The following is a 55,999-nucleotide window of genomic DNA, read 5'->3' as shown; positions in this document are numbered from 1 at the left end:
CTGGATGGGCACCCATCTGCTCGACCCCTATCGCACGCTCGGCCGCATCCATGCCGACCGCGCCTTGGACCAGTCCAAGGCTCCGCTCGAGGTCGACGTCGTCGCGCTCGATTGGAAGTGGCTCTTCATCTATCCCGACTACGGCATCGCCACCGTCAACGAGCTCGCAGCTCCGGTCGACCGTCCGATCAAATTCCGCATCACCGCGTCCTCGGTGATGAACTCGTTCTACATCCCCGCGCTCGCCGGCCAGATCTACGCGATGCCGGGAATGGAGACGAAGCTCCACGCCGTCGTCAACCACGCCGGCACGTATAAGGGCTTCTCGGCGAACTACAGCGGCGCCGGCTTCTCCGGCATGCACTTCAACTTTAGGGGACTTGACGACAAGGGTTTTGACGCCTGGATCGCCAGCGCCAAATCCGCCGGCGGCTCGCTCGGCCGCGCCGAATATCTCCAGCTCGAAAAGCCCAGCCAGAACGAGCCGGTGCGCCGCTACGGCACGATCGACTCCGATCTCTACCGTCTGATCCTCAACATGTGCGTCGAGACCGGCAAGATGTGCCAGAGCGAGATGATGGCGATCGACGCCAAGGGCGGCAACGGTCATCAGGGCCTGAACAACATCCTGCCGCTCACTTACGACAAGTACGCCCGCCGCGGCACCCCGCTCGGGCCGGAGCCGACTTTCGTGGCCGGCATCTGCACGCCCGATGCGCCGCAGGGCAAGACCACGGCGTCCATCACGGCTCCCGTCGACACGGCGCCGTTGCTCGGCGCCGGCCTGAAGCGGCCGAGCTTCGCGCCGCTCAAGTCCTCGTCCTTCTTCCTCGGACTGCGTCCGAAGTCAGACTCCTAAAGAGATCCCCGCATGTCTCCTGATCTTCTCAAGCTCATCTTCGGCCGGCTCGGCTTCGAATCGCTACCGCTGCACGAGCCGATCGTCGTCGGCACCTTCGCGGTGGTCGCGCTCGGCGGCGCCGCACTGCTCGGCGGTCTCACCTATTTCCGCCTCTGGGGTTATCTCTGGCGCGAATGGTTCACCACCGTCGACCACAAGCGCATCGGCATCATGTACATGATCCTCGGCATCGTGATGCTGCTGCGGGGCTTCGCCGATGCGCTGATGATGCGCGGCCAGCAGATGCTCGCCTTTGGCGGCTCCGAAGGCTATCTCAACGCACATCACTACGATCAGGTCTTCACCGCCCACGGGGTGATCATGATCTTCTTCGTGGCGATGCCGCTGGTGACCGGCCTGATGAACTACGTCGTGCCGCTCCAGATCGGCGCGCGCGACGTGTCGTTCCCGTTCCTGAACAATTTCAGCTTCTGGATGACGGTCGGCGGCGCAGTGCTGGTGATGGCTTCGCTGTTCATCGGCGAGTTCGCCCGCACCGGCTGGCTGGCTTATCCGCCGCTGTCGAACATCGGCTACAGTCCCGATGTCGGCGTCGACTATTACATCTGGGCGCTGCAGGTCGCCGGCGTCGGCACGACGCTGTCAGGCATCAACCTGATCTGCACCATCGTCAAGCTGCGCTGCCCCGGCATGACCATGATGAAGATGCCGGTCTTCACCTGGACCTCGCTCTGCACCAACGTCCTGATCGTCGCCTCCTTCCCGGTCCTGACCGTCGTGCTCGCGCTGCTCTCGCTCGACCGCTACGTCGGCACCAACTTCTTCACGAACGATTTCGGCGGCAGCCCGATGATGTACGTGAACCTGATCTGGATCTGGGGCCATCCCGAGGTCTACATCCTGGTTCTCCCGGCGTTCGGCATCTTCTCGGAGGTGACCTCGACCTTCTCCGGCAAGCGGCTGTTCGGCTACACCTCGATGGTCTACGCCACGGTCGTCATCACCATCCTGTCGTACCTGGTCTGGCTGCACCACTTCTTCACGATGGGCTCGGGCGCCAGCGTCAACTCTTTCTTCGGCATCACCACGATGATCATCTCGATCCCGACGGGCGCGAAGATGTTCAATTGGCTGTTCACGATGTATCGCGGCCGTATCCGCTACGAGCTGCCCATGATGTGGACGATCGCCTTCATGCTGACCTTCGTGATCGGCGGCATGACCGGCGTGCTGCTGGCGGTGCCGCCGGCCGACTTCGTCCTGCACAACAGCCTGTTCCTGATCGCACACTTCCACAACGTGATCATCGGCGGCGTGGTGTTCGGCGCCTTCGCCGGCATCTCCTACTGGTTCCCGAAAGCGTTCGGCTTCAAGCTCGATCCGTTCTGGGGCAAGATGTCGTTCTGGTTCTGGGTCACCGGCTTCTACCTCGCCTTCATGCCGCTCTACGTGCTCGGCCTGATGGGCGTGACCCGTCGCCTGCGCGTGTTCGACGATCCGTCCTTGCAGATCTGGTTCGTCATCGCCGCGATCGGGGCCTTCCTCGTCCTCCTCGGTATCCTCAGCATGCTGATGCAGTTCGCGGTCAGCTTCCTCAGGCGCGAGCAGCTCAAGGACGTCACCGGCGATCCCTGGGACGCGCGCACGCTGGAATGGGCGACCTCCTCGCCCCCTCCCGACTACAACTTCGCCTTCACCCCCGTCGTTCACGACAATGACGCGTGGTGGGACATGAAGAAGCGCGGCTACCAGCGTCCGCTCACCGGGTTCAGGCCGATCCACATGCCCAGCAGCACCGGCACCGGCATCATCCTCGCCGGCCTCGCCACCGCGATGGGATTCGGCTTGATCTGGTACATCTGGTGGTTGGCCGCCGTGAGCTTCGCCGCGCTGCTCGTCGTCGGCATCGGCCACACCTTCAACTATCACCGCGACTTCGACATTCCGGCTGAAGACGTCATCCGGACCGAGGACGCGCGCACCAAACTGCTCGCCGGAGCCAAGTAAATGACTGTCGCTGTCAATCCCTCCCAAACCGGCGAGCCGGTCTTCTATCTCGCCGACGAGCACCCGCATCCGGAGGGCTGGAGCACCTCGCTCGGCTTCTGGATCTACCTGATGAGCGACTGTCTCATCTTCGCGATCCTGTTCGCCACCTTCGGCGTGCTCGGCGGCAACTACGCCGCAGGTCCCGCGCCGAAGGACCTGTTCGACCTGAACCTGGTCGCGGTGAACACCTCGATGCTGCTGCTGTCATCGATCACGTATGGTTTTGCCATGCTGACGATGCAGCAGAACCGGGTCGCACAGACGCAGGTCTGGCTGGCGATCACCGGCCTGTTCGGCCTCGCCTTCATCGGCATCGAACTCACCGAGTTCGCCCACATGATCCATGAAGGCGCCACGCCCCAGCGCAGCGCCTTCCTGTCGGCGTTCTTCACCCTGGTCGGCACCCACGGCCTGCACGTTTCCTGCGGCCTGATCTGGCTGGTGACGCTGATGGTGCAGGTCCAGAAGTTCGGCCTGATCGAAGCCAACCGCCGCCGTCTGATGTGCCTCTCGATGTTCTGGCACTTCCTCGACGTGGTCTGGATCGGCGTCTTCACCTTCGTCTATCTCCTGGGAGTTCTGCGATGAACACCGATACCCATGCCGCCCATGCGGGCGATCATCACCACGAAGGCGGCCACGCCCACGGCTCGTTCTCGACCTATATGCTCGGTTTCGTGCTCTCGGTCGTGCTGACCGCGATCCCGTTCTGGCTGGTGATGAGCGGCGCACTGCCGAGCAAGCAGATCACCGCGCTCGTGATCATGGCCTTCGCGGTCGTGCAGATCGTCGTGCACATGATCTACTTCCTGCACATGAACACGACGTCCGAGAACGGCTGGAGCATGATGGCGCTGATCTTCACCATCGTGATGGTGGTGATCGCGCTGTCGGGTTCGCTGTGGGTGATGAGCCACCTCAACAGCAACATGATGCCGATGCACCAGATGAGCGGAATGAAGTGAGCGAGTCAGGGACCGAGACAAGCCGGGCGAACGGAGCGCGCAGCGAGGCTGCGCGGTCCCCGTCCCTGTGGCTCACGGTCCTCTCGCTGACGGCCTTTGTTCTTCTGATCGCACTCGGCGTCTGGCAGATCGAGCGCCGCGCCTGGAAGCTGGCGCTGATCGACCGCGTCGAGCAGCGCGTCCATGCCCCGGCCCAGCCGGTCCCCTCGCCCGATTCATGGCCTGCGGTTTCCACGGCAAATGACGAATACAGGCATGTCAGCGTCACCGGCCGCTTCCTGCATGACCGCGAGACGCTGGTCCAGGCGGTCACCGAGGAAGGCCCGGGCTATTGGGTGCTGACACCGCTCCAGCGCAACGACGGCACACAGGTCCTGGTCAACCGCGGCTTCGTGCCGTCCGAGCGGCGCGACGCATCGACGCGCCGGGACGGCAATCCGGACGGCCAGGTCGAGATCACCGGCCTGCTCCGCATCACAGAGCCGAAAGGCGGATTCCTCCGGAACAACGTGCCCCAGCACAACCGCTGGTATTCGCGCGATGTCGCCGCGATCGCGGCGGCCCGCGGTCTGCACGATGTCGCACCGTTCTTCGTCGATGCCGATGCCGGATCACAATCCGGCAGCGGTCCCATCGGCGGATTGACCGTGGTCAGCTTTCCCAATAACCACCTGATCTACGCGCTGACGTGGTTCGCCCTGGCTTTCATGCTGGCGGGTAAACTCTTCGTCACATTCGGCGGCGGGCTGTTCCGCCGCAAACGCTTCGTCCACGAACCGGCCGGCGGCTCCGATGCCGTCGCCCGCAGGACGGGATCAGATGCTGGAACGATCGTCGAACAGGCCTGACGACGGGAAGACGCTTTCCCAACCATTTGCGCATGACGGGCTGGCCGTCACGCTGCAATCGCAGGCCGACGCGCGCAGCGAGCTGATCGGCACGACTCCGACCGACGACGAGACCAACCGCAAGAACATGGCGCTGCTGATCCAGCTGCGCTGGACCGCGGTGGTCGGCCAGATCGTGACCATCGGCGGCGTGCATTTCGGGCTCGGCATTCCCCTGCCGCTGGAGCGGATGGGCGCGGTGATCGGCGCGCTGGTGCTGCTCAACGTCTCCAGCCTCGTCTGGGTGCGCCATCGCGCCGCGATCACCAACAACGAGCTGCTGGTCGCCTTGATGCTGGACGTCGCCGCGCTGACCGCGCAGCTCTACCTCTCCGGCGGCGCCACCAATCCCTTCACCTCGCTGTTCCTGCTCCAGGTGACGCTCGGCGCGGTGCTGCTCGATGCCCGCTCAACCTGGTCGCTGGTCGCGCTGACCTGCGCGAGTTTTGTCTGGCTGACGCTGGCATACCGCCCGCTGGACCTGCCGCCCAACCCATTGAGCGAGACCTACACGCTCACGGTCGCCGGCATGCTGCTGGGCTTCGTGCTCAACGCCGTGCTGCTGGTCGTGTTCGTCACGCGAATCAATCGAAACCTGAGGGAGCGCGACGCGCATCTGGCGGCCTTGCGCCAGCATGCCGCCGAGCAGGATCACATCGTCCGCATGGGCCTGCTCGCCTCCGGCGCGGCCCATGAGCTCGGCACGCCGCTCGCCTCGCTGTCGGTGATCCTCAGCGATTGGCGCCGCATGCCCGATCTTGCCGCCGATCAGGAGCTCGCCGAGGACCTCGCGGAGATGGAGACCTCGCTGCAACGCTGCAAGTCGATCGTGACGGGGATCCTGGTCTCGGCGGGCGAAGCACGCGGCGAAGGCTCATCGCCGACGACGGTGACGGCCTTCGTCACGGCCCTGGTCGACGAATGGCGCGACGCGCGCTCGGCGCGGACGCTCTACTTCGTCAATACGTTCGGCGCAGACGTCGCCATCGTCTCCGACATCGCGTTGAAGCAGGTCATCTTCAACGTGCTCGACAACGCCTACGAGGTCTCGCGGGAATGGGTCGAGCTCGTCGCCGAGCGCGAGGGCGACAATCTCGTGCTGTCGATCAGCGATCGCGGCCCCGGCTTTGCGCCGGAGATGCTGGCGCAGCTCGGAAAGCCCTATCACTCGAGCAAGGGCCGCGCTGGCGGCGGGCTCGGGCTGTTCCTGGTGGTGAACGTCGTGCGCAAGCTCGGAGGCAGCGTGACCGCCGAGAACCACAGGAAGCGCGGCGCCACGGTCCGCCTCACGCTGCCGCTCGCAACGTTGGCGATCGGAGGGAACTTTGACGCCTGACCGTTCGCTCATCGTCGTCGAGGACGATGCCGGCTTTGCGCGCACGCTGAAGCGCTCGTTCGAGCGCCGCGGCTATGATGTCGTGCTCGCCGCCTCGATCGAGGACGTGCGGAACGTGCTGGAGGAACGCTCCTTCGGCCACGCCGTCGTCGACCTCAAGCTCGGCGGCGCCTCCGGCCTTGCCTGCGTCGAGCTCCTGCACACGCATGATCCTGACATGCTGATCGTGGTGCTCACAGGCTTTGCCAGCATTTCGACCGCCGTCGAGGCGATCAAGCTGGGCGCCTGCCACTATCTCGCAAAGCCCTCGAACACCGACGACATCGAAGCCGCCTTCAACAAGGCCGAAGGCAACGCCGAGGTCGCGCTCGATGCACGGCCGACCTCGATCAAGACGCTGGAATGGGAGCGCATCCACCAGACCCTGATCGAGACGGATTTCAACATCTCGGAAGCGGCGCGAAGGCTCGGCATGCACCGGCGCACGCTGGCGCGCAAGCTCGAGAAGCGGCCGGTGAAGTAGGCCTTCACCAAGGTCTCACCGCCGTCATTCCGGGGCGTGCGGAGCACGAGCCCGGAATCCATCAGGCGGCAAAGACGGTGGTTGAATGGATTCCGGGCTCTCGCTTCGCGAGCCCCGGAATGACGGCTACGACCCCAAACAAAAAGCCCGGCGCGAGGCCGGGCTTTTGATTGCTTGCGCAGAACGAAGCTGCTTACGCGGCCTCGTCGGCGACCGTGGTGTCGTCGCCATCGGTATCGTCGGCATCGCCCTCGGCATCCGCCTCGCCCTCGGCGGCTTCCGCCTTGGCGTTGCGGCGCGGGCTCTTGGCGAGCTGGGCCTCGATCTCCTTGACCGCTTCGGTCTCGGTCGAGTGCTGCACCACCGCGATCTCGCGGGACAGACGATCGAGCGCCGCTTCATAGAGCTGGCGTTCGCTGTAGGACTGCTCCGGCTGCGACTCCGAGCGATAGAGGTCGCGCACGACTTCCGCGATCGCGACGATGTCGCCCGAATTGATCTTCGCTTCGTATTCCTGGGCACGGCGCGACCACATGGTGCGCTTGACGCGGGCGCGGCCCTTGAGCGTCTCCAGCGCCTTCTTCACCAGCGCCGGCTCGGACAGCTTGCGCATGCCGACATTGGCGACCTTGGCGGTCGGCACGCGCAGCGTCATCTTGTCCTTGATGAAGTTGATGACGAACAGCTCGAGCTTCGCGCCGGCGATCTCCTGCTCCTCGATGGCCAGGATCTGGCCGACGCCGTGAGCGGGATAGACGACGAATTCATTGGCCTTGAAGCCCTGACGCTGGGTCACGACCTTCTTTTCCTCGACCTTCGGCGCAGCGGCCGCCGGCTTCACGGCGGGCTTGGCGGCAGCAACGGGAGCCTTGGCAGGAGCAGCAACGGGAGCCTTCGACGCGGCGGGCTTGGCAGCGGGAGCCTTGGCGGCAACGGGCTTGACAGCAGGCTTGGCAGCGGTCGCTTTCGCGGCCGGTTTGGCAGTCTTGTTAGGCATTGCGCTTCTTTTGTTCTTCGAGGACTTTGCAGCCGGCGCCTTCGTCGCGGTCCGACCCTTGGATGCGCTACGGCTGGCCGCGGCGACTTTTTTGGCCTCCTTATGGGAAGCCCTCGCTGAAGTACTCTTTTTACGCGTTTTCTGTGACACAGCCTGCGCGCGGAAACTGCCACGCCCCTGTTCGACATTTGGTTTCACGGGAACCCAGCGGGGCCAACGGGGCTGACGGGTTCGGCTTAATGTGCCCAATATAGCACATTTCCCGCAAAAATCAATGATTTAGGGGTCTTGAGGGCTGGTTTTCGGCGGCAGCGCCGCTATTAGGGTTAAGTTTGAGCCCGATTCAGTCGCCGGAGCCGGGGTTCGGAGAAAAATATTTCTCGAACTTGCCTTCCATGCCGTCGAATTCCTTGGCGTCGGCAGGTGATTCTTTCTTCTGGGTGATGTTCGGCCAGCTCTTGGCGTAGTCGGCGTTGACCGAAAGCCACTTTTCCAGGCCCGGTTCCGTGTCCGGCTTGATGGCGTCGGCGGGGCATTCCGGCTCGCACACGCCGCAATCGATGCACTCGTCGGGGTGGATGACGAGCATGTTGTCACCCTCGTAGAAGCAATCGACCGGGCAGACCTCGACGCAGTCGGTGTACTTGCACTTGATGCAGTTTTCAGTGACGACGTAAGTCATCCAACGCTCCGAAAAGCTCTTTTAAAAGTCGCGGCTTGCGTAGCGCGGATGGCCGGGCGCCGCAAGGTCGGGAAGGCCCGATCATGACCGCTTTGCGCGTTTGATCGACCAAGAAGTGAATTCGAAACGCAATTAATTGCGTTTCGCTTCGCTTAGCTCCTCAAAGAGCACCCGCGCCGCGGCAGCATCGCCACGGCGCTCGCTGAAGCCGGTGACCTTCAACACCCGCACGGTGCGATCGAGCGCGACGGTGATGACGTCGCCGATCTTGATCGCATGCCCCGGCGACTTTTCGCGCTCACCGTTGACGCGAACGTGGCCCGACCCGACGAGCTCGGCCGCGGAGGTGCGCGCCTTCACCACCCGCGCGTGCCACAACCATTTGTCGAGGCGCTGCCGCTCGGTCGTGGGATTACTCCTTCCGACCAGACAGCTGCTCTTTCAGCGCGGCGAGCTTGGCGAAAGGCGAGTTCGGATCGGCCGGACGATCGCGCTCGCGTGGGTTTGCGCTCGAGGCGTAGGGACGCAGCGACGGTCCGCCCTGGCGGTCGCGGCCCTTGTCGCGGTCACGGCCGCGGTTGTCACGGCCCTTGTCGCGATCTCCGCCGAACTTGCCCTTGTCGCGATCGCGTCCCTTGTTGTCGCGATCCTTGCCCTCGAAGCGGCGATTCCTGTCGTCGCGCCCCTCGGGACGCGGCGCGCCTTCGCCACCTTCGCGCGGCTTGCGGAAGTCTCTGCCGCCGTCCCTGCGATGGCCGCCATGACGCTGGCCCGGCTTCGCGCCGTCGGCGGCTTGCGCGGCCCCGCCTTCCGCGGGCGCGGCACCTGCCTCGGCGCCTCCTTGCGGACGCGGCTGATGGTGATGACGCTGGTGGCGATGGCGCTCGTGGCGCGGCTTGCGGTCCTCGTGACGGCCGCCGGGACGCCAGACCTCGATCAGCTCGGGCTCGGCGGGCGTCGCCGCAGCTTCAGGCGCGGCGGCGTCGGGTGACGCGGCGGCTTCGGTTGCGGCCGTCTCGGCCGGCGCGGCTTCGAGGCCGGCAGCCTCGGTGGGCGCAGCGGGCTCTTCCGCCGGCGGCGCAATGCCGGGGGCGTCTTCGGGCGTGACGGGGGCCTCCGGAGAGGCTTCCAGCACGGGCTCGGCCTCCTGGGCCGGCTCGTCCTGCACCTCCATGCCGGGCGCATCTTCGACGGTGACCGGCTCGGCGACCGCTTCGGTGGAGGCCTCCGCCGGCAGGCCGGCAACGGCCTCCGCCGCGGTCTCGGTCGAGGAGTCGGCGCTTCCTTCAGCCGGCGGCGTCTCGGCCGCGACCGTTTCCACCACGGCCGGCTTTTGCGGCAGCGGCGGACGCTTCTCCATGCGATAGCCGAGCGCACGCAGCACCGAGGCGAAATCCTCGCCGGCAGATCCGGTGAGCGAGGTCATCGCCTGCGTCACCACGAAACTGCGGCCGTCGAAGGCGCCGGCCGGCTTTTCGCCGGACGCGTTCTCGCGCCAGGCCAGCGCCGGGCGGATCAGATCGGCAAGACGCTCCAGGATGTCGACGCGCACGGCGCGTTCGCCGGCCTGCTTGTAGCCGAGCACGCGATAGGCATCGCGCGGCAGCGCCTTGTCGACCGGGAACGAGGTACGGCCCGAGCTCGCCAGATGCTGCGCGCCCGACAGCGAGGACAGATCGACATTGTCCTGCTTCAGCGCCCACAACAGCGCTGCGAGCGCACGCGCGGCAGGCTTCAAAAGGCCGGGGAAATAGATGTGGTAGGCGCCGAACCGGACGCCGTATTTGCGCAGCACCGCGCGCGAGGGCTGGTCGAGATCCTTCAGCTCGTTCGCGATCTTGGGCCGCTCCAGCACGCCGAGCGCCTCGACCAGCTGATAGGCGATGCCGCGGGCGATGCCGGTGACGTCCTCGGCCTTGGAGAGCTCGAACATCGGCCCGAGCAGCTTCTCGACATGCGTCTTGAGCCAGAGCTCGAGCCGGGCCTGCACTTTTTCGCGCGGCGCCCCGGTGAGACGCTCGTCCGAGATGATGCGGATGCGCGGATGCAGCGCCTCCTCTGCGGCAGACAGCCGCGCCACGGCGTCGCCGGTCCAGCGGATGGTGCCTTCCGAGGTCAGCACGAACTGATCGTCCGGCGCGTTGCCGAGCTTTTCGGCGCGCGTGTTGATCTCGCCGGCGAGCACCGCTTGCGCTGCAGCCTGCAAGGCTTTCGCATCCGAACCAGCTTCCGCCGCATCCGGTGCAAAGGTGAAGCCGTCGAGGCGGCCGATGACATGGCCTTCGACGATGACTTCGCCGGTCTTGCCGATTTCAGTATTCAAGCTCGTGTTCTCCCGCAGGCGGCGCATCAATACACTGGTCCGGCGATCAACGAAACGCTCAGTCAAGCGTTCATGGAGCGCATCCGATAATTTATTTTCGACCTCGCGGGCGATCCCCTGCCAGCGTTCGGGGTCTTTCAGCCAGTCCGGGCGGTTGGCGACGAAGGTCCAGGTGCGGATCTGCGCGATCCGGGCCGACAGCGTGTCGATGTCGCCGTCGACGCGGTCGGCCTGGGTGATCTGGGCCTCGAACCAGGCGTCGGGGATGCAGCCCTTCCGCATCAGGAAGCCGTACAACGTGGTCACCAGCTCGGCATGGGCGGCCGGCGACAGTTTCCGGTAATCGGGGACCTGGCAGGCCTCCCACAGCCGCTCCACCGCCGCCTTGCCATGCGCGATATCGCGCACCTCGACGTCGCGGGCGGCATGGTCGAGCACGCGCATGTCCTCGGCGACAGGGGCGCGCGTCAGCGCCTCGTGGCCGGGGGCGAGGTTCAGGGACACCTGGAGCGCGCCGAGCGAGGCGAAATCCAGCCTGGCGTTGCGCCATTGCAGCATCTTCACGGGGTCGAAAGTGTGGTTCTGCAGCGCGTTGACGAGCTCGGGCTCGAACGGTGCGCAGCGGCCGGTGGTGCCGAAAGTGCCGTTGCGCGTGGCGCGGCCGGCGCGCCCCGCGATCTGCGCGAATTCGGACGGCGTCAGCCGGCGGAACTGGTAGCCGTCGAACTTGCGGTCGGAGGCGAACGCGACGTGGTCGACGTCGAGATTGAGGCCCATGCCGACGGCGTCGGTGGCGACGAGATAATCGACATCGCCGTTCTGGAACATCGCCACCTGCGCATTGCGCGTGCGTGGGCTGAGCGAGCCCAGCACCACGGCGGCGCCGCCATGCTGGCGGCGGATCAGCTCGGCGATGGCGTAGACTTCATCGGCCGAGAACGCGACGATCGCGGTGCGGCGCGGCTGGCGCGTGATCTTGCGATCGCCGGCGAATTCCAGCTGCGACAGGCGCGGCCGCGTGATCATGGAGACGCCCGGCAACAGCCGCTCGATGATCGGGCGCATCGTGGCAGCGCCCAGGAGCAGCGTCTCGTCGCGGCCGCGGCGGTTGAGGATGCGATCGGTGAAGACGTGGCCGCGTTCGAGATCGCTGGCGATCTGGACCTCGTCGACGGCGAGGAAGGAGACGTCGAGGTCGCGCGGCATCGCCTCGACGGTCGACACCCAATAGCGCGGGCTCTTCGGCTTGATCTTCTCCTCGCCGGTGACGAGCGCGACCGCCTCGGCTCCGACCCGCGCGGCGATCTTGTTGTAGACCTCGCGCGCGAGCAGGCGCAGCGGCAGCCCGATCATCCCGGAAGGGTGCGCCAGCATCCGCTCGATGGCGAGATGGGTCTTGCCGGTGTTGGTCGGCCCGAGCACCGCAGTGACGCCGGCGCCAGGCACGCGATCGGACGGCGCGCGCTCGGAAGCGAAGGGGGAGGAGGAAAAGGGCATCTGGGGGATTAGGTAGTGGCGATTTGGGCGAATGTCAGTGCTGTTGTGGGCGGGGGCGGGCAGCGCTTGGAAGTCACCTCGCCCCGCTTGCGGGGAGAGGTCGGCGCAAAGCGCCGGGTGAGGGGGACTCTCCGCGAGTCCATCTGTCACCGCATCTGTGGAGACTCCCCCTCACCCCGACCCTCTCCCCGCAAGCGGGGCGAGGGAGAAAAACCTCGCGCAACTGTCTCACTTTGCGACGCTTTTCCCGTTGGTCTTAAGCTTCGGAACGACTCTAGAACGAATCGCGGCCGAATCGCTGACTCCCCCCGGAGTCATGTTCCGTTCACGCAACATGTCGCGGGAGTCTTGTTGGCTGCAACTAGATGGAGTTTCGGGCTGCCGTACAAGTGACGTTTCGATGGCGCAAAGCCTTAAGTTGGGGACGGCGCGGAGTCGAATCAGAATCGGGGAGGAGTCAAATGGATTCCGGGACCGGAGCCGCCGGGACCAATTTTTGCGAAAACAACCCCATGCACAGTAGGCAAGTGATTGATTTTGCAAAACCTTCACGCAGCCAAAAACTCTGCTCGTCATTCCGGGGCGCGCCTCTTGGCGCGAGCCCGGAATCCATCGTGCAGCGGAGACTGTCTCACGATGGATTCCGGGTTCGCGACTGCGTCGCGCCCCGGAATGACGGCCGAGAGAGAGGGTAGAGAGAGAACGCGCTACGGCAGCCGCCGCTTACTGCGTCTTCGCCACCCTTGGCGGCTGGGCCGTGGTGATGAAGCTGGTGGCTTCCAGCATGGCCGGCCCCAGGGGCGTCGGCACTTTCAGCCAGAACGGGACCAGGACGCGGGTGCCGGCGACGGGGGCAAACGCGATCTCGATGTTGCGCTGGGCGGCGAGGTATTTGATCACGGGGCGATCGGGGATGTAGCCGGCGACGGGGACGAAATAGAGCGAACAGACCACGACGGGGCCGTGATAGCCCTTCTCCGCCTTCACATTCTCCATGCGCTTGAAATCGAGCTTCAGATCGTAGCGCATGCGGCCGTCGAACACGGGGGCCGAGTTGTGGCAGGCGTCCGGCGTAACAGGATCGCCATTGCCGGGCACGCGCAAGAGCGAAGCCGTCATGGGGTCCCAGACGCCGCGGCGGTGCGCGTCGGTGACGACGATGCGATCAGGATCGACCGGCGGCTCCGGCAGAATGGCAAAATCCTTCACATTGCCCTTGTCGAGCGTGATGCGGATCTCTTCGGTCTTCTTTGAGGTGGTGGTGGAGGCCTGGTAGCCGGTCGCAACCAGCGCGCCATTGACGATCCGCCCTTGGCTAGCGCCGGTGCCGGACCCGCCCGTGAACGACTTCAGCAGCCCTGAGGTGCCGCCCGCGGCCGCCGCCGAGAACACGTCGTCCTGGATGTCGATGTTCCATGCGCCCTTGCCGACGGGAATGCCGGCCAGCGAGGCCTCATATTGCGCCTCGAGCTTGCCCTGCGCCGCCGCGGGCACCGCGCCCCACGCCACGGCCAGGCCGCAAAGCGCCGCCAGCCAGCCGGCAAAGCGCGGACGGACTGAGCGCTCTTCTGGCGCAAGAGGGGACGTTGTGAGCACGAAACAATCCAATCGGGGCGCGACGGTTGTTACTTAAGCCAAAAACCGCGGCAAACAATGTGTCCGGGCGTCTCGAGCCGGGAACTCCACCGGAGTCTTCGGTCGCGAATACGCCCTTTATGTGATGGTAAGGCGCGACAAACATTGCCGTTTTGGTGATCGGCTTCGCCTCTCCCGCTGCCTTTTCCCCCTCGCCCCGCTTGCGCGGAGAGGGGCGGGGTGAGGGGGGCCCTCCGCGAGGGCGGTGATAGTTGAGGTCATAGGCGGCCCCTCCCCCCGCGGAGACGCCCCCTCACCCGGAATCCGCGCTATTCGCGCGCATTCCGGCCTCTCCCCGCAGGCGGGGAGAGGCGAAAAGACCGCCCAAAACCTTGACTGCCCGCCCCTTCCCCCCTATACGTCCGCCCGCTCCCTGCAAGGACGAAAGAATTAGCCCCCGTGGCGCCCAGAATGGCGGCCGCACTCGTTGGGGGATCGAACTCAAGGATTATGCCATGTCTCGCCGCTGCGAACTGACGGCCAAGGGCCCCCTCGTCGGCCACAAGGTCAGCCACTCCAACATCAAGACCAAGCGCCGCTTCCTGCCGAACCTGGTCAACGTGACCTTCATCAGCGAAGCCCTGGAGCGCAACGTGCGCCTGCGCGTCTCGACCAACGCGGTCAAGAGCGTAGACCACAATGGCGGCCTCGATGCCTTCCTGCTCAAGGCCAAGGCCGACTTGCTGTCGCCGCGCGCCCTCGAGCTGAAGCGCGCCATCCAGAAGAAGGTCGGCCCGACGGCTGCACCGGCCAAGAAGGCCAGCTAAGTTTTTTAGGTTAGGGCGGGGGCTAAGTTGCGTCGCGTGGCGTAGGTCTAGCCGAGTAGAGTTTTGCGTTGCGGCCGGATCGGAAGATTCGGCCGTTTTTGTTTTTGCGGTGCAGCGCTTCAACTAAGAAGAAGGTTCGGTGGATATCAGGAGTCGCAATGACTATTGTCCGCACCCGAAACTTGTAAGAAGCGCCCGCAGCGGGTTACTGTAACTTTTGAAATATCAATCCAATCAATCATTTCTGGGTGCTCGTGAGACCACTACTGCGATGGGCAGGAAGCAAGCGGCAGATGCTCCAGCCTCTCCGAAAAATATTTCCCAACACAGGCGCGCTCTACGTGGAGCCGTTTTGCGGGTCAGCAGCTCTATTCTTTGACCAAAAGCCAAAGCGAGCAGTTCTTTCAGATATCAACTCCGACCTAATCAATTTCTATCGTTGCAGCCGCAGGCAACCAAACGAAGTCTACGAGATTGCAAACGAACTTAGGCGCACGAAGTCAACCTATCTGCGCGTTAGAAGAGAAATCGCGGACACGAAGGACAAACTGACCCGAGCAGCTTATTTCTACTATCTCAATCGGAACTGCTTTAACGGTTTGTATCGCACGAACAAGCAGGGCGTCTTCAACGTTCCCTTCTCTAAGTCTCGCACCGGGAGAATGTTGAGCGAGGAAGAATTCTTAGATGCAGCCGCTGCACTGTCTTCTGCAAAATTCTCGGTTAGCGATTTCGAAAGCTGTATCGAGACGCACGTACAATCAAATGCATTTTTCTTCCTTGATCCACCCTACGCTATCAAACGTCGGAAGCCCTTCACTGAGTACGACAAATCGGTGTTCAGCGAACCCGACCTAAAGAGGCTTCTTGGTTGCCTCGAAGCTATTGATGATGCTGGGGGGCACTTTGCGCTGACCTATGACAGCGCTCTAGCGCACAAGTTTCTCCTCAGGAGACAATGGCGTCAGAGCGAAATTATCGTTCGTCGAAATATCAGCGGATTTGCCGATGCGCGTAAGAACGCCGTCGAAGTGTTGACCACGAACTTCGATTATCATGACACGAATTCTCATTCTTAGCGATCTTCACGCTTACAGCCCGTCCGATAAGGCAGCGCGGGAGCCTTCGTTTCTCCTTGCATCTAGCAAGGAAGGCGCCACGAATCCCATTCGCACAATTCCAGATATCCTAAAGCAGGAAGGGCTTTTGGTTGATTGGATACTATGTCCGGGCGACATAGCAGACCAGGCCGATCCGGACGCACAAACCTTCGCTTGGCAGGAGCTTGTAGAATTAAAGAAAGCAGTGAAGGCTAAACTTTTGCTGAGCACCGCCGGAAATCACGACGTCGATTCTCGCTTGAAATTCAGCAATTACGATCCGAAGGGCCATCTTCAAGGCTTGGAGCCACCCTTCCCCGGCATAAAGACCGCCGCGGACAAATATTGGGCGAGGAATTACCACATACATGAGCAAGGCTCGGTACGCCTAGTCAACCTAAACAGCGCCGCCTTCCATGGCTTCCATTCTCAAGAACAAGGGTCCATCTCCGAGTATCGACATGGACGCGTCAGCACCAGAACGATAGATGCGATCGTCGAAGAGATTGGTCGGAAGAAATTTCAAACCAACATCTTGTTCACCCATCACCACCCCTATCGCAATGACGCGATCTACGAAGACGATTACAGCGAAATGCAGTTCGGCGGAAAACTCGTAGCTGCACTAACTGAAGCTACGTCCTCGAGCTGGCTTATCATCCATGGGCACCAACACTACCCACAGGTGAGCTACGGCCCCGATGTTACATTTCCACCATTGATATTCTCAGCCGGGAGCATTTCCGCAAAAATCGCCTCTCCGATGTCAGCGGAAGCTCCCAATCAATTCTACCATATTACTTTGGAAACGGATTCGACCAGAACGAACGGTTGGTGGCCGTGCGGCAAGATCCGAGCTTGGTCTTGGGTTCACCGGCGCGAATGGCAAAGCACCCCTGACGGCCAAAACATACCTGATGGGTTGGGGTTCGGCTGCAGAGACAACGTGCTATCACTGACCAATGTAATCCGGGACTACGTTTCGGCACACGACAACTACGTGACCATGCAGCAGATCAGTGGAGCTCATCCGCATCTGCAGTTCGTCAACCGCAAGATATTCGAGGAAGTGTTTAGACAACTCAGACAGCATAGTATCCGCTGTACCGTTGCCGTGCCGTTCACGGATACCCAGTTTCGGAAGGACGGAGTTGCCGGATGAGGGACCCGTTTGAGTCGTACAATGCACGGTTTGTTCCGCCACAGACCGTTGCAGAAACCTTCATTCTCCGTGAAAAACAGTTCGCTGCGCTTTGTGAACAGACAAACTCGCTTCTGATTGGGCCCCGCGGAAGCGGGAAAACGACCCTCCTCAAGATGTTGAAGGTGGGCGCCCAGGTGGTGGCTTGGAAGAATAGAACTCAAGCAAACGCGCTGCGGCGATTTCGTTTTTGCCCGATCTATGTTGGCGCTGACAGGCAACTTGAATTTATTGTGGGCGGACCCGTCGCGGATCAAAATCGCGCCTCAATCGACCTTCTCTCAAAGGCCCTCTTATCCTTCCGAGTAAAATTCGCATGTCTTGATACAGCGAAAGAGGTTTCGAATCCGCATCTTCGCGACATCGAAAACATGTCGCACCAGTTTGTGGACTTAGGCGATGGGGAGGTCAGACTTTCTCGCGCACTATCCTCGGTTTGGGACCTCAAAGAGAATACGCTTTCCTTTCTTGAAGTTCGCTCGCGGCTGTATTGGCAACTCGGAGAGATGAACAGATTTCTTGCGAAGATTCGGCATGGCCAAGAAGTTTCCCCCGAGGAAATATTAGATCACGCTCAGTACCTGTCCCATGACCCTATCGGAGCATGTGAGGCATTTGTTTCGCTCTTCAACGAAATCACTGATTTGCCAGCCAAGATCTGGGCTCTATGCGTCGATGAGCTTGAGATCATGCCAGATCAACTTCAGAACTATCTGTTTTCTGGGTTTCGTTCGATTGATCAAAGAATAGTATTGAAGCTGGCGACAAGCCCGTTCTCCAAGATTGATTGGCGCGGATTGGGGAAGGATGGCCCCATGTCTGGCAACGACTACACACCCATCAATCTTGGATTCACGACCAAGCACGATATTAAGAGAAACGATGCTCGCAGATTCAGCGCCCGCTTGCTTGAAGCGCTCATCGTTGCGGAAACCAAAGCAAAGCAAAAAGGCAATCAAACAAGGGGCCCAGAAGTTCTGGGGCGCTCAGTTATAACCGAGGCCAACACCTCGCCCGATCAAAAGAATGCCTATAGGCCTCCCGATGGAAGCCATTATATTCGATTTAAGTCTCTATTAGAACGCGATCCAGCATTCGCCCAATTCCTTCGCGATCGCGACATCGATCTAGATCAGATGCATCGTAGCGACGAGAACCAACGCGCTGGAAAGGCACGAAAGTACATTTGGCAAGTCGCCTGCAGATTGGCGTACGCCCCGTTGAGTTCATTTATGAGGCCTGATCGGTCGATAGGAGAGAGACCTCCGAGCAGAAAGGCTCTAGCCGATATTTATCTTGGCTACGATTCACTACTAACTATGTGTGAAGGAAATCCTCGCATCACTATTTCACTAATGCGGCCGTTAGTTCGGCGGCACTTTGGCACATCGAGATCTATTCCATTTGAGGACCAAGCCGCCCTCGTCGAGGAAGCGATTGCGAAGTATGTCTCCCTGCTATCTACAATTCACGTTGTCGACCCGACGAACAACATCCAAAACATGTCTATCATTGATCTAATCGAGGCGATTGGAGGTTTCTTCTCAAACGAGGTGACAGGAACCGTGTTCAAACCCGAACCGCCCCTCACTTTTAGAATCGATAACGCGGTGCCGAAGGAGTACGTCGACGCAATTGGCGTCGCGATGAACCAAGGGGCATTCGTCATGCTATCGGATGAAAGTGGCCTCTTTGATCACGGCTCCATCAAGGACGCGCGCCTTCGTTTTTCCTATCTTCTTTGCCCGCTCTATCATCTGCCGTTGACAATCGGCAGCCCGATTAATCTCAGCAGAATCCTTTCAACCCGCCGCCCGAGAACTTCACGGCGGGCCCTTACACAAGAGGATCTATTTAATAGGACCTCAATATGAGTGACCGACTGGTCGTCCGAAATTTATCCCCCTCTTCCGACAGTCTGAACGATGCTCTATTCGTTTACTGCATTGGATACGAATCACGCTCGCGATTTGCCGCAGAGTACTGCCGGTGGTCTCCCAAGAAGACTATTGCCGTTGAATATTCGGCGGGCCAAGTACTCTCGTTTGACGAAAACAGAACCTTCGCGCGCAAGAATGAGTTTGTCACCGTATCGGATAGAGAGGGCTTCGTGGAGCAGGCCCTCTCGCGAGCGATTTCTACCATGCGAAGCTTGGAAGGCACCGCAAGCGTCGCCGTAGACGTTTCGTCGATGGATCGATCACTCATGTCTCGCGTGTTACTTAAGGCGCTGGACGATCTCAACACCGGCGAGACGATGTTTGTATTGTATTCGCCCTCAGCTTTCGTTGAGCCGAAGAGCAATCTGGTCCCTATTCGGCAATCAACTGCGGCTCACCCTTCCATTGCTGGACAGGTGGCAGCTCCGGACCTCGAACGGGTTGCACTTCTTGGAGTTGGTTATGAATACGGCGTTTCGCTCAGCATATTGGAATCGCACGAACCTGATATAAGCTTCATCTTTCGACCAAACGGAGTTGATGAGCGCTTCAAGACCGCTGTTCGAGACGCCAATTTTGGATTCGACTTCGGAGAGAGAAATTACGAGATAGTAGACTACTTCTTGCACGATATGGCTGGCGCTTACGACGATATTTCAAGCATCATTTTTGCGACAAAGCATAATAGCTCGATAATCGCGGTGCCAATGGGCCCAAAGATTCTCAGCGCCGCTATGATTCTTGCCGGTCGCCTACATCAACCGCAGGTCTCTGTTCTTCGGTATTCCGTAGCTCCCGGCGGCAATTATCAAGACATCGGCGCAGAGGGCATTTTGGTGGGGATGGAAGTTACGGTCATCAAAGGCGACGATGGTCAGTCTGGCGCGGGGAGCAAACCTAGATAGCTTGAATGGAGCATTCCTCCCATTCTCCGCTATACGCGCCCCGGTAGCATCACGCGGAGAGGCATACCGTGGAGCACGCGCGCAACATCGTCCCAAACCCTCACCCAAAAACCTCGTCATCTGCTGGCACCGGCAACGAGATCTCGGAAGACATCTCCAACGTTCTGAAGCTCTACCGCTGCCTCCGCTAGACAAAACCCATCCGCGGCAGTTGGTGCTCTGCGACCTCGGGGTCGGCCCGGTGCCGCCACCCGTAAACACCCCCCGCGCCCGTTAACCGTTCATTAACCAACGCACCCTAGCCTGCGGTAATCGTCCAGCCATCATTAGCTCGAAATGCCTTCCCGGTTCGCTCCAGGAGAAGCGCCGATGTGCGTTGCGTTGTTGACGTATGCCGATCTCAGTGCCCGCCTCGATATCTCGCGCGAGGCCGCGCGGTCGCTGGCGCGACGACGCCGGCTGCCGCGCTCGCGTTCGGATGACGGCAAGGCCCTGGTGAGCGTTGATCTCGACGAGCTCCGGTACACGCCCCGCCCGCGACGTGCCCGCCGGGCAGACCCGATTGCCGCCTCCATGGCAAGGATCGAGGCCGTCAAGACCGAGGCCTTCAAGGCGGAGATCGCGCGGCTCGAAGACGTTGCAACTGCCTACAGGGCCGTGTTCGAGCGCGAGCGGGAGCGCGCCGATCGCCTCGTCGTCGAGTTGCAGCAGGCGACCGCCGAGACCATGGCAGCCAATGCGTGGGCGGCACGACTGGAAGACGAAGTGACGGCGCTGCGGAGCGATCGCCGGGGCGGCTCGATCGCGGGACACGCTGCGCGGCGATTAGGACATCTGGCCGCCGCCATCGTCAAAGCAGATCGCGCGGCTAGAGCGCGATGAGATTGGGATGAATCGTCATCGCGCTCCAGGTTTTTGTTCGAGCATGATCTCCGCGCAAACGCGTTGCGCGTTTGTCGCGAGGGAAAACCGCTTCGCACTTTGCGCTCACGCGGCCCTTCGGGTCCGGATCATGCTTTTGCAGGTAGCACTCGAAGACTTCTCCATCCCCGGCTTGCCGGACCAATCGCGAGGGACAAATGGCTGGCAATATCGATATTCATGAAATGAAGGCCCGCATCGTCGTGTTCGGTGTCGGCGGCGCAGGCGGCAATGCCGTCAACAACATGATCACGGCCGGGCTGCAAGGGGTCGAGTTCGTGGTCGCCAACACCGACGCGCAGGCGCTGGCCATGTCGAAGGCGAAGCACCTCATCCAGCTCGGCACACATGTCACCGCAGGCCTCGGCGCCGGCTCGCAGCCGGAACTGGGCCGCGCCGCAGCCGAGGAGGCCATCGATGCGATCCGCAATCAGTTGACCGGCGCGCACATGGTGTTCGTGACGGCCGGGATGGGCGGCGGCACCGGCACCGGAGCTGCACCCGTCGTCGCCAGGACCGCGCGCGAGCTCGGCATTCTCACGATCGGCGTGGTCACCAAGCCGTTCTACTTCGAGGGCCAGCGCCGCATGCGCTTTGCCGAGGCCGGCATCGAGGAGCTGCTGAAGACGGTCGACACCCTCCTGATCATCCCGAACCAGAACCTGTTCCGGGTGGCCAGCGACAAGACCACATTCGCCGATGCCTTCGCCCTTGCCGACCAGGTGCTTTATTCGGGCGTGGCCTGCATCAGCGACCTCATCGTCAAGGAAGGCCTGATCAATCTCGATTTTGCCGACGTCCTCTCCGTCATGAAGGAGAAGGGCAAGGCCATGATGGGACGAGGCGAGGCCTCCGGCGAGAAGCGCGTGCTCGCCGCCGCCGTCGCCGCGATCTCCAATCCGTTGATCGAGAACCCCTCGATCAAGCGCGCCAGTGGTCTCATCATCTCCATCACCGGCGGCAAGGATCTCATGCTGTACGAGGTCGACGAAGCGGCCAGCCGCATTCGCGACGAGGCCGACCCGGACGCCAACATCATCGTCGGCGCGTCCTTTGACGAAAGCCTCGAAGGCATCGTCCGCGTCTCGGTGGTGGCGACCGGTATCGACAATCTCGACCCGGCGCAGGCGCTGCCGGTGGAAACCGCCCTCACGCAGCTCGCCGGCAGGCTGCGCAACGACAGCCGCCGCATCGCCGATCGCATCGAGCGCAGCGCACCCATTCCGCAAGCGGGCAGCCCGCCGCTCCGCCCGCAGCCGCACCACCCCGTGGGGCCACCGGCACGGCCGGGCCTGGACCATGCGCGGCAGGCGGCGCTTCAGCCGCTCGATCCTTACGGCCGCGCGCCTGCGCGCAATGCGCCCGACGAGGCCGTTCTCGATATCCCGGCCTTCCTGCGCCGCGCCGCCAACTGAGGGGTCGAGAGAGCCGCGGTTCCTTGCATGTCGACTACGGAGTCCAACAACAGGTCGTCATCCCGGGGCGCGACGAAGTCGCGAGCCCGGGATCCATAACCACCATCGTGAGTATGGATTCCGGGCTCGCGCCAAGAGGCGCGCCCCGGAATGACGGAGTAAACAACAACTCTCCCGCTTTGGCGGGCGCCTCACCATGAATGTTTGATATCTCGCCGCGGAAACGAGTCCTCATCCTGAGGAGCCCGCCTCGATCGGGCGTCTCGAAGGATGCGCCGCAACGAAACCAGCCGCCGATGCTTCACGCTGCCGTGCTGCGCGGGCTCTCCGCGGTTTCCTTCTTGTCCGACTCCTTGTCGCGCGACAGCCAGGCCGGAAAACGAAGCAGGCGTTCGTTGGGGTCTTTCGGCAGCTCGATGGGCGGCGCTTCAACGGCCGAACTCGGCAAGTCCAGCGCTGCCTGTCCGGATCGCACCGCATCCGCACGCTGATCCAGTTCGCGCAAGAGGGGATCGAGCACGCTGTCGATCTCAGTCGCCACCGACACGAGGAAACTATTGAGCTCGCGCGCCTCGGGCACGACGGCCGCAGCCTGCTCGATCGCGCTCGAGAGACCGTCGACGACGGGCGCAAACGCGCCGGCGGCCTGCTTGACTCGCGTCTTGATCAATTCGATCTCGCTCAGGACGCGCTCACGCTCCCGCCTTTTCTTCTCTTCAGAAAGGCGGGCTTCGATTTCGGCGATCTGCGCCGTCAGGGTCGTGGCTTCGGATGCGAGCGCATCGCGTCGTCCGCGCGCGCGATCGAGATCGCGGCTGAGATTGTCCACTAAGTCGTCCTTTCCGAACATGGCTTTGCTCCGTAGGACAGGCGCTTTGCCCTGTAGGACGGCCCTGGCGCGAACCGCCAGCCTCGCCACCGACCGGATGGCCGGATCGGCCGAAACAGGCATCAACCTCGGTCGCGTCACATGGGCCGACATGGTGATCCCCCCATCGTCAACATTAGGCAACCGCATGGTTAACAAGGGGTTAATATCAACAGATGAGGGGCAATGGGGCCGTCCGTGTCCCCTACCCCCGAAAATCAATGCTCCGCAGCACGATCCCCGGCGGAGTGCCTTCGAACTCCGTCGCCTGGTACTTCCGTCCCGCGCAGGCTTCGATGCGCTCGCGCAGGCGGGTGAACTGGGCTTCGCGCTCATTGGGGCGGGCGCGCGGGCCGCGCTCGAGATCGTCCATGGCGGAGGTCGAGATCGCGCAGGCGAATTCCTTCGCGCCGTCCTGCATCGAGAACTGGACGATGCCGCGGTCCTGGTCGTGGCCGATGAAACGGCCGCTGGTGAGCGTCATGGGGTTACTCCTGTACTGCGCGCGTCCCGGCCTGGTGCGCCATTGCGCAACGGGGGGCCGGGACCTGTGACCCGGTCGGCTTGATTCAAGCACGCCGTGGCACGAGCATCTGCAACAACTCAATTCCGTGGCTATGGGTCCTGGATCTGCGCTTCGCTTGTCCGGGACGACACCCGTGGGGCGGCCGCCTTCAGCCGTCGCCGTTGAGCCTTGCGAAATCGTCGAACAGGGCGGCCACCAGCGCGCGGTGGCGGGTGTCCTCGGCGGGCAGGCCGGCGGCATAGAGGTTGAGCAGATAGCGGGCCTTCACCGCGGCTTCCGGCCACGACATCGCCGGCACCGTCAGCATGCGGCTTTCGAGATCGGCCTCGCGCTCGCGCAGCTCGCGGACATTGTTCTCGACCTCGGACAGCGCGCGGCGCAGATCGGTGGCCTTTTGCGCGGCCATGCCGCGGTGCTTGTCGAGCTCGACCGGAACATCAGTCATGGGCGGTCGCATCGATGCGTTGAGCGTCCGCGAGGTCGACCGAGCCGATCGCATGCACTTCCGTGATGTCGCCGCGCGCGCCCTCCTTGGGCACCGTGATCATGGTGGCGACGCGGCGCCAGGCGGCGAACGACAGGCCCTCGATCATCTCCTCGTCGGTGACGACCTCGTAGCGGCCCGCCGGCAGTTCGCGCGCAATGCCGCGGATGTGAAACGGATGCTTGAACGTCACGAATTCGTGCCGCGAGCGGATGGTCATGCGCGCCTGCCTTTCAAAAAGAGGGGCCCCACCGGACGCTGGCGAGCGCGAGCATGCGCGCGTTGCGCGGCAATAGCCAGCGTTATTGTCGGCGGCGCGCGCGGCGTTTTAGCCCTCGCTATCGGCGCGGTGCAGGCGTAGAGTCATCGCATCACCGCACATCTCGCAACGGCTTCGACCGGTGACTGAGGGTCACGTGCGCTCCCGCCGCAAGTTCGAGCAGGAGCAAGCATGTCGCAGTTTCGCCTTTCCGAATGGATCGTGCCGCCGGTGGTGGTTCCGCTGTTCCTTCTGCTGCTGGTGTGCGCGGCGGCCATCTTCAATGGCTAGGGCCATTCGCGTGCCCTATCTCGTCAGCGCCACCAACGAATATGGCTGCGCCAATCTCGGCCGCGGCAGCGCCAGCCTTGCGCTGCGGCTGGCGCGAAAATTCCTGCGCGACGGCGCCATCGACGTGAGGGTCTGCACGCCGCGCGGACGCGTGCTGCAATCGGACGAACTGGACGAACTCGCACCCCCAGATAAATCTCAGAAGGAGACCGACATGGCCAAGGGACAGCAACGCGGCAATCGCGAGACCAAGAAGCCGAAGAAGGACAAGGCCAAGGTGATCGCGGCAGCGCCGAGCCGCAAGGATGTGGCCTGGCAGCCGGATTTCGGACCGGGGAAGAAGAAGTAGCGGCTTCCTTCGCCCGCCCCGCCTGCGGGGCGAGGGAGCGTAGCGCCGTCGCGGCTGAGTTCGCCGGCTCCTCGCCGTCGCGCTTTTTTGCTATACTCGTCCCGGTAGCATTACCGGGAGGGGATGACCCGTGGAGCACGACCGCACGACCGCGCCGAAAAACCTCGTCATCTGCTGTGACGGCACCGGCAACGAGATCTCGGAGAACATCTCCAACGTCCTGAAGCTCTATCGCTGCCTGCGCAAGACCGACAGGACGCAGCCGCGGCAGATGGTGTTTTACGATCCGGGCGTCGGCACGGTGACGGAGCCGACGACGTGGCACCGGCTCAAGGCCAATATCAACCTGGTGCTGGGGCTCGCCACCGGCTACGGGCTCGACGACAACGTGCTGTCGGCCTATTGCTTCCTGGTCGAGCATTACGCGCCGGGCGACCGCATCTACCTGTTCGGCTTTTCGCGCGGGGCCTACACGGTTCGCGTGCTGGCGGGGCTGATCCACAAGGTCGGGCTGATCAGGCCGGAGCAGGCGAACCTCGCAGGCTCGGGCCTCGTCGCCTACAAGCAATATTCCGGCACCGGGCGCGGCAACGACCTCGAGGATCTCTCGGACGTCGCCTTCGACGACCAGGGGCCGCTGCCGAAGGACGAGTTCGATCTCGCCGCCCAGTTCGCGCGCATCACCTCGACGCGCTGGCCGACCATCCATTTCATCGGCGTGTGGGACACCGTGGCGAGCGTGATCGTGCCGCGCGCCGACCGGCTGTTCTGGCCGAGCCTGGAGGAGCTCGCCTTCACGTTGCGCAACCCCAGCGTCAAGATCTTCCGGCAGGCGATCGCGATCGACGAGCGGCGCTGCATGTTCCGCCTCAAGAAGTACTGGGAGCCGCAGGAGTTCTGGAGCAACCGGTATGTCCCCGACGAGAAGAAGGTGCCGCAGGACATTCTGCAGGTGTGGTTCGCCGGCGTGCACAGTGACGTCGGCGGCGGCTATCCGGAGGCGCAAAGCGGGGACTCGAAATATCCGCTGATCTGGATGATCGCGGAGGCGGAGAAGGCGGGGCTGAACTTCAACCCGGCGACCATCAAGCAGCTCGCCTGGGGCATCCAGCGCAAGAACTCACCGTTCCAATATGTCGAGCCGGCCTACACTGGGAAGACGGGCGTGCTGCACGATTCGATGACGCCGGGCTGGCGGGTTCTGGAATATCTGCCGAAGAGCGCGAAGTACCGGGAGTGGCCGGAGCGGAAAGTGTTTCTCGGCTTCTACATCCCCGATTGCGAGCCGCGCCCCATCCCCGAAGGCGCGCATGTGCATGAGAGCGTGTTGAAGCGGATGGCCGTGGAGCCGGACTATCGGCCGGTGAATTTACCGAAGGAGTACGTGACGGTGCCGATGCCGGTGGGGCCGCAGCATGCGGAGATGGAGACGGCGGAGATGTGAGGAGGGCGGCGCTCTCATTAACGGGTGTGGAGGCAGGTGCGCCAACATCACCGCGGTCGTCCCTGCGAAAGCAGGGACCCATAACCACAGGAAGTGGTTTGGCGAAGACTCGTTGTTCGGGACTGCTTTCGGGCGCAACCGAGACATCACGCGGTATGGGTCCCTGCTTTCGCAGGGACGACGACGGAGTTTGAGGCGGCCCCACCCCGCTACCGCCGCTTTCTTCCTTCGCCGCTACTTTTCATTAAAATTCTCCCGCCCGCCTTAGCCGGATCGCATCAACTCATCCGCATCATCCTGCACAGGATCCACCGCTAGACCTGCGGAATTGGAGGAGAGTGCCAATGTATCCGCGTAAATATGCCCGCGTGAAGCCTGCCGGGCTGGTGTCGCGCCAGGCCAAGATCATCACCGACCCGCGCGCACCTGTGATCAACTGCACGCTGATCGACTATTCGCCCGGCGGCGCCTGCGTCGATCTCGGCGGCCAGGTGAACATCCCCGACAGATTCGAGCTGCTGCACGTCAACACCAAGAAGCGCTGCCGCATCGCCTGGAAGCGCGGCACGCGGGTGGGCGTGGTGTTCTGAGGGACATCTTGCTTGCCCTCCCCTTGCGGGGGAGGGTCAAGAGGAAGCTACTTCCGCATCCTCGCTTTCGCGCCGCCGACGATCTGCATGGCGACGCCGGCGATCCAGCCGAGCAGAGCGAGCCAGGTCCAGGCCATGTGCGGGTCGAGACGGAGCACGATGACGGCGACGGAGGCGAGCGCGGTGAGCGTGGCGCAGAGCGTGCCGGCGGCGCTGAGGAATTCGGCGGCGTCGATCGCGCTATGCGCCTCGTCGAACGGCAATTGCGGCGTGTCGATGCCGAGATAGAAGCCGACGAAGCCCAGCAGCATCATCACCATCAGAAACCCCTGCGTGGTGAGCGCTGATATCGCCGATCCCACATAGGCGCCGACGAACAGCCCGCACGCCGCGCCGGCCATCGCAAGCCCCACGCGCTCGAACACATGGGCGGTTTGGCGAACACGAAAACGCATGGCGGGCCTCCGCGAGGAGTGGGGTCGCGCAAGGTTAGGCCAGTTTTGCGGGGGGTGGAAGCTGGGGAGATTTACGGAGGGGGAGGGGTGGGCGAAAGCGCCGCGCGACATTCTCCGCTGTCGTCCCTGCGCACGCAGGGACCCATAACCACAGGAAGTGGTGAGGCGAAGACTCTTAGTTAAGTTGTCAACCGGCACCGCGCGCCATCGATGGATCACGCGGTATGGGTCCCTGCATGCGCAGGGACGACAGCAGAGTTTGTGGCGCGGGTATCGCGCCACACGTGCAGCACGCACACGCGGCCCCTACCGCGCCCCGAACGTGGTCTTGCCGAACAGCGCCTTCTGCGTCGAGGGCTGCGAGCGCCAGTATTGCGGCGGGGCTTCGACCTCGCCGCCGACATCGGCGGCGGCGTGCCAGGCCCAGCGCGGGTCGTAGAGCATGCCGCGGGCGAGCGCGACCATGTCGGCCTTGCCGGATGCGACGATCTCTTCGGCCTGCCTGCCGTCGGTGATCAGGCCGACGGCGATCGTCGGCAATCCGGTCTCGCGCTTGATCGCCTCCGCGAACTGCACCTGATAGCCGGGGCCGAGCGGGATCTTCTGCAGCGGCGAGACGCCGCCGGAGGAGGCATCGATCCAGTCGACGCCGCGCGCCTTCAGCGCGTTGGCGAACTCGATCGTCTGCGCCAGATCCCAGCCGCCCTCGACCCAGTCGGTCGACGACACCCGCATGCCGACCGGCTTGTCGTGCGGGAAGACGGCGCGCACCGCATCAAAGATCTCGAGCGGAAAGCGCATGCGGTTCTGCAAAGACCCGCCATATTCGTCGGTGCGCCTGTTGGAGATCGGCGACAGGAACTGATGCAAGAGATAGCCGTGCGCGCCGTGCAGCTCGATGGCGTCGATGCCGATGCGCTCGGCGCGGCGAGCTGCATCGACGAAGGCCTCGCGGATGCGCTTGAGGCCCGCTGCGTCCAGCGCGAGCGGCGCGGCTTCGCCTTCCTTGTGCGGCAGCGCCGATGGCGCCACCGTCTGCCAGCCGCCCTGCTCCACCGGGATCAGCTGGCCGCCGTCCCAGGGCCGCGCGCTCGACGCTTTCCGGCCCGCATGGGCGAGCTGCATCGCGATCGCGGTGGAGGAATGCTTGCGCACCGAGGCGAGCACCTGCTTCAGCGCGGCCTCGGCGGCATCGCTGTAGAGCCCGAGGCAGCCCGGCGTGATGCGGCCGATCGCCTCGACATGGGTCGCCTCGATGCAGAACATCGCCGCGCCCGACAGGCTGAGATTGTTGATGTGGGTGAAGTGCCAGTCATTGGCGACGCCGTCGTCGGCCGAATATTGGCACATCGGCGACACCACGATGCGGTTCTTCAACGTCAGGCCGCGCAGCTTGATCGGGGAAAACAGGACGCTCATGCGGGGGAGTTCCGGGGGATGAGAGGGGCAGTGGAAAGAGTGTAGTATGCGGACAGACGATTGCTAGGCGCGCTGGGGAATGGCGGCTCGCCTCGGCGTGCATTCCCGCAATGTGGTCGCGAGATGACGCGGCAAATTCCGCTGTCATCCCGGACAAGCGTCAGCGCAGATCCGGGATCCATAGCCACAGGACAAAGTCGTCGAGCGAACTGCCACTCCGGGTCATCGTCAAATCACGCCTTGTGGGTATGGGTCCCGGACTCGCGACTTCGTCGCGCCCCGGGACGACAGCAGTGGCCTACTCCGCCAGCGTGAATTGCAGCAGCAGGGTCCGCTGCAGCATCGAAAAATTGTCGTCGGAGATCAGCGTCAGCACGGTCTCGCCGTCGGGCGTGACGTGGGCGTCGATGCCTTCCATGTTGTCGACCTCGTGGCCGAGATCGGCGGCGAACAGCGCGGGGCCGTCGACCAGCGCGCCAGGGGCGATCGACTTCAGCGGGATCGAGCGGATGCGGATGTTGACGCCGGTGAACCAGGAGAATTTGCGCTCCAGGATCAGAAGCTCGCCGGAGGGCAGCAGCACGGCATCGCTGATGTCGTATTTCTCGGTGCGGCGCACGCTGAACTGGCCGGGCGAGGGACCGCCGATCAGGAAGGCTGTGAGGTTGCCGTCGGCATCCAGCCCGCGCTCGGAGAAGGCGATCAGGGTGCCCGCCAGCGGCATGTTCTGGTCTTTGCCCTTGTCCTTTTCTTTGGGCACGACGACCAGCGCCTCCAGCCCCTTGTTGGAGGGCAGCTTGCGGATCCCCGCCGGCACCGGCACCACCTCGCCGCGCGCGCGCGTGCCGCCCTTGGAGAAGTCGTAGCGCAGGATCTGGTTGACGCGCTCGAGCCCGACATAGACGAAATTGCCGTCGCGCGCGATCGATTCCGAATCCCACCACAGGCGCTTTTCCGTGATCGGCCGCCCCTCGGCGCCGAGCAGCGGCGCGGCCTCGACGTCGTCGAGCCCGGTCATCTTGCCATTGGCGTAGCGGATGCGACCGGTGAACCAGCCGCCCTGGTCGGAGACCGCGAGGAAGCCCTCGCCCTTGGCGTCGAGCCGGATGCCGGACAATCCGCCAAAGCCGCGATAGCGCGAGGTCAGCACCAGGCCGCTGCGATAGTCCAGCGAGCCGAAGCGCGTGCGCGTGCGGTCGCGCGGCTCGAAATTGGGAATGGCGCGCGCGTTGACCTCGACGCTGACAGGCTCGACGACGGCGTTCTCGACCTGAAGCGCGCGCGGCGGCGGCTCGGCCGCGGCTTGCGCCAGCGCGAAGCGAGAGACTGCGAGTGTGGAAAATCCCGCCGCTGCAAAGCCGATAAAGCTGCGGCGGGATCGATGCGTGCTCACGAATGCAATTTGCGTCGCGGGCGACCGGCCGGCTGGGTGGGTGCGGTGTTGGTCTCGCTGAAGAGTTCAGCGAGCTTCTCGGTGATGGCGCCGCCGAGCTCCTCGGCATCCACGATCGTCACGGCGCGGCGATAATAGCGCGTCACGTCGTGGCCGATGCCGATCGCGATCAGCTCGACCGGCGAGCGGGTCTCGATCTCCTCGATGATGTGGCGCAGATGCCGCTCGAGATAATTGCCGGGATTGACCGACAGCGTGGAATCGTCGACCGGCGCACCGTCCGAGATCATCATCAGGATCTTGCGCTGCTCGGGCCGGCCCAGGAGGCGCTTATGCGCCCAGTCCAGCGCCTCGCCGTCGATGTTCTCCTTGAGGAGACCCTCGCGCATCATCAGGCCGAGATTTTTTCGCGCACGACGCCACGGAGCATCCGCCGACTTGTAGATGATGTGGCGGAGATCGTTGAGGCGGCCGGGATTGGCCGGCTTGCCGGCGGCAAGCCACGCTTCGCGGGACTGGCCACCTTTCCAGGCGCGCGTGGTAAATCCCAAAATCTCGACCTTGACGCCGCAACGCTCCAGCGTGCGCGCGAGGATGTCGGCGCAGGTCGCCGCGACCGTAATGGGCCGTCCGCGCATGGAGCCGGAATTGTCGAGCAGCAGCGTCACCACGGTGTCGCGGAACGTGGCCTCCTTCTCGTGCATGAAGGACAGCGGATGATAGGGATCGGTGACGACGCGCGACAGGCGCGCGGGGTCCAGAATGCCCTCTTCGAGATCGAACTCCCAGGCGCGGTTCTGCTGCGCCATCAGGCGGCGCTGCAGGCGGTTCGCGAGGCGGGCGACGATGCCCTGAAGATGCGCGAGCTGCTTGTCGAGATAGGCGCGCAGGCGCTCCAGCTCGTCATGGTCGCAGAGGTCTTCGGCGGCGATGATCTCGTCGAATTTCGGCGCGAAGGCGTGATATTCCGGCCCGCGCGGCTCGTTCTTGCCGTGCGAATTCGGACGCGTCGCCTCGCCCGGCGTCTCGTCGTCACCGAGCTCACCGTCGTCGAACGTGTCCGAGGTCGAGGCCTGCGCGCTTTCCATCGCGCTCTCGCTCATCTCTTCCGAGCTCGCCTGCGCCTGGTCGGCGCTCATCTCCTGCGCGGCGTCGGAATCGGGCGAGCCTTCGGCGCCGGACTGGTCGTTGTCGCCGTCCTGGTTCTCGTCGTTCTCGTCATTGTCTTCGCTGTCGGCGTTGCGCTCGTCGCCGATATCGAGCGCGGTCAGGAGATCGTGCACGGCGTCGCCGAACCGGGTCTGGTCCTCGACCAGGGTGTCGAGCCGGTCGAGCCGCTTGCCGATCTTGTCTTCGAGAATGGGACGCCAGAGATCGACCATCTTCTTCGCGGCCGTCGGCGGCGCCATGCCGGTCAGGCGCTCGCGCACCAGCATCGCCAGCGCGTCGGCCAGCGGCGCGTCGGCACGGTCGGTGATCTCGTCGAACTTGCCGCGGTGGAAATGGTCGTCGAGCATCGCGGTGAGGTTTTTCGCAACGCCCGCCATGCGGCGCGCGCCGATCGCCTCCACCCTCGCCTGCTCCACCGCCTCGAACACGCCGCGCGCCTGCGGATTGCCGGGCATCAGCTTGCGATGCAGCTTGGCATCGTGACAGGCGATCTTGAGCGCGATGGAATCGGCATGACCGCGCACGATGGCGGCATCACGCTTGGTCATTTTGCGCGCGGGCTCGGGCAGCCGCGCCTTGCCGGGCGCGAGGCCCGGCCGCTCGGCCGCGAAACTGACGTCCAGCTCCGGCGTCTTGGCGATCGCCTTGAGGCAGGAGGCCACCGAGCGCTTGAACGGCTCGGTCGGCGCTTCCTTGGTGCTGCGGAATTTGGAGTTGGAGGTGGTCATCTGACCCTATCTGTCGTCCCGGCGAACGCCGGGACCCATAACCACCGGCCGCTCTCGTGTCAGGAAACTATCAGCGTCGTTTCAATCGAAACATCACGCGGTATGGGTCCCGGCGTTCGCCGGGACGACACACCGTGAGAGATCAGCTCAGCGCCACATTCACCGCCGATTCCGGCAGCTCTGCGTTGAAGCAGCGCTGGTAGAACTCGGCGACCAGGGGACGTTCGAGCTCGTCGCACTTGTTGAGGAAGGTGACGCGGAACGCGAAGCCGATATCGCCGAAGATGTCGGCGTTCTCCGCCCAGGTGATCACCGTGCGCGGGCTCATCACCGTCGACAGATCGCCATTGGCGAAAGCGTTACGGGTGAGATCGGCGAGGCGCACCATCTTGTTGACGATGTCGCGGCCTTCCTGCGTGCGATAATGCTTGGCCTTGGCCAGCACGATCTCCACTTCCTCGTCATGGCTGAGATAGTTCAGCGTGGTGACGATCGACCAGCGGTCCATCTGGCCCTGGTTGATCTGCTGGGTGCCGTGATAGAGGCCCGAGGTGTCGCCGAGGCCAACCGTATTCGCCGTGGCGAAAAGCCGGAACGCCGGATGCGGCTTGATCACCTTGTTCTGGTCGAGCAGCGTCAGGCGGCCCGAGACTTCCAGCACGCGCTGGATCACGAACATCACGTCGGGGCGGCCGGCGTCGTATTCGTCGAACACCAGTGCGACATTGTTCTGCAGCGCCCAGGGCAGGATACCGTCGCGGAATTCGGTGACCTGCTTGCCGTCACGGACCACGATCGAGTCCTTGCCGACGAGGTCGATACGGCTGATGTGGCTGTCAAGGTTGACGCGGACGCAGGGCCAGTTCAGCCGTGCCGCGACCTGCTCGATATGGGTGGATTTGCCGGTGCCGTGATAGCCGGTCACCATCACGCGGCGGTTGCGGGCGAAGCCGGCGAGAATGGCGAGCGTGGTGGCGCGGTCGAAGCGATAGTCGGAATCGACTTCGGGCACGTGAGGATCGACTTCGGAATAGGCAGGGACTTCGAGATCGCTGTCGATCCCGAACACCTGCCGCACCGACACCTTCATGTCGGGCAGACCGGAAACTTCCTCAACTTTGGACAGGGCGGCGGTCGTCATCAATCCTCCGAGGTCCCGGGCGGTCCCGAAACCAGTTATTTGCACGTTGGCTGCGGCTGGGTGCTGAAAATCAACCTATCAGAGACCAGTGGCCGGCAGAAGCCCGTGCCACAATCAAAGTTCCATTGTCTTTTCATTTAGATAGGCAAGGAACGCAGTTTTTGGAGGGCTGCCTTGCGAATCACGCTCGAATTTCGCGCCGGGGCGGGCGGTCCTGTCGACGCGAATGGCACTTTCGCCGCACGCCCTTACTTATGTAGGGTCGAACGGCCGTCATTCCGGGGCGCGCACAGCGCGAACCCGGAATCTCGAGATTCCGGGTTCGATGCTTCGCATCGCCCCGGAATGACAGCGCCTCTGGAGACGACGTGACGTCCTTCCTCGATCCCCTCATCTCGTTCGTCTCGGCCCATCCGTGGCTGGCCTATCTGACCCTGTTCCTGGCCGCCCTGCTCGAAGCGGTCCCGGTGGTGGGGTCGGTGATCCCCGGCTCGACCATCATTCTGGCGCTCAGTGCCCTGGTTCCAGGCGGCGAGCTGAAGCTGCAATGGGTGCTGCTGGCGGCGGCGGTCGGCGCCGTGCTCGGTGACGGCTCGGCCTACTGGATCGGGCACCGGCAGCAGCGCGAGATCCTCAACACCTGGCCGCTGACCAATTATCCCCGCGTGGTCGCCGAGAGCGAAAGCTTCTTCCACCGCTTCGGCACCTGGGCCGTATTCTTCGCCCGTTTCGTGCCGCCGATCCGGGCCTTCGTGCCGGTCACGGCGGGCGCGCTGGGCATGGCGCCGGCAAGATTCTACGCGGTGAACATCCCGGCGATCCTGGTCTGGGCCCCCGCGCACGTGCTGCCGGGCGTGCTGGCGGTGTCGGCCCTGCACGAATATGCCGGGCTGCATCACCACGGGCATGTCGGCAAGCACATCTGGATGGTGACGGTGGTTGCGGTTGCGATCGTTGGCGGTCTGGCGGTGTGGATCTATCGGAGGCGGAACGGCGGCGGTGTCGTGGAAGCGAAGCCGCGGGTGTAGGAAGTCGCCACACCAAAAGTGTCGTCCCTGCGCACGCAGGGACCCATACCGCGTGATCTATCTATAAGACGGCGGTGCTTGTACCCCGGGAGGACTCTTCCACAACCAGTCTTCGCCAAACTGCTTCCTGGGGTTATGGGTCCCTGCGTTCGCAGGGACGACAGCGGAATATGACGCGCTCGCAGTGCCGCTAACCCGCAGCCCCCACTCTTCTCCCCGGCGCAGGTCCCACATACCGCGCCCTCGGCCTGATCAGCTTGCCGAACTGCAATTGCTCGCTGGCGTGCGCGATCCAGCCGACGCTGCGGGCCATGGCGAACAGAGCGAGCTCGCTGCCGGCGGGCAGGCGCAGCGCGTGCACGAGCACCGCGAGGGCATAGTCGATATTGACGAATTCGCCGGTCGCCTCCGCGATCCGCTCCGGCACCTCGCGCGTGAATTTTCGCGGCGCGCCGGCGCGGGAGAGCGCATTCAGCAGCGATTGCGCGCGGGGATCGCCGCGCTTGTAGACGCCATGGCCGAAGCCGGCAAAACGTTCGCCGAGCGCGACGCGCTCGCGCACCATCGGGGCGACGTCTCGATCGATCAGCGTCTTGACGAGCTGCGAGGCCAGCACGCTCGCGCCGCCGTGCTTCGGCCCCTTCAACGAGGCGAGACCGGCGATCACGGCATCATAGAGGTTGAGGCCGGTCGAAGCCGCGCAGCGCGCGGTGAAGGTCGAGGCGTTCAGCTCGTGGTCGGCAAGCAGCACCAACGCGCGGCGGATCAGATCGGGCGCGTGCTTGTTGTCCGCCGCCCAGGCTTTTGCGATCTGCTGATGCAGCGGCTCGGCCGAGGGTTCGGCATTGAGCATGGTCGCGACCAGCAGCCGGACGATCCGTCCGCCGACCATGGCGCGACCGTCGGGCGCACGGGTGAACGCACGAGGATCGACGCTCGCGGCCAGCGCGAGCACGGCGATGGCGCGGTCGATCGGCGCGGCCCGGCGTGCAGCTTCTGCGATCGTGCGCATCTCTTCGGAGAGCGCGGGCTGATTGTCCGGAGCGAACGGGTCGACCTCGGAGACATCCCACAGCAGCGTCGCGGTGTGCTCCAGCGTGTCGTTCTCGGCGAGATCGACGCAATTGACGCCCCGATAGATCGCGCCCTCTTCGGTGATGGTCGAGATCTCCGTGTCCATGACAGGCAGGTCGGCGTCGAAGCTGCGCAGGCCGCGCGGCTCCGGGGACGGCACCCGGCGCTCCTTCAGTGCGCGAACGTCCTCGGCGCGGTAGCGGTTTTTGCGCGAGTCCGGCGTCGGCTCGGAGCGGATCAGGCCGCGGCTGACATAGGCGTAGAGCGTGGCCGGCGAGATCGCGAGCTCGGCGGCGGCTTCCCGGGCGGAGAGATAGAGCCCCTCGGAATTTTTCATATTGATTTATGTAATCAAGATTGATCAATTTGTCGAGAGGCCCGAATTTCCCTTGGTGCAACGCAAAGGGAGATTTGGGCCATGAACATCCACCTCACCAAAAGCCAGATCGGGCTGGACGGCGTTCCCGCGGCCGAGACCGTGCTGAGCCATGTCGACGGCGAGCGCGGCGAACTGATCATCGCCGGCGAGCATGTCGGTCGACTGGCGAGCCAGTCGAGCTTCGAGGGCGTCACCGCCCGGCTCTGGAACGGCGCCAGCAAGACCACCCTCACCGAAGCCAATGTGCGGGCGAGCCTCGGCCTTGCGCGCGAGCGCGCCTTCGCTCGCCTGCCGGACCTGCTGCCGGCAACGCGCGGCATGGGCGTCATCGACGGGTTTCGCGCGGCGGTCGCAGGACTTCGCGCCGAGCACGGGCTCGAGCACGAGGCGACGATCGTCGGCGCGTTTCCGGTGATCGCAGGCGCGCTGGTCCGGCGCGCAAAAGGACTCGACCCGGTCGCACCCGATCCCAATGTCAGCCATGCCGCCGATACGCTGCGCATGCTGCACGGGCGCGCGCCTGAAACCGGCGAGGTCACCGCGCTCGATGCCTACCTCGTCACCGCCAGCGACCACGGCATGAACGCCTCGACCTTCACCGCACGCGTGGTGGCCTCGACGCAAGCCGATCTGTTTGCCGCGGTGACTGCGGGCTATTGCGCGCTCACGGGCCCGCTGCATGGCGGCGCGCCGGAGCCGGTGCTGGAGATGCTGGACGCGATCGGCTCGCGCGAGCGCATCCAGCCCTGGGTGGATGCGGCGCTGGCCCGCGGCGAACGGATGATGGGCTTCGGTCACCGCGTCTACCGCGTGCGCGATCCGCGCGCCGACGTGCTCAAGACCGCAGTCGAGGCGCTGGCGTCCAACGGCACCGATTTGCCCTTCGCCGGCGAGGTCGAGGCCTATATCCGCAGCGCGCTGCGCAAGAAAAATCCGGAGCGGCCGCTGGAGACCAATGTCGAGTTCTTCACCGCGATCCTGCTCGATGCGCTGGCGATCCCGAGGCAGGCGTTCACGCCGATCTTCGCGGTCGCGCGCGCCGCAGGCTGGACCGCGCATGCGCTCGAGCAGCGGCGGACCGGGCGGCTGATCAGGCCGAGTTCGTCGTATGTGGGGGCGATGCCGGAGGCGTAGGCGACCAGCGCGCGGAAAGAGGCGCAACAGCGGAGTCAATCAACTCCGCTGTCGTCCCTGCGAAAGCAATGCGAAAGCAGGGACCCATACCGCGTGATTTATCGGTGAGAGACAGGTGTGAGGACCACGGGAAGACCATTTCACTATGAGTCTTCGCCAAACGTCTCCCTGGGGTTATGGGTCCCGGATCTGCGCTCCGCTTGTCCGGGACGACACCGAGGGTTTGGCGCCGAGGTGCCTCGCACCTACACAGCGCCCGCGAGGCCCTACGCCTCCCGCACCACGGTCTTCAGATAATTATACGCCTTGATGATCTCGATCAGGCGATCTTCCGTCGAGCGGTCGCCGCCGTTGGCGTCGGGGTGGTGCTGCTTCACCAGGGCCTTGTACTTGGTCTTGACGTCGGCGAGCGTGGAATCGGGGCCGAGCCCCATGACCTGGAGCGCCTTGCGCTCGGCGTTCATCACCTTGCGCGTCTCGGCCTTGGGCGCGGCTTCGGGGCCCTTCCGCCAGCCCGCGCGGCCGTTGATCTCGCTGAACATGCTGAACGGATCGGCCGCCATGTCGATCTCGGCTTCCGCACCCTTCTTGCCGCCATTGGCGCCCATCTTCCAGGTCGGACGGTGGCCGGTCAGCGCATCCTTCTGGTAGCGCGCGACGGCATCGGCATTCATGCCGGAGAAGAAATTGTAGTTCTGGTTGTACTCGCGCACATGGTTCAGGCAGAAGTGCCAGTACTCGCGCTGGTTCTCGCGGCCCTTCGGCGCGCGATGCGCGCCCTTGTTCTGGCACCCGGCCCATTCGCAACCGACCGCGGTGTCGCGCGGCTTCACTTCCGGCTGCTTGCCCCGCGGCTTCACGCGGATGGAGTCGAAGAACTTTGATGAATCGATCGGCATGGCTGACTTTGACTACGCAATGCAAAAACCTTCAAGTCTTGACATTGCAATTAGCTGCGAACCCCGGCAATTGACGGGTGTGATCTCTGCACCCGGATGGCACAACATGGCTATGCGCGACACTATCAGCAACAAGTTGCAGGAAGCTTTCACGCCGGAAAGCCTCGATGTCGTCGACGAGTCACATCTGCATGAAGGCCACGCCGGCCATCGGCCAGGCGGTGAGACGCACTTCCGTGTGTATATCGTGTCTGATGCCTTCAAAGGGAAGAGCCGGGTCGAGCGCCACCGCATGATAAATTCGGCGCTGGCCGCGGAACTCTCCGGCAGCGTGCACGCGCTGGCGATCCAGGCGAAGGCGCCGGGGGAAAACTAGCTTCGTCATTCCGGGGCGACTGGAATCTCGAGATTCCGGATTAATGCTCCGCATCGCCCCGGAATGACTGGGGGCTTAGAACGACGTCCCCGCCCGTCTCGGCTTCGCCTCTTCCAGCTCCGCCTCGCGCGGCACCGGTGAAATACGGAGCGCGGTGATGCGGTTGCGCTCGCGGCGCAGCACGCGGAAGCGGAAGCCGTGGAACGTAAAACTCTGGCCGCGGTCGGGGATCGAGCGCGCCTCGTGGATGACGAGGCCGGCGACGGTGGTTGCCTCTTCATCGGGCAGGTGCCAGTCCATGGCGCGGTTGAGATCGCGGATCGGCACCGAGCCGTCGACCACGACCGAGCCGTCCGGCTGGGCGCGCACGCCCGCGACCACGACGTCGTGCTCGTCGGAGATGTCGCCGACGATCTCCTCCAAAATGTCTTCCAGCGTCACCAGACCTTCGACTTCGCCATACTCGTCGACGACGAGCGCGAAATGGGTCTTGCGGCGGCGGAAGGCCTTGAGCTGCTCTGCGAGCGGCCGCATCTCCGGCACGAACCAGGGCGGCAGCGCGATGGTGGAGACGTCGATGCGCGAGGTGTCGCCGTCCGCAGCACGGATCGCGCGCAGGAGGTCCTTGGCATGGAGCACGCCGATGATGTTCTCCGGCTTCTCGCGCCAGAGCGGGATGCGGGTGTATTCGGTCGCCAGCACCTCGCGCACCAGCTCCTCCGGCGGCAAATCGGCGTTGATCATCATCATTTCGGTGCGATGGATCATGACGTCGGAGACCTGGAGCTCGCGCAGGTCCAAGAGGCCGCCGAGCATGTCGCGGTCCTGCTTCTCGAACTTGCCCTCGTGGTGCAACAGGTCGACCGCGCCGCGCAGGCGCTCGGTCGGCGACAGGATCGCCTGGTGCTCGCCGGCGAGGCCGAACAGGCGCATGAGCAGGCGCACGATGACCTCGACGATGCGCAGCAGCGGCCCCAGCACGTACATCGTCAGCCGCATCGGGCGCGCGACCGCAAGCGCGACGCGGTCGGGCGCATTGATCGCGATGGTCTTGGGCAGCACCTCCGCGAAGATCACGACCAGCGCGGTCATCACGCCGGTCGCATAGAGCACGCCGACATCGCCGAACCAGGCCGTGAAGATGGCGGTGGCGATCGCCGAGGAGCCGATATTGGCGATGTTGTTGCCGAGCAGCAGCGCCCCGATCAGGCGCTCGCGCATGTCGAGCAGATCGGAGACGACATCGGCGTCGTGATTACCCTGCTTGGAGAGGCGGAGCATGCTGGCGCGCGAGGCGCCGGTCAGCGCGGTCTCGCTCGCGGCGAAGAACGCCGAGACCAGGAGGCAGAGGACGACGATGGTGAATCCGAGCCAGTCCATGCATCACTCGACAGCAAGTATCACGCCCTGAGGGCGAGCTTGTCCTTCAGGAAGTCCCGCACCGGGGCCGGCTCGACATCCTTCGCGATCACCGCGCGCCCGACGGCCTCCAGCAGGATGAAGGTGAGCTTGCCGCGCGTGACCTTCTTGTCCTGCGCCATCAAGGCCATCAGCGCGTCGGCATCGGCAAGCCCTTCCTGCGCAAAGCCCGCGATGTCCTGCAGGCGCGTCGGCAGGCCGGCTTCGATCAGATGCCGCTCGACGCGCGACGCATCGGCTTCGCCGATCATGCCGAGCTTTGCCGAGAACTGCGCCGCCAGCGTCATGCCGATGGCAACGCCTTCGCCGTGGAACAGGCGGTCGGAGAAGCCGGTCGCAGCTTCCAGCGCGTGACCGAAGGTATGGCCGAGATTGAGCAGCGCGCGCTCGCCGGTCTCGCGCTCGTCGCGGGAGACGATTCCGGCCTTGGCGCGGCAGGAGGTCGCGATCGCATGCTCGCGCGCCGAGCCGCCCTTGAAGATGTCGGAATGGTTCTTCTCCAGCCAGGTGAAGAAGGCTTCGTCGCCGAGCACGCCGTATTTGGCGACCTCGGCATAGCCGGCGCGGAACTGCCGCGGCGACAGCGTGTCGAGCACGGCGGTGTCGGCGACCACCAGCACCGGCTGGTGGAACGCGCCGAGCAAATTCTTGCCCTGCGGCGAGTTGATGCCGGTCTTGCCGCCGACGGATGAATCGACCTGCGCCAGCAGCGAGGTCGGCACCTGCACGAAATCGACGCCGCGGCGCAGGATCGCCGCGGCAAAGCCGGCGAGATCGCCGACCACGCCGCCGCCGAGCGCGATGACGAGATCGTTGCGCTCGATCTTGGCGGCGATCAGGGCCTCGCTGACCTTTTCGAGGCCGGCATAGGTCTTGGAGATCTCGCCTTCCGCGACGACGACGCGCGAGGTCGGGATGCCGCTGGCGGCAAGCGAAGCCTCGGTGGGCTCGAGCCAGTGTTTTGCAACGGTTCGATCCGTCACGATCGCGGTGCGCACGCCGGGACGCAAGGCCGCGACCCGTTCGCCGAGCGAGGCCAGCACCCCGCGGCCGATGACGATGTCATAGGCGCGATTCCCCAGCGCGACCTCGACGTTGACGGGATCGGAATGTTTCAACGGCGCAGTCATCGTATGGCACTCGCAACGTCGGCAGGTGGTTGGGTGGCTTGCTCACCACAGAGATGCGCGCGTAGCGCCTCGATGGTCTCCTCGACGATTCTGTCGTGCGGCACGTCGCGCGAGGCGATGGTGAGATCGGCATGGCCGTAGACCGGCTCGCGCTCGGTGAGCAGGCGCGTCACGGTTCCCTCGGGGTCGGCGGTCTGGAGCAGCGGGCGGTCGGCACGGCGCCGCACGCGGCGCATGATGACGTCGTGGTCCGCCTTGAGCCAGATCGACACCGCCTTCGCCGCGATGCGCGCGCGCGTCTCCTCGCGCATGAATGCGCCGCCGCCGGTCGCCAGCACCACCGGCCCGCTGTCGAGCAGCCGCGCGATCACCCTGGCCTCGCCGTCGCGGAAATATTGCTCGCCGTGGCGCTCGAAGATCTCCGGGATGGTCATCTGGGCCGAGGTCTCGATCTCGGTGTCGGCGTCGACGAAGGGAAGCTTCAGCCGGGTCGCCATGCGGCGGCCGATGGTGGATTTGCCCACCCCCATCATGCCGACGAGCACGATCGAGCGCGCCCCGAGCGCCGACAGGATGTCGGCTTCGGGCGAAGCTGGTATCGGCAACGCGGCGTCGGACATGGATATTGCTCTGGATCTCGCTCTGGATCTCGCTCGATCTGCCGCCAAAGGCGGCATGCTTTGGCCACCTATACGACCCCGCAGGGGGCCTCGCCAGTGGACTCTTGCCACGAAACGGCGAACATGTTGGATGATTTCATTGGTTAATTTGCCTGCCAGTCCCCTGCAGAGACCCCAGAACGATGCCCAGCCTCTTCCGCTTCCTGACGGTCGTCGCCGTGATCGCCGGCATCGTCTATGGCGTGGTCTTCGCACTGGCCAATTTCGTCAGTCCCAAGTCGCGGGAAATGACGGTGACGATCCCGCCGGACAAGTTTCTCAAGAAATAGACGCTGGTTGCACGCGTCAGGCGCCCGGCGAACTTCGCGTCAAAGCGAGGCGCAGCAGGCGCAAGAATAGCTGCGTATCTTCGAGAAGATTCTGGCCCGCGGCCTGCGCCTCCTTGATCCCTTCCATCGCCGCCACGATGATGCCGGCGAGGTCTGTCGGCGAGGCCTTCAAAGCGTCCAGGGTGATCGCATTCCGCGCTTGCGCATCGGCCAGTGCGCGAGCAAGCAAAGCCACCAACCGGGCGCGTGCGGCCAGCGTGATGTCCTTGGCCAGCGTCATATTGGCGTCGAACAGCTCTGCCGCGTCCGCGCTGCCGGCGAACGGCACGATCAAATCGCGCTGGAACGCTGCAATCGCCAGCTCGATCCGGCCGAACACGTCGCCGTCGCCGGCGAGCGCGGCTTCGACGCTGCGCATCGTCTTGGCATGCGCCCGCTCCGACCCGGCCCGAAACAATTCCTCCTTGCTGCCAAAGCTCAAATAGAGCGCCGCGCGCGAGATGCCCGCCGCCCGCGCGATGTCGGCCATCGACGTCTTGCGGAAGCCGTGGCGGACGAACACCGGCAATGCCGCCTCGAGAATTGCTCCGGCCTTGTGATCGCTGTCCTTCATCGAGACATATTGACAGTTCGAGTCCAATTCGTCAAAAGACGATTAGACAACTACAGTCTAATTGTCTAATTCGACTTGACCGGAGCAAGAGCTTGAAAAATCAAATGGATTCTCAACTTCCTCAACCGACCGCCACGGTCCTGGTGACCGGCGTCGGCGGATTTCTCGGCGGCCATGTCGCCAGCCAGCTGCTGGCGAGCGGCTATCGCGTGCGCGGGACCGTCCGCAGTCTGCACGCCTGCAACCGGATCCGGAGCCAGATTTGCGCGACCGCGCCTGCCGCCGGTGCGCTCAGTTTTGCCCGGGCGGATCTTTGCTCCGACGACGGATGGGACGACGCTCTGAAGGGCTGTCGCTATGTCATTCACACGGCCTCGCCATTTCCGGCGGGATTGCCTGACAACGCAGACGAGCTGATCCAGACCGCGCGCGACGGTGCACTCCGCGTGTTGCGCGCGGCCCATGACGCCGGCGTGGCACGCGTGGTGCTGACATCCTCGATCGCCGCCACCAATCACGGTAGCGGCCAGCCTCCCTACACCGAGAACGATTGGACCGATCCGACCAGCGCGCGGGCGACGCCCTATTACAAATCGAAAACGCTGGCCGAGCAGGCCGCGTGGAGCTTTGCGCGGAACAGCGGGCTCGATCTGTGCGTGATCAATCCCGGCATGATCTTCGGACCGCTGCTCGGCCCACAATACGGCACGTCCGTCGGACTGATCCAGCAAATGATGAGCGGCAAGTTGAAGCGTGTGCCGCGCTTTGGCTTTGCGGTCGCGGATGTGCGCGATGTGGCCGACGCCCATATCCGCGCGATGACCTGTCCTGATGCCGCCGGAGAGCGCTTCATCGTCGGCGGAGGTTTTTTCTGGTTGAGGGACTTGGCCGCGGTGCTGGCGACATCGTTTCCGGCTTATGCGGCCCGCTTGCCGCGCGGCGACGTGCCGAACTGGATGGTGAGGGCGCTGGCCCCGTTCAGCGGGCGCTCGCGCATGATCGTGCATGAGCTCGACCGCGACCTCAGCATCAGCGCCGCCAAGGCGCATCGCGTGCTGAACTGGCAACCACGGCCTGATGAGGATTGCATCCGGGCCAGCGCCCAAAGCCTGATCGACCATCGCTTGATCGCCACGCCGTAGACGGCTGGACCCCCTCGCCCACCCTTGCAGAACTGGAGAACCACCAATGACGACGCACGCGACCGACACGGACTCACCGCAAGCCGAGCACATCCGCAACACCGAACGGGCCCGGCTGCGCGCGCTGGTCGAGGGAGACATTGCGCAGGCGGAGCCGCTTCATGCACCGGAGTTTCAGTTGATAACGCCCATCGGCATGCCGCTCTCCAAGGGCGAATATCTGGGTGCGATCCAGAGCGGGCAGATCCAGTACCTGATGTGGGAACCCGGCGCGATCGCAGTCCGCCAGCAGAACGATCACGCCGTGATCCGATATCGCGCCAGGCTGGAGATCGTTTTTGCTGGCCACCGCGTTGCTCCTGCGGACTATTGGCACACCGACACTTACGAGCACCGCGAGGGGCGTTGGATGGTGGTCTGGTCGCAGGCGACGGCGATCAGCGAAATGGCCTAGAATTTCGAAGAGAGCGTTCGGGCCCGCTCGCCATTGCTGGTGAGTTTCTCAAGAAATAGGAGCTAGCCTCCCGGGCATGCGCACCAAGCCCTCAGATGCCAAGCTCACCGGCCTGTTCCTCGACATGCTCGCGGCGGAACAGGGCGCCGGACCCAACACGCTCGACGCCTATCGCCGCGACCTCACCGATTTCTCGGAATTTTTGGGCCGCGTCGGGCACAGCTTTGCCGACGCCGAGACGCAAAATTTGCGCGATTATCTCGCCGATCTCGATGCCCGCGGCTTCAAATCCACCAGCGTCGCGCGGCGGCTGTCGGCGATGCGGCATCTCTATCGCTTCCTGCTGAACGAACGCATCCGAGCTGAGGATCCCGCCGCGATCCTGTCCGGCCCCAAGCGCGGCCGCGGCCTGCCGAAGGTGCTGTCGATCGCCGATGTCGATCGCATGCTCCGCCGCGCCAAGGAATTGAGCGAGGCGCAAGATGCCTCGCCGTCGAAGCGGCTGCGCGCCTTGCGGTTGTATTGCCTGCTCGAGGTGCTCTACGCCACCGGCCTGCGCGTCTCCGAGCTGGTGGCGCTGCCGCGCTCGGCGGCCAAGCGCGACGCCCGCATGATCGTGGTGCGCGGCAAGGGCAACAAGGAGCGCCTGGTGCCGCTCAACGAGGCCTCGCGCCAGGCGATGGCGGATTATCTCGCGGCGACGGAAGCTGCGAAGACGGAGAAGAAGAAGGACAGCCTCGCCGCTTCCAAGTGGCTGTTCCCCTCGTTCGGCGAGAGCGGACATCTGACGCGCCAGCATTTTGCCCGCGACCTCAAGGAGCTCGCGGTCGCCTCGGGGCTGCAGGCGCGGCTGGTCTCCCCGCACGTGCTGCGCCATGCCTTTGCCAGCCACCTCCTGCACAATGGTGCCGATTTGCGCATCGTGCAGACCCTGCTCGGCCACACCGACATCTCGACGACGCAGATCTACACCCATGTGGTGGAGGAGCGGCTGAAGAGCCTCGTGCGCGACCTGCACCCGCTGGCGGAGAAGTGACTGTCGTCCCTGCGAACGCAGGGACCCATACCGCGTGATCTATCTGTGACAGCCGCTGTGAGTCCCACGGAAGGGCCTCTTCACTGCCAGTCTTCGCCAAACTTCTCCCTGTGGTTATGGGTCCCCGCGTGCGCGGGGACGACAGCAGAGGCCGAAACCGCCTTGACTTCGGCCACATCTCCGCAGAAAGAGCCGGGGCCTTCGCATGATTTGACGGGCCCGCCCGCAGCACACAGGTCAACTCATTGAAGAAGCTACACTTCTTTCCGTAGGTTCGAATCCGCTTCGCCGCCTCGCCCCGTTCTCCCTATATTGAGTTGATGCAAGACCAGATGCGCAGTTATCTCGACTTCGAAAAGCCCGTCGCCGAGCTCGACTCCAAGGTCGACGAGCTCAGGACGCTGGCGGCCTCCGGCACCGACATCTCCGATGAGATCGGGCGGATCGAGGACAAGGCGGCGCAGGCGCTGGCCGACCTCTATCAAAACCTGACGCCGTGGCAGAAGACGCTGGTCGCGCGGCATCCGCAGCGGCCGCATTTCAACGATTTCATCAAGGGCCTGATCACCGAATTCACCCCGCTCGCCGGCGACCGCAAGTTCGGCGAGGACGAGGCGCTGGTCGCCGGCTTCGGCCGTTTCCGCGGCGAAGCGATCTGCGTGATGGGCCAGGAAAAAGGCGATTCCACCGAAAGCCGCATCAAGCACAATTTCGGCATGGCGCGCCCCGAGGGCTACCGCAAATGCGTGCGGCTGATGGAGATGGCCGAGCGGTTCGGCCTGCCGGTGCTGTCGCTCGCCGATTCTGCCGGCGCCTATCCCGGCATCGGCGCCGAAGAGCGGGGCCAGGCCGAAGCGATCGCGCGCTCGACCGATGCCTGCATGGCGCTGACCGTGCCGAACGTCGCCATCATCACCGGCGAGGGCATGTCGGGCGGCGCCATCGCGATCACCACCGCCAACAAGGTGCTGATGCTGGAGCACGCCATCTACAGCGTGATCTCGCCGGAAGCGGCGTCCTCGATCCTCTGGCGCGATGGCACCAAGGCCCAGGAAGCCGCCAACAACATGAAGATCACCGCCCAGGACATGCTCCGCTTCGGGGTGATCGACAGCATTTTGAAGGAGCCGGTCGGCGGCGCCCACCGCGACCCCGCCGCCATGATCGCCACCACCGGGGACGCCATCGCCAAGGCCTTCGACGAGCTCCGGGGCCTCGACGGCGACGCCATCCGCAAGCAGCGCCGGCAGAAATTCCTCGATATCGGCCGGAAACTGAGCTGATTCGTCCCGATTCCGGTGCCGTAGGGTGGGCAAAGGCGCGAAGCGCCGTGCCCACGTCTTCGCATCAATGGGGCAGAACCTGGGCACGCTGCGCTTTGCCCACCCTACGAGACCTGTCGGGCCGCCCCCGGTAACCCCGCATTAACCCTTTTTTTGCCCAAATCAGCGATCTCAGTCCCAGATGGGCCGAATGGCCCAAGTAAGGCCCAAAGTCGCGTCCATTCAGTCTTCGTTGACCATGCCGATGGGCCAACGGGCTCGTGATCCCCGCTCGGGTTGCGACCACATGACCCAGAGGTTAGAATTTTAATCAATGGCTTCAGGGCATAAGCGCTGGGGCGTGAGCTGAAAAAGCCCGTCACGACGGGTCCGGTTCTCCGGTCGGATCATGCTCCATCAGAATTGGGGTTCGCGCTTTCTGCCCGGCACGGTGTGGGGTCCATCTTGATTTCTCGTTCGCTTGCTCGCGCGCTTTTGGCTTCGGTCGCGCTGATGACGGCCAGCGTCCTGCTGGCCGGCTGCGATACCGACCAGGTCTCGCTCGCGACCAACGCCAAGGCCAACCAGCCGGTGCCGCCAAAGCTTCTCGCCGCGATGGTCGAGAAGGACATGGATCTGCAATCGCCGATCCTGGTGCGCCTGTTCAAGCAGGAGGCCGAGCTCGAGGTCTGGAAGCAGGCCCGCAACGGCCAGTTCGCGCTGCTCAAGACCTATCCGATCTGCCGCTGGTCCGGCGACCTCGGACCGAAGGTGCGCGAAGGCGACCGCCAGGCGCCGGAGGGATTCTACTCGATCAACCCGAGCCAGATGAATCCGCAATCGGCCTATTACCTCTCGTTCAACACCGGCTATCCGAACGCGTTCGACAAGGCGCTGGGCCGCACCGGCTCGCAGCTGATGGTGCACGGCGACTGCTCCTCGCGCGGCTGTTACGCGATGACGGACGAACAGATCGCGGAGATCTATTCGCTCGGGCGCGAATCCTTCTTCGGCGGCCAGAAGGCGTTCCAGCTGCAGGCCTATCCGTTCAAGATGACACCGGTGAACATGGCCAAGCACCGGAACAATCCGAACATGCCGTTCTGGAAGATGATCAAGGAAGGCTATGATCATTTCGAGGTGACGCGGCAGGAGCCGAAGGTCGATTTCTGCGAGAAGAAGTACGTCTTCGACGCGGCGAAGCCCGCGGACGCAAAGCGCGATCCGGTGTTCGACGCCTCGGCAAAGTGCCCGGCCTATGTGATTCCCGAGGACGTCGTCGCCGCCGTGCGGGGCAAGCAAGCCAAGGACGAGGCGGAATACGCCAGGCTGGTCGCCAAGGGCACGCCGGTGGCGCGCATGAACACCGGCATCGACGGCGGCATGAACAAGATCTTTGCCGCAAAAATTCCGGAAGGCTCGACCGGCCTGTCCGAGGGCGCCGAAGGCACCACGCTGCAGATGCTGGCGATGGCGAAGGCGCCGGGCACGATCCCCGGCCACGTCAATCCGCCCAAGCCGAACCTCGACAGCGTGGCGTCCGCGCCTGCGCCGCAGGAAGAGCCCGTGGTCGCCGTCAGCGCCCCCGCGACCAGTGCCCGCGTCGCGTCGGCTCAGCCTGCCGAGAAGTCCGGTGGCTTCTTCTCTAACCTCGGCCGCAAGATGGGCATGGGCTCATCCGACACCACGGCCACCACCCCGCCGCCGCAAGCCACGGCATCCGTGGCCCCGGCCACCACGACCACGACGCCGCCGACCGCGGCGTCGAGGCTCAAGGCCGCAGTGACCCGGTTCGTGCCGGGCCATGACAAGTCCAAGGAAGCGGCGAAGGACGCGCCGAAGCCGGCTGCGACCGTGGCCGCCAAGCCCGCCGAACCGGCAAAGCAGCCCGACACCCGCCTCGCCGCAACGCGCCCGGCGCTGAAGCCATCGGTGGCGGATGGTGCGAGTGAAGCGACGCAGATCATGGGCGCCGCGCCGGTGGTGTCGTCGAACTCGTTCGACAGCCGCTTTGGGGCGGTGAAGTAGGCTTGAGCCAGCAGCTCTCTTAGAATCGCTAGGTCGAACGCCCGAAGCTATTCGCTTAGTCCATCATCGTCCGTTGCAACCACATATGTTCGCTTCAGCGGCAATAGCATTCTATACCTTGGTTCGAACTCTTCGTAATGATTGAAGATCAGCTTGATCAACTCGTCCCCGGACATGAGCCGAATATTTTGGTTGGCGCGCTCAAACTCAAGAGCCGGCGCTGAATAGCTGCCAAGCGTTACAAAGAGACCGTTCTCGTTATCTTGTATGTGCCCGTACAATTGCGCTACTTGCGGCTGGCCGATCGTGTTCAGGGTTTGCTTGCATTGGACTTTGACTACGTCCTTGAAGCCAAGCTCGTCTTTGTGAGCCAGAATATCTACGCCGCCATCTCCCGTCGCTTGAGTTACCCGACAGTGATAACCCATACGTTCCAGAAGATGGGCAACGAAGTACTCGAATTGTTGAAACGACAATCCCGACTTTAGCCGCTTGAGGACGAAATCCTCGACCTCCTCCTCCGCGAATGCCGCCGCGGCGCCTCCGGTTTCTGCATCCACGTCTTCACTGCGCAAAGGCTTCCCCTCGAACGCAGCCAAGAACTCGTCGGCGTTGTTCTTCACGCTAAACAGCGTCACCGCGGACCCAATCTCGTGCAGAGCGCCTTGAGAGAAGGTCGGCCGCGCGATCCGATGTGTCCATTTGACCCTTCGACGATTGGGACACTGCATCTCGTCCGCTGCAGCTAAGAACTGATAGTCGCCCTCTACTACGCCGAGGTTGACCATCCGATCCTCTTTCGAAGGATAGATGATTAAATCACCCCGCTTCATCTCATGGACAAATTTGAAGAGCGTACCCGCGACTACCGGAATGGCTCCTGGCTTGATGGTCGGATACGCTGCAGAAACCGCTTTCTTGTATGACTCTCGCTTTGGAGGTAACTTTGAAAGATCTCCCATCGAGAGCCACCCAATGGCGACAAAACCGTCGTCAATGGGCCGGGCCCCAAACCGCCGATTCATATGTATGCCCCAAATCGGGCGCTCCTCGGCCATCCACGTATTTCCTTTCGATGCGCCAGCAATGTTAGGACAGCCGCAATCGATTGACCATTCCGATAAACTAGAATCGCAGCCAATAGAACTGTAGGCAAAAAGAGGCCTCCATTTAACGGTCTCAGTTGCTCCGCGGCAAGGTCACTGGATAACACCCCTCTTTTCTCACTTCGGATAATTAAAATTTCTCTTTACCCGAACCGCGACACACCCTATACTCCCTCGCCATCTCATCCTGCCGGAAGGGGCGGGTCGCGATCGTCACGGTTCGTGGGATGAGTTGCGGTGGACGCGGGCGGTGTTGGCGCCAGGTGCGGTCGCAGGGCGGGTAGTCCCCGTGAGCGATCAGCGGGCGCGGTACGACAACGCTGGCTGCGTACGGCAAAATCGTGTGGTCCTGGCGCCCGCAGGCTGGCGTCAAGTCTCCGCGGTGGTGTGCGTGCCCGACCGGGTAGCGCACATCAGCGATCTCGCGAGGCGACGGGGGCAAGAGTGCATCGCTCCCCGGGGAGAGCGCGACATAAGCCGTCAAACCACTGCGCAGGGAAGGCCGGTTATCGGGCTGCACCTGTGTTTCCCCTGTGAGCGTCTATCTACGCATCATTGCACAGGGGCCCTCGGGTGCCAGCCGGTACCCGGCCTTCCCTGCGCCCTTCCGATTCCGAAGGGCGCCAGAAGCGAAGCAAAACCCGGGCGAAAAGCGCCGCGGGATCGCGATGTCATGTCGGCTGTTTGACGCTGGAAGAACCCGGGTGAGCGCGGATTAGCGAGGTGTCAGCCTTAGCTCGGAGAGCGAAGCCGGGAAGCGCTATCCGGCAATTTCGCGAGCGGACTCCCGCATCGTTCGCCGCGGCTCTCGCTCGGCCGAAAGTTACGCGTGCAAACCGCGTTGTCAGGACGTAATCAGATATCTTTCGACTGTCTCCGATAGAGCCAAAAGCATGCTGCAACGCACTTTCCTTCGTACGGTGATTTTTCTTTTCGTTCTGTCGGCGGTCGCAATTCCGGACCAGCACGCGCTGGCGGGACCACGCGACGATTTCAGGGGCACCGCCGTCGTCGAGCTGATGCAGAAATACGGCCACCCCGATCAGATCGTCCCTTTCGGCCGCAAGGACCAGGACCGCGCCTATCACTGGCGAATGAAGACGACGGCCACCTTCGAGGCAGCCGACCAAGGCGAGCGGCGCGGGGATTTCTTCTGCGATGTGACCGCCATCGTTGGGCAGAACGGGCGGGTCAAAACCTTCGAGGCCAGGCCCGCGGATGTCGGCGCCGGTGCCCTCGCATCCATCGAAGCCTTCGGGCCGCTGTGCCGCAAGGCATTCGGCTCACGACCGAACCGGACTCGCGGCGAAAAACTGGCCAGGATGCGGCTTTGAGCAGCGGAGGTTGAACAGAGCGGTCCATGGCATCCTTCTACGCAGAGAACCACCTTCGACACATCGCCGGGCTGGAAAAGCGCCACGGTCCGATCAGCGACGAGGTCGTCACAGCCCTGCGCACGCTGATCAAGCTGATCTGTCGTAGCGAGGACCCGGTCGAGGCCATCCCCTTTCTCGACCGCTGCATCTCGATCCAGGAGAGCCTGCATGGGCCGCAGTCCGTCCTGGGCGACCTCGATGAATGGATCGGCCATGCAGGCCGCGTCGACTTCAAATTGGTCGAGCCGTTTCAGCTGCGGCGGCTGGCTATCAGGACCAGGCTCTCCGGCGAGCACAGTTGGCAGGCCGCCGAGGAATGCGAAGCCATCGCCCGGAAATGGGCCTCCGCCGGGGATTATTCCCGCGCCAGGGCTTTTCTGGAGCGAAGCATCTCGATCCTGGAGAAGGTCCACGGCGCCGTCAGCGTCGAAGTGGCAGCCGCCGTCGACACGCTCGCCGAGATCGGCGCGCGCCTGGCGAAATGGGCGGACGCCGAGACGAATCTGCAGCGCAGCCTGCATCTGAAAGAGAAGATATTCGGGAAGAGAAGCGAGGAAGCGGCCCGGACGCTGCTCACCTCCGCCATCGTCCATGCCAATTCCTGCAAACTGCAGCGACACGGGGCCAAATTCGAGAGTCTGCGCAAAGCCGTGACCGCCTTCGCGTCCGGTCTCGACATCATCGAGGAACGATTTGGACCGGACAGCCTGGAGGTTCAGAAGGCTCTCGAAGCCATGATATCGGCCTATCTCGACTGTGGAGAGTTCTGGAAGGCCGAGCCTTTGCTGAAGCGGCTGCTGGAGATCTGCGAGCGGACTTATGGAGACGACGCTGCGGCCCTGCTCTGGATCCTGGCGGAGCTCGCCACGGGTTATGCGCGCGAACGGGTGGAAGATGCCGAGCCGGTCCTGGAGCGGGGCTTCGCGGTGCTGCGGACCTTCCTCGATGCCGGCAAGCCGATCTTTCGTCGCAGCATCCTGGACATGGCCGGCAACCGGAAGGTGCTCTACGGCGGCAGTCAGAAAGGCGTGCTCGAGACGCTGGTCCAGGCGTCGGAGACGTTTCGCGACAATCTGCGAAAGCGATGGGGAGCGTAGGTGGACCTCGGATGACAGATTACGACACCTGGAAGCTGCAATGCCATTGCTGCGGCAAGACCTCCGAGCATTCCGTGCTGATGAGCTCGAACTCGTTCGGCTCTCGCGACCTCGACCAGAGGCCGCCGAAAATGTACCGCTGGACCATCGCAAGCTGGCTTCAGGAATGCCCCTATTGCGGCTACGTCGCCCCGAGCATCGACAAGGGCGACGCGAAGGCGCGGAGCTTCCTCGATACCGCCGAATTCCGCGCCGCCTCGCTCGACCCTGCGCCCGACCCGGTATCGCGCCGCTTCCTGGTGCGCGCCGCGCAGCACGCCTATGACGGAGAACGCAGATCGGCATTCCTGAGCACGCTGTCGGCGGCATGGGTGGCCGACGACAGCAACCGGCCGTCCGACGCGGCTGCACTCCGCCTCAGAGCCGCCGGTCATCTCGAGGGGCCCCGGATCACCTCGATCGATACCCGCCTGCTGCTGCTAGACGTGCTGCGACGGGCATCGAGCTGGGAAGCCGCCGAGGCGCTGACCGCCGAATTGACGGCCGAAGAGCTGGACTATCCCTTTGCCGAGATCGTTGCCTTCCATCGCGACAAGATCGCGGCCAGGGATGACCAGCGACATACGATCGGCCAGGCGCTCGAGGGCAAGCCGCCGCCGCCGGTCGCGGTCGAGGACCCGGAGCTGCTCAAAGCCATCGCACGGCACATCAAGATCGTTCCGAACCCGCGAAGGACGTGACCATGAAGGCCGCCCTTGCCTTTGCCGTTGCACCTGCCTTGGCTCTCCTTGCGGCTCCTTCTTTCGCTGCGGGAAGCTGGAAGCTGGAATTCGACAATCGCGATCTTCCCTCGCTGAGCTACAGGGATCAGGGCAAGGTGACGTTCATGCTGGGCTGCGGACGCGCTCTGGGCCTGCATGCAAGATATCCCGGAGAGGCCGGCCGCGCCGGAAAGGCAACGATCACGATCGGAAACGGCCGCAAGTCAATCAAGCTCGCTGGCGAATTCGAGGAGATTTCGGCAGACGACGACGCGACCAATTTTGTCCAATGGGATCTGGGCTACTCGAGGCAGGACCCCGAGCTGTTCGGCAAGCGCTGGAAGCGGGCCCAGGCGCGCCTGCTCGGCCTGATGGAGAGAGCGTCGCCGCTGACGATTTCGAGCAGGACGACGAGCTACCAACTTCCCAGGATCGATGCGGCCGGCTGGCGGGCCGCCATCGAAAGGTGCGGCGGCTAGACCACAATCGCCTTCAAGAAGGAACTTTCCGTGATTGGGCACTCTCGCGCGACCCGCCTTTCGGTTTCGGTCAGCGCCCTCTTTCTCGCCGCGATTTCGATCGTCTCGGCCGCTCGGGCGGGCGATTACTGGGAGCCGAAGAGTTACGCACCCGTGACCGACCCCGCGAAGAAAAAGCAGATTCACGATGACGGAGCCGCCATATGGAGAGAAGGCAACGAGGTGTACGAAGCCGGAGACTACAAGAAGGCAATCGAGATATTCCAGCGGTCGATCGTCAAGTATCAGATCCTTCGCCTGACTGACGACATCGAGATCGTCAAACGCGCGATAAAAGCGTCAGCCTGCTTGGATCGGCGCAAGTCCACCGATATCAACCAGCTCAAGGAGCTCATCGGGGAGCATGAAGACAAGACGTCGGGCTCGATGACTCCCTACCCGAATTCATGCCTGCCTTTTCCTGAGTTGGTGGCGGCGGTGCAAAAACGGATTGCGGCTCTTCAGAACACAAACAGATGACTCTGGACCTTTGCTCTTCGGCCGTTCATTCCTCGAGGCTCGCCGCACGATGACCGGACCAGCGGCACGTAGACCGGATGAGCGAAGCGATATCCGGGGATGCTGCGAATGCCCCCGCATGTCGCTTCGCTCATGGGGGCTACGGCAGCTCGAGCTACGGCGCCAGATACCGCATCAGCTCCGGATTGCCCCGCACCTCGCCCGCCTCTCCCTGCAGCGCGACGCGGCCGCGGTCGAGCACGTAGGCGTAGTCGGCGACGCGCAGCGCGAGGTCGAGGTGCTGCTCGACGATGATGACGGCGATGCTCTTGGCGAGCTCGATCAGGCGTTCGGTGATCTCCTCGATGACGCCGATCCAGACGCCTTCGGTCGGCTCGTCCAGCAGCAGCAGTTTTGGATCGCCGAGCATGGCGCGGCCGATCGCCAGCATCTTGCGCTCGCCGCCGGACAGCGTGCCGGCGGGCTGGTCGAGGCGCTGGCCGAGCTTCGGGAAGATGGTCAGCACCTGGTCGACCGCGTCTGCCTTCTTGCTCGCGAGCGAGCCGACGGAGAGATTGTCGCGCACCGACAGGCGCGCGAACACCGAATGCTCCTGCGGCACGTAGCCGATGCCGGCGCGCACGCGCTCCTGGGTGGCGCGGCGACTGATGTCGCGGCCGTCGAAGGCGACCTCGCCCTTCCAGGCCGGCAATTCGCCGACGATGGTCTTCATCAGCGTAGTCTTGCCGGCGCCGTTGCGCCCGAGCACGGCGACGCCGCCGCGCCAGGGAATGCCGAGGGTGACGTCGAACAGCACCTGGCTGCGGCCATAGCCGGCATCGAGATGTTTGATGTCCAAAAATTCAGGCACGGCGCAGATAAATCTCCTGGACGGCTTTGTTGGCCTGGATCTCGGACACGGTACCAGACGCCAGCACCTTGCCCTGGTCGAGCACGGTGAGGCGATCGCAGATGTCGCGGATGAAATCGAGGTCGTGTTCGACGATGACGAGCGAGCAATGCTGCTTGATCGGCTGAAGCAGTTCGCCGGTGACGCGGCGCTCCTCCAGGCTCATGCCGCCGGTCGGCTCGTCGAGCAGCAGCAATTTCGGCTTGCCGGCAAGCGCCATCGCGATCTCCAGCCATTGCTGCTGGCCGTGCGACAGCGCCGCTGCGGCCTCGAAGGCGCGATTCGCGAGGCGGAACTGCGTCAGCATGGTCATGACCTGGTCGTGCAGCGCGGCTCTCGTGCGCGAGAACACGAGGTCGACCAGCGAGGACTGCGCCTGCAGCGCGAGCAGGATGTTGTCGTACAGCGTCAGCGACGGCAGCACGCTGGTGATCTGGAATTTCAGGCTCATGCCGGCGCGGGCGCGCTCGGTCGGCGTGAAGGCGGTGATGTCGGTATTGACGAACGACACCTTGCCCTGCGTCGGCACCTCGGCGCCGGCGATGCACTTCATCAGCGTGCTCTTGCCGGAGCCGTTCGGACCGATCAGGCCGTGGAATTCGTTGGCGCCGACGCTGAGCGCGGCACCGTCGAGCGCGGTGAGCTTGCCGAAGATTTTCGTGATGCCGGCGGCCTCAAGGAGCATCGCGATGCTCCCCGACGTTTTCCTTGGCCTTGGCACCGAAGCTGCCGACTCGCTCGCGCTCCCCGAGCACGAAGCTGATCAGGCCCAGCGGCCGGAACAGGATGACGAGCAGCAGCAGCAAGCCCAGAATGATCGGCCAGATGTCGCGATAATTGTCCGAGAGCCAGAAGCTGACGCCCTCGACGATGACGGCCCCGATGACGGCGCCGATCAGCGTGCCGGAGCCGCCGAAAAGCACGTAGAGCACGACCTGGGTCGAGACGACGACGCCGACCATGTTGGGCCAGACGAAACCCTCGTGGAAGGCGTAGAGGCTGCCGGCAAGCCCGGCAACGCCGCCGCCGATGGTGAAGATGATCGCCTTGAGGTGCTGCGCCTTGTAGCCGAAGAAAGCGATGCGCTGCTCGTTCTCGCGCAGGCCGGCGAGCGCGAGGCCGAATTGCGAACGCACCAGGAAACGGCAGAGCAGGTAGACCACGACCAGGATGCCGAGCACGAGATAATAGAACGCCGGTCCTTCCGTGAACTCGTAAGTCCCGAGCGACATCGGCGCGATCGAGGGGATGCCGTTCTGGCCGCCGAGATAATACCAGCCGCGCGCCAGGCGATCGGCGGCGTAGGAGCCGGTCAGCGTGCCGAGCGAGACGAAGATCACGCTGGAGGGATGCCGTCCGAGCAGCAGGAAGCCGCCAAGCAGCAGCGCGAAGGTGAGGCCGATGATGGTGCCCGCCGGCAGCACCAGGAAGATGTTGGTGATGTCGAGGTCGCGCGCGAGCAGCGCCACGCCATAGCCGGCCGAGCCGAAGAACAGGGCCTGGCCGAAGCTCATGATGCCGGCATAGCCCCAGACCAGATCGAACGACAGCGCGAACAGCGCCAGAATGATCACGCGCGTCGCGAACACCGTGAGATAGTCCTGCAGCAGCAGCGGCGCGAGCAGCGCCGCGACCAGCACGACGCCCTCGACGATCGGCAGCACTTTCCGCGCCGACGCTCGCTTCGCCGTCCGATCGCTATCCATGGCGACGTCCGCCTCCCCGCC

General features: G+C 63.8%; 55 protein-coding genes and 1 pseudogene (2 of these 56 running past the window's edge). 32 read left to right on the top strand and 24 right to left on the bottom strand.

From position 1 onward, the window contains the following. The 7 genes in view from cyoA to XH81_RS10625 are tightly spaced (at most 12 nt apart) and all read left to right on the top strand, a layout consistent with a single transcriptional unit that may run on beyond the window. Positions 1-859, top strand: the 3' portion of a protein-coding gene (gene cyoA / locus XH81_RS10655) for a ubiquinol oxidase subunit II (protein ID WP_028141834.1). Its footprint begins 302 nt before the window's first position; only the last 859 of its 1,161 coding nucleotides appear in the window; its start codon lies off the left edge, out of view; its stop codon occupies positions 857-859. A 12-nt stretch (positions 860-871) separates the two neighbouring features. Next, entirely contained in the window at positions 872-2,869 is a 1,998-nt protein-coding gene (cyoB, locus tag XH81_RS10650; RefSeq protein WP_028141835.1) for a cytochrome o ubiquinol oxidase subunit I, read from the top strand. Continuing rightward, positions 2,870-3,499 (top strand): cytochrome o ubiquinol oxidase subunit III, encoded by a 630-nt coding sequence (gene cyoC, locus XH81_RS10645; RefSeq protein ID WP_028141836.1) that lies wholly within the window; start codon positions 2,870-2,872, stop codon positions 3,497-3,499. Further along, positions 3,496-3,876, top strand: coding sequence for a cytochrome o ubiquinol oxidase subunit IV (gene cyoD / locus XH81_RS10640; RefSeq protein ID WP_028141837.1), 381 nt, complete (start codon positions 3,496-3,498; stop codon positions 3,874-3,876). Before cyoC ends, cyoD begins: the two co-directional genes overlap by 4 nt. Continuing rightward, positions 3,873-4,724, top strand: a complete 852-nt coding sequence (locus XH81_RS10635; RefSeq protein WP_028141838.1) for an SURF1 family protein — start codon at positions 3,873-3,875, stop codon at positions 4,722-4,724. The genes cyoD and XH81_RS10635 overlap by 4 nt, the downstream gene beginning before the upstream one ends. Next, positions 4,696-6,099: an ATP-binding protein gene (locus XH81_RS10630; protein ID WP_028141839.1), complete on the top strand. Its 1,404-nt coding sequence runs from the start codon at positions 4,696-4,698 to the stop codon at positions 6,097-6,099. The genes XH81_RS10635 and XH81_RS10630 overlap by 29 nt, the downstream gene beginning before the upstream one ends. Beyond that, the gene (locus tag XH81_RS10625; RefSeq protein ID WP_018316482.1) at positions 6,089-6,622 is read left to right on the top strand and encodes a response regulator transcription factor; all 534 of its coding nucleotides are present in this window, start codon (positions 6,089-6,091) and stop codon (positions 6,620-6,622) included. The genes XH81_RS10630 and XH81_RS10625 overlap by 11 nt, the downstream gene beginning before the upstream one ends. A gap of 193 nt (positions 6,623-6,815) precedes the next feature. Here the strand turns inward: XH81_RS10625 and XH81_RS10620 are convergent, their stop codons facing one another. From XH81_RS10620 to XH81_RS10600, 5 genes are all read right to left on the bottom strand, one after another. Then, positions 6,816-7,619, bottom strand: coding sequence for a CarD family transcriptional regulator (locus XH81_RS10620; RefSeq protein WP_080670149.1), 804 nt, complete (start codon positions 7,617-7,619; stop codon positions 6,816-6,818). 343 nt (positions 7,620-7,962) lie between these two features. Beyond that, a complete protein-coding gene (fdxA, locus tag XH81_RS10615; protein ID WP_011082989.1) occupies positions 7,963-8,301 on the bottom strand; it encodes a ferredoxin FdxA in 339 nt (112 codons plus the stop codon). A gap of 132 nt (positions 8,302-8,433) precedes the next feature. Continuing rightward, positions 8,434-8,730 carry an RNA-binding S4 domain-containing protein gene (locus tag XH81_RS10610; RefSeq protein WP_080670150.1) on the bottom strand — a complete coding sequence of 99 codons (297 nt, stop codon included), beginning with the start codon at positions 8,728-8,730 and terminating at the stop codon, positions 8,434-8,436. Then, positions 8,714-12,121: a helicase-related protein gene (locus XH81_RS10605; RefSeq protein WP_028141840.1), complete on the bottom strand. Its 3,408-nt coding sequence runs from the start codon at positions 12,119-12,121 to the stop codon at positions 8,714-8,716. The genes XH81_RS10610 and XH81_RS10605 overlap by 17 nt, the downstream gene beginning before the upstream one ends. Positions 12,122-12,844: 723 nt before the next feature. After that, positions 12,845-13,654, bottom strand: coding sequence for a DUF3108 domain-containing protein (locus XH81_RS10600; RefSeq protein WP_271596179.1), 810 nt, complete (start codon positions 13,652-13,654; stop codon positions 12,845-12,847). Between the two features lie 557 nt (positions 13,655-14,211). On the opposite strand from XH81_RS10600, the gene rpmB reads away from it, so the two are divergent. The 8 genes and pseudogenes from rpmB (at position 14,212) to ftsZ (ending at position 22,005) form a co-directional block, all read left to right on the top strand. Further along, positions 14,212-14,523, top strand: coding sequence for a 50S ribosomal protein L28 (gene rpmB, locus XH81_RS10595; RefSeq protein ID WP_028141842.1), 312 nt, complete (start codon positions 14,212-14,214; stop codon positions 14,521-14,523). Between the two features lie 248 nt (positions 14,524-14,771). Then, on the top strand, positions 14,772-15,602 hold the full coding sequence (locus XH81_RS10590; protein WP_333913299.1) for a DNA adenine methylase: 831 nt from the start codon (positions 14,772-14,774) through the stop codon (positions 15,600-15,602). Beyond that, positions 15,580-16,785 carry a metallophosphoesterase family protein gene (locus tag XH81_RS10585; RefSeq protein WP_271596171.1) on the top strand — a complete coding sequence of 402 codons (1,206 nt, stop codon included), beginning with the start codon at positions 15,580-15,582 and terminating at the stop codon, positions 16,783-16,785. The genes XH81_RS10590 and XH81_RS10585 overlap by 23 nt, the downstream gene beginning before the upstream one ends. Further along, positions 16,782-18,698 (top strand): ORC-CDC6 family AAA ATPase, encoded by a 1,917-nt coding sequence (locus XH81_RS10580; protein WP_271596170.1) that lies wholly within the window; start codon positions 16,782-16,784, stop codon positions 18,696-18,698. The genes XH81_RS10585 and XH81_RS10580 overlap by 4 nt, the downstream gene beginning before the upstream one ends. Next, positions 18,695-19,669: a hypothetical protein gene (locus XH81_RS10575; protein ID WP_271596169.1), complete on the top strand. Its 975-nt coding sequence runs from the start codon at positions 18,695-18,697 to the stop codon at positions 19,667-19,669. The genes XH81_RS10580 and XH81_RS10575 overlap by 4 nt, the downstream gene beginning before the upstream one ends. Positions 19,670-19,787: 118 nt before the next feature. Further along, positions 19,788-19,922, top strand: a pseudogene (locus XH81_RS38725) (DUF2235 domain-containing protein); the annotation flags it as partial. 116 nt (positions 19,923-20,038) lie between these two features. Beyond that, positions 20,039-20,551 (top strand): hypothetical protein, encoded by a 513-nt coding sequence (locus XH81_RS10570; RefSeq protein ID WP_038951160.1) that lies wholly within the window; start codon positions 20,039-20,041, stop codon positions 20,549-20,551. A 197-nt stretch (positions 20,552-20,748) separates the two neighbouring features. Next, positions 20,749-22,005, top strand: coding sequence for a cell division protein FtsZ (ftsZ, locus tag XH81_RS10565; protein ID WP_038951161.1), 1,257 nt, complete (start codon positions 20,749-20,751; stop codon positions 22,003-22,005). Positions 22,006-22,306: 301 nt separating this feature from the next. On the opposite strand, the gene XH81_RS10560 is transcribed toward ftsZ, so the two are convergent. The 4 genes from XH81_RS10560 to XH81_RS10545 form a co-directional block, all read right to left on the bottom strand. Continuing rightward, entirely contained in the window at positions 22,307-22,987 is a 681-nt protein-coding gene (locus XH81_RS10560; RefSeq protein ID WP_038951163.1) for a hypothetical protein, read from the bottom strand. Positions 22,988-23,078: 91 nt separating this feature from the next. After that, positions 23,079-23,357 (bottom strand): DUF1488 family protein, encoded by a 279-nt coding sequence (locus XH81_RS10555; RefSeq protein ID WP_028141851.1) that lies wholly within the window; start codon positions 23,355-23,357, stop codon positions 23,079-23,081. A 190-nt stretch (positions 23,358-23,547) separates the two neighbouring features. After that, the gene (locus XH81_RS10550; protein WP_038951164.1) at positions 23,548-23,844 is read right to left on the bottom strand and encodes a hypothetical protein; all 297 of its coding nucleotides are present in this window, start codon (positions 23,842-23,844) and stop codon (positions 23,548-23,550) included. After that, positions 23,837-24,103, bottom strand: coding sequence for a hypothetical protein (locus tag XH81_RS10545; protein ID WP_038951165.1), 267 nt, complete (start codon positions 24,101-24,103; stop codon positions 23,837-23,839). The genes XH81_RS10550 and XH81_RS10545 overlap by 8 nt, the downstream gene beginning before the upstream one ends. A gap of 322 nt (positions 24,104-24,425) precedes the next feature. Between XH81_RS10545 and XH81_RS10540 the strand changes: the two genes are divergently transcribed. The 3 genes from XH81_RS10540 (at position 24,426) to XH81_RS10530 (ending at position 26,816) form a co-directional block, all read left to right on the top strand. Beyond that, positions 24,426-24,782, top strand: a complete 357-nt coding sequence (locus XH81_RS10540) for a hypothetical protein (protein WP_271596168.1) — start codon at positions 24,426-24,428, stop codon at positions 24,780-24,782. Positions 24,783-24,912: 130 nt separating this feature from the next. After that, positions 24,913-26,226, top strand: coding sequence for a DUF2235 domain-containing protein (locus tag XH81_RS10535; RefSeq protein WP_038973644.1), 1,314 nt, complete (start codon positions 24,913-24,915; stop codon positions 26,224-26,226). A gap of 344 nt (positions 26,227-26,570) precedes the next feature. Then, positions 26,571-26,816 (top strand): PilZ domain-containing protein, encoded by a 246-nt coding sequence (locus XH81_RS10530; RefSeq protein ID WP_026201681.1) that lies wholly within the window; start codon positions 26,571-26,573, stop codon positions 26,814-26,816. A 47-nt stretch (positions 26,817-26,863) separates the two neighbouring features. Here XH81_RS10530 and XH81_RS10525 read toward each other — a convergent pair whose 3' ends face one another. From XH81_RS10525 to cobS, 5 genes are all read right to left on the bottom strand, one after another. After that, positions 26,864-27,271, bottom strand: a complete 408-nt coding sequence (locus XH81_RS10525; RefSeq protein WP_028141855.1) for a hypothetical protein — start codon at positions 27,269-27,271, stop codon at positions 26,864-26,866. A gap of 306 nt (positions 27,272-27,577) precedes the next feature. Beyond that, positions 27,578-28,690, bottom strand: a complete 1,113-nt coding sequence (locus XH81_RS10520) for an NADH:flavin oxidoreductase/NADH oxidase (RefSeq protein ID WP_028141856.1) — start codon at positions 28,688-28,690, stop codon at positions 27,578-27,580. A gap of 298 nt (positions 28,691-28,988) precedes the next feature. Next, positions 28,989-30,083, bottom strand: a complete 1,095-nt coding sequence (locus XH81_RS10515; protein ID WP_028141857.1) for an esterase-like activity of phytase family protein — start codon at positions 30,081-30,083, stop codon at positions 28,989-28,991. Then, a complete protein-coding gene (gene cobT / locus XH81_RS10510) occupies positions 30,080-31,981 on the bottom strand; it encodes a cobaltochelatase subunit CobT (RefSeq protein ID WP_028141858.1) in 1,902 nt (633 codons plus the stop codon). Before cobT ends, XH81_RS10515 begins: the two co-directional genes overlap by 4 nt. A gap of 142 nt (positions 31,982-32,123) precedes the next feature. Further along, positions 32,124-33,122, bottom strand: a complete 999-nt coding sequence (cobS, locus tag XH81_RS10505) for a cobaltochelatase subunit CobS (RefSeq protein ID WP_028141859.1) — start codon at positions 33,120-33,122, stop codon at positions 32,124-32,126. Positions 33,123-33,490: 368 nt separating this feature from the next. Between cobS and XH81_RS10500 the strand changes: the two genes are divergently transcribed. Then, on the top strand, positions 33,491-34,150 hold the full coding sequence (locus tag XH81_RS10500) for a DedA family protein (protein ID WP_028141860.1): 660 nt from the start codon (positions 33,491-33,493) through the stop codon (positions 34,148-34,150). Positions 34,151-34,340: 190 nt separating this feature from the next. Here the strand turns inward: XH81_RS10500 and XH81_RS10495 are convergent, their stop codons facing one another. Further along, positions 34,341-35,561, bottom strand: coding sequence for a citrate/2-methylcitrate synthase (locus tag XH81_RS10495; RefSeq protein WP_028141861.1), 1,221 nt, complete (start codon positions 35,559-35,561; stop codon positions 34,341-34,343). A gap of 81 nt (positions 35,562-35,642) precedes the next feature. Here XH81_RS10495 and XH81_RS10490 point away from each other — a divergent pair, with 81 nt between their 5' ends. Continuing rightward, positions 35,643-36,737 (top strand): citrate synthase/methylcitrate synthase, encoded by a 1,095-nt coding sequence (locus XH81_RS10490; RefSeq protein ID WP_028141862.1) that lies wholly within the window; start codon positions 35,643-35,645, stop codon positions 36,735-36,737. A 266-nt stretch (positions 36,738-37,003) separates the two neighbouring features. Here the strand turns inward: XH81_RS10490 and XH81_RS10485 are convergent, their stop codons facing one another. Further along, entirely contained in the window at positions 37,004-37,636 is a 633-nt protein-coding gene (locus XH81_RS10485) for a J domain-containing protein (RefSeq protein WP_028141863.1), read from the bottom strand. Between the two features lie 106 nt (positions 37,637-37,742). Here XH81_RS10485 and XH81_RS10480 point away from each other — a divergent pair, with 106 nt between their 5' ends. After that, positions 37,743-38,012: a BolA family protein gene (locus XH81_RS10480; protein WP_028141864.1), complete on the top strand. Its 270-nt coding sequence runs from the start codon at positions 37,743-37,745 to the stop codon at positions 38,010-38,012. A gap of 75 nt (positions 38,013-38,087) precedes the next feature. Here the strand turns inward: XH81_RS10480 and XH81_RS10475 are convergent, their stop codons facing one another. Genes XH81_RS10475 through XH81_RS10465 form a run of 3 tightly spaced genes read right to left on the bottom strand, consistent with a single transcriptional unit; the run spans position 38,088 to position 41,181 of the window. Then, on the bottom strand, positions 38,088-39,392 hold the full coding sequence (locus XH81_RS10475; RefSeq protein ID WP_028141865.1) for an HlyC/CorC family transporter: 1,305 nt from the start codon (positions 39,390-39,392) through the stop codon (positions 38,088-38,090). Between the two features lie 20 nt (positions 39,393-39,412). After that, complete coding sequence (aroB, locus tag XH81_RS10470; RefSeq protein ID WP_271596167.1) at positions 39,413-40,561, bottom strand: 3-dehydroquinate synthase; 1,149 nt, start codon at positions 40,559-40,561, stop codon at positions 39,413-39,415. Next, positions 40,558-41,181, bottom strand: a complete 624-nt coding sequence (locus XH81_RS10465; RefSeq protein WP_028141867.1) for a shikimate kinase — start codon at positions 41,179-41,181, stop codon at positions 40,558-40,560. Before XH81_RS10465 ends, aroB begins: the two co-directional genes overlap by 4 nt. 182 nt (positions 41,182-41,363) lie before the next feature. Here XH81_RS10465 and XH81_RS10460 point away from each other — a divergent pair, with 182 nt between their 5' ends. Next, complete coding sequence (locus tag XH81_RS10460; protein ID WP_014439243.1) at positions 41,364-41,510, top strand: hypothetical protein; 147 nt, start codon at positions 41,364-41,366, stop codon at positions 41,508-41,510. A 16-nt stretch (positions 41,511-41,526) separates the two neighbouring features. On the opposite strand, the gene XH81_RS10455 is transcribed toward XH81_RS10460, so the two are convergent. Further along, positions 41,527-42,123, bottom strand: coding sequence for a TetR/AcrR family transcriptional regulator (locus XH81_RS10455; RefSeq protein ID WP_028141868.1), 597 nt, complete (start codon positions 42,121-42,123; stop codon positions 41,527-41,529). Between the two features lie 104 nt (positions 42,124-42,227). Between XH81_RS10455 and XH81_RS10450 the strand changes: the two genes are divergently transcribed. From XH81_RS10450 to XH81_RS10430, 5 genes are all read left to right on the top strand, one after another. After that, the gene (locus XH81_RS10450; protein WP_028141869.1) at positions 42,228-43,265 is read left to right on the top strand and encodes an SDR family oxidoreductase; all 1,038 of its coding nucleotides are present in this window, start codon (positions 42,228-42,230) and stop codon (positions 43,263-43,265) included. A 46-nt stretch (positions 43,266-43,311) separates the two neighbouring features. Continuing rightward, positions 43,312-43,719, top strand: a complete 408-nt coding sequence (locus XH81_RS10445; protein WP_028141870.1) for a nuclear transport factor 2 family protein — start codon at positions 43,312-43,314, stop codon at positions 43,717-43,719. A gap of 76 nt (positions 43,720-43,795) precedes the next feature. Further along, positions 43,796-44,755 (top strand): site-specific tyrosine recombinase XerD, encoded by a 960-nt coding sequence (gene xerD, locus XH81_RS10440; RefSeq protein WP_028141871.1) that lies wholly within the window; start codon positions 43,796-43,798, stop codon positions 44,753-44,755. Between the two features lie 320 nt (positions 44,756-45,075). After that, positions 45,076-46,038: an acetyl-CoA carboxylase carboxyltransferase subunit alpha gene (locus tag XH81_RS10435; RefSeq protein WP_028141872.1), complete on the top strand. Its 963-nt coding sequence runs from the start codon at positions 45,076-45,078 to the stop codon at positions 46,036-46,038. A gap of 492 nt (positions 46,039-46,530) precedes the next feature. Next, positions 46,531-48,045 (top strand): L,D-transpeptidase family protein, encoded by a 1,515-nt coding sequence (locus XH81_RS10430; RefSeq protein ID WP_271596166.1) that lies wholly within the window; start codon positions 46,531-46,533, stop codon positions 48,043-48,045. Positions 48,046-48,092: 47 nt separating this feature from the next. Here XH81_RS10430 and XH81_RS10425 read toward each other — a convergent pair whose 3' ends face one another. Next, on the bottom strand, positions 48,093-49,103 hold the full coding sequence (locus tag XH81_RS10425; protein ID WP_271596165.1) for a restriction endonuclease: 1,011 nt from the start codon (positions 49,101-49,103) through the stop codon (positions 48,093-48,095). A gap of 941 nt (positions 49,104-50,044) precedes the next feature. Here XH81_RS10425 and XH81_RS10420 point away from each other — a divergent pair. From XH81_RS10420 to XH81_RS10400, 5 genes are read left to right on the top strand one after another with little or no spacing between them, the layout of a single operon-like run. Next, positions 50,045-50,485 (top strand): hypothetical protein, encoded by a 441-nt coding sequence (locus tag XH81_RS10420; protein WP_097669147.1) that lies wholly within the window; start codon positions 50,045-50,047, stop codon positions 50,483-50,485. 26 nt (positions 50,486-50,511) lie between these two features. After that, positions 50,512-51,624 (top strand): tetratricopeptide repeat protein, encoded by a 1,113-nt coding sequence (locus XH81_RS10415; RefSeq protein ID WP_097669146.1) that lies wholly within the window; start codon positions 50,512-50,514, stop codon positions 51,622-51,624. Between the two features lie 11 nt (positions 51,625-51,635). Further along, positions 51,636-52,364 carry a hypothetical protein gene (locus XH81_RS10410; protein ID WP_097669145.1) on the top strand — a complete coding sequence of 243 codons (729 nt, stop codon included), beginning with the start codon at positions 51,636-51,638 and terminating at the stop codon, positions 52,362-52,364. A gap of 2 nt (positions 52,365-52,366) precedes the next feature. Next, positions 52,367-52,864 carry a hypothetical protein gene (locus tag XH81_RS10405; protein WP_097669144.1) on the top strand — a complete coding sequence of 166 codons (498 nt, stop codon included), beginning with the start codon at positions 52,367-52,369 and terminating at the stop codon, positions 52,862-52,864. 30 nt (positions 52,865-52,894) lie between these two features. Next, entirely contained in the window at positions 52,895-53,383 is a 489-nt protein-coding gene (locus XH81_RS10400) for a hypothetical protein (protein ID WP_097669143.1), read from the top strand. Positions 53,384-53,537: 154 nt separating this feature from the next. On the opposite strand, the gene XH81_RS10395 is transcribed toward XH81_RS10400, so the two are convergent. The 3 genes in view from XH81_RS10395 to XH81_RS10385 are tightly spaced (each overlapping or abutting the next) and all read right to left on the bottom strand, a layout consistent with a single transcriptional unit that may run on beyond the window. Then, on the bottom strand, positions 53,538-54,233 hold the full coding sequence (locus XH81_RS10395) for a branched-chain amino acid ABC transporter ATP-binding protein (RefSeq protein ID WP_097669142.1): 696 nt from the start codon (positions 54,231-54,233) through the stop codon (positions 53,538-53,540). Next, positions 54,226-54,957 carry an ABC transporter ATP-binding protein gene (locus XH81_RS10390; RefSeq protein WP_028141880.1) on the bottom strand — a complete coding sequence of 244 codons (732 nt, stop codon included), beginning with the start codon at positions 54,955-54,957 and terminating at the stop codon, positions 54,226-54,228. Before XH81_RS10390 ends, XH81_RS10395 begins: the two co-directional genes overlap by 8 nt. Next, positions 54,947-55,999, bottom strand: partial view of a branched-chain amino acid ABC transporter permease gene (locus tag XH81_RS10385; RefSeq protein ID WP_028141881.1) — the 3' portion only. It continues 48 nt past the right edge of the window; only the last 1,053 of its 1,101 coding nucleotides appear in the window; its start codon lies beyond the right edge, outside the window — the gene reads right to left on this strand; it ends in the stop codon at positions 54,947-54,949. The genes XH81_RS10390 and XH81_RS10385 overlap by 11 nt, the downstream gene beginning before the upstream one ends.

Origin of the sequence: Bradyrhizobium sp. CCBAU 25360, assembly GCF_028128695.1 — a bacterium.
GTDB lineage: Bacteria > Pseudomonadota > Alphaproteobacteria > Rhizobiales > Xanthobacteraceae > Bradyrhizobium > Bradyrhizobium ottawaense.
Note: the sequence above shows the minus strand (reverse complement) of the source record. Positions and strands in the feature narration are given on the sequence as shown.

Bases quoted from the DNA above. Each gene is read 5' to 3' on its own strand.
- cyoB (WP_028141835.1), top strand. From the start codon at position 872: ATGTCTCCTGATCTTCTCAAGCTCATCTTCGGCCGGCTCGGCTTCGAA.
- cyoC (WP_028141836.1), top strand. From the start codon at position 2,870: ATGACTGTCGCTGTCAATCCCTCCCAAACCGGCGAGCCGGTCTTCTAT.
- cyoD (WP_028141837.1), top strand. From the start codon at position 3,496: ATGAACACCGATACCCATGCCGCCCATGCGGGCGATCATCACCACGAA.
- XH81_RS10630 (WP_028141839.1), top strand. From the start codon at position 4,696: ATGCTGGAACGATCGTCGAACAGGCCTGACGACGGGAAGACGCTTTCC.
- XH81_RS10620 (WP_080670149.1), bottom strand. From the start codon at position 7,619: ATGCCTAACAAGACTGCCAAACCGGCCGCGAAAGCGACCGCTGCCAAG.
- fdxA (WP_011082989.1), bottom strand. From the start codon at position 8,301: ATGACTTACGTCGTCACTGAAAACTGCATCAAGTGCAAGTACACCGAC.
- XH81_RS10605 (WP_028141840.1), bottom strand. From the start codon at position 12,121: ATGCCCTTTTCCTCCTCCCCCTTCGCTTCCGAGCGCGCGCCGTCCGAT.
- rpmB (WP_028141842.1), top strand. From the start codon at position 14,212: ATGTCTCGCCGCTGCGAACTGACGGCCAAGGGCCCCCTCGTCGGCCAC.
- XH81_RS10585 (WP_271596171.1), top strand. From the start codon at position 15,580: ATGACACGAATTCTCATTCTTAGCGATCTTCACGCTTACAGCCCGTCC.
- XH81_RS10580 (WP_271596170.1), top strand. From the start codon at position 16,782: ATGAGGGACCCGTTTGAGTCGTACAATGCACGGTTTGTTCCGCCACAG.
- XH81_RS10575 (WP_271596169.1), top strand. From the start codon at position 18,695: ATGAGTGACCGACTGGTCGTCCGAAATTTATCCCCCTCTTCCGACAGT.
- XH81_RS10570 (WP_038951160.1), top strand. From the start codon at position 20,039: ATGTGCGTTGCGTTGTTGACGTATGCCGATCTCAGTGCCCGCCTCGAT.
- ftsZ (WP_038951161.1), top strand. From the start codon at position 20,749: ATGGCTGGCAATATCGATATTCATGAAATGAAGGCCCGCATCGTCGTG.
- XH81_RS10560 (WP_038951163.1), bottom strand. From the start codon at position 22,987: ATGTCGGCCCATGTGACGCGACCGAGGTTGATGCCTGTTTCGGCCGAT.
- XH81_RS10555 (WP_028141851.1), bottom strand. From the start codon at position 23,357: ATGACGCTCACCAGCGGCCGTTTCATCGGCCACGACCAGGACCGCGGC.
- XH81_RS10550 (WP_038951164.1), bottom strand. From the start codon at position 23,844: ATGACTGATGTTCCGGTCGAGCTCGACAAGCACCGCGGCATGGCCGCG.
- XH81_RS10545 (WP_038951165.1), bottom strand. From the start codon at position 24,103: ATGACCATCCGCTCGCGGCACGAATTCGTGACGTTCAAGCATCCGTTT.
- XH81_RS10540 (WP_271596168.1), top strand. From the start codon at position 24,426: ATGGCTAGGGCCATTCGCGTGCCCTATCTCGTCAGCGCCACCAACGAA.
- XH81_RS10530 (WP_026201681.1), top strand. From the start codon at position 26,571: ATGTATCCGCGTAAATATGCCCGCGTGAAGCCTGCCGGGCTGGTGTCG.
- XH81_RS10525 (WP_028141855.1), bottom strand. From the start codon at position 27,271: ATGCGTTTTCGTGTTCGCCAAACCGCCCATGTGTTCGAGCGCGTGGGG.
- XH81_RS10520 (WP_028141856.1), bottom strand. From the start codon at position 28,690: ATGAGCGTCCTGTTTTCCCCGATCAAGCTGCGCGGCCTGACGTTGAAG.
- cobT (WP_028141858.1), bottom strand. From the start codon at position 31,981: ATGACCACCTCCAACTCCAAATTCCGCAGCACCAAGGAAGCGCCGACC.
- cobS (WP_028141859.1), bottom strand. From the start codon at position 33,122: ATGACGACCGCCGCCCTGTCCAAAGTTGAGGAAGTTTCCGGTCTGCCC.
- XH81_RS10495 (WP_028141861.1), bottom strand. From the start codon at position 35,561: ATGAAAAATTCCGAGGGGCTCTATCTCTCCGCCCGGGAAGCCGCCGCC.
- XH81_RS10490 (WP_028141862.1), top strand. From the start codon at position 35,643: ATGAACATCCACCTCACCAAAAGCCAGATCGGGCTGGACGGCGTTCCC.
- XH81_RS10485 (WP_028141863.1), bottom strand. From the start codon at position 37,636: ATGCCGATCGATTCATCAAAGTTCTTCGACTCCATCCGCGTGAAGCCG.
- XH81_RS10480 (WP_028141864.1), top strand. From the start codon at position 37,743: ATGGCTATGCGCGACACTATCAGCAACAAGTTGCAGGAAGCTTTCACG.
- XH81_RS10475 (WP_028141865.1), bottom strand. From the start codon at position 39,392: ATGGACTGGCTCGGATTCACCATCGTCGTCCTCTGCCTCCTGGTCTCG.
- aroB (WP_271596167.1), bottom strand. From the start codon at position 40,561: ATGACTGCGCCGTTGAAACATTCCGATCCCGTCAACGTCGAGGTCGCG.
- XH81_RS10465 (WP_028141867.1), bottom strand. From the start codon at position 41,181: ATGTCCGACGCCGCGTTGCCGATACCAGCTTCGCCCGAAGCCGACATC.
- XH81_RS10460 (WP_014439243.1), top strand. From the start codon at position 41,364: ATGCCCAGCCTCTTCCGCTTCCTGACGGTCGTCGCCGTGATCGCCGGC.
- XH81_RS10455 (WP_028141868.1), bottom strand. From the start codon at position 42,123: ATGAAGGACAGCGATCACAAGGCCGGAGCAATTCTCGAGGCGGCATTG.
- XH81_RS10450 (WP_028141869.1), top strand. From the start codon at position 42,228: ATGGATTCTCAACTTCCTCAACCGACCGCCACGGTCCTGGTGACCGGC.
- XH81_RS10445 (WP_028141870.1), top strand. From the start codon at position 43,312: ATGACGACGCACGCGACCGACACGGACTCACCGCAAGCCGAGCACATC.
- xerD (WP_028141871.1), top strand. From the start codon at position 43,796: ATGCGCACCAAGCCCTCAGATGCCAAGCTCACCGGCCTGTTCCTCGAC.
- XH81_RS10435 (WP_028141872.1), top strand. From the start codon at position 45,076: ATGCAAGACCAGATGCGCAGTTATCTCGACTTCGAAAAGCCCGTCGCC.
- XH81_RS10430 (WP_271596166.1), top strand. From the start codon at position 46,531: ATGACGGCCAGCGTCCTGCTGGCCGGCTGCGATACCGACCAGGTCTCG.
- XH81_RS10425 (WP_271596165.1), bottom strand. From the start codon at position 49,103: ATGGCCGAGGAGCGCCCGATTTGGGGCATACATATGAATCGGCGGTTT.
- XH81_RS10420 (WP_097669147.1), top strand. From the start codon at position 50,045: ATGCTGCAACGCACTTTCCTTCGTACGGTGATTTTTCTTTTCGTTCTG.
- XH81_RS10415 (WP_097669146.1), top strand. From the start codon at position 50,512: ATGGCATCCTTCTACGCAGAGAACCACCTTCGACACATCGCCGGGCTG.
- XH81_RS10410 (WP_097669145.1), top strand. From the start codon at position 51,636: ATGACAGATTACGACACCTGGAAGCTGCAATGCCATTGCTGCGGCAAG.
- XH81_RS10405 (WP_097669144.1), top strand. From the start codon at position 52,367: ATGAAGGCCGCCCTTGCCTTTGCCGTTGCACCTGCCTTGGCTCTCCTT.
- XH81_RS10390 (WP_028141880.1), bottom strand. From the start codon at position 54,957: ATGCTCCTTGAGGCCGCCGGCATCACGAAAATCTTCGGCAAGCTCACC.